At 44.6% G+C, this 56,605-nt stretch carries 60 protein-coding genes (1 of these 60 cut by a window edge); 32 read left to right on the top strand and 28 right to left on the bottom strand.

The genetic code is table 11. The annotated features are described in order from the left end of the window. From recD to R7040_RS17210, 3 genes are all read left to right on the top strand, one after another. Positions 1 to 1,530 carry the 3' portion of an exodeoxyribonuclease V subunit alpha gene (gene recD / locus R7040_RS17220; protein ID WP_373921530.1) on the top strand. Its footprint begins 618 nt before the window's first position, so 1,530 of the gene's 2,148 nt are visible here — the last part of the coding sequence; its start codon lies off the left edge, out of view; the stop codon is at positions 1,528 to 1,530. 156 nt (positions 1,531 to 1,686) lie between these two features. Then, entirely contained in the window at positions 1,687 to 2,061 is a 375-nt protein-coding gene (locus R7040_RS17215; RefSeq protein ID WP_213967760.1) for a hypothetical protein, read from the top strand. 26 nt (positions 2,062 to 2,087) lie between these two features. After that, complete coding sequence (locus tag R7040_RS17210; protein ID WP_031780957.1) at positions 2,088 to 2,459, top strand: hypothetical protein; 372 nt, start codon at positions 2,088 to 2,090, stop codon at positions 2,457 to 2,459. A gap of 48 nt (positions 2,460 to 2,507) precedes the next feature. On the opposite strand, the gene R7040_RS17205 is transcribed toward R7040_RS17210, so the two are convergent. Both R7040_RS17205 and argA read right to left on the bottom strand, forming a co-directional pair. After that, complete coding sequence (locus R7040_RS17205; RefSeq protein ID WP_005380230.1) at positions 2,508 to 2,696, bottom strand: hypothetical protein; 189 nt, start codon at positions 2,694 to 2,696, stop codon at positions 2,508 to 2,510. A gap of 401 nt (positions 2,697 to 3,097) precedes the next feature. Beyond that, complete coding sequence (gene argA, locus R7040_RS17200) at positions 3,098 to 4,435, bottom strand: amino-acid N-acetyltransferase (protein ID WP_213967761.1); 1,338 nt, start codon at positions 4,433 to 4,435, stop codon at positions 3,098 to 3,100. 162 nt (positions 4,436 to 4,597) lie between these two features. On the opposite strand from argA, the gene R7040_RS17195 reads away from it, so the two are divergent. The 5 genes from R7040_RS17195 to R7040_RS17175 all read left to right on the top strand — a co-directional run bounded on the left by R7040_RS17195 (position 4,598) and on the right by R7040_RS17175 (position 9,051). Then, positions 4,598 to 5,053, top strand: coding sequence for a DUF2850 domain-containing protein (locus tag R7040_RS17195; protein ID WP_213896069.1), 456 nt, complete (start codon positions 4,598 to 4,600; stop codon positions 5,051 to 5,053). A gap of 307 nt (positions 5,054 to 5,360) precedes the next feature. Then, positions 5,361 to 6,464, top strand: a complete 1,104-nt coding sequence (mltA, locus tag R7040_RS17190) for a murein transglycosylase A (protein ID WP_005391723.1) — start codon at positions 5,361 to 5,363, stop codon at positions 6,462 to 6,464. Positions 6,465 to 6,563: 99 nt separating this feature from the next. Next, positions 6,564 to 7,373 carry a tRNA cyclic N6-threonylcarbamoyladenosine(37) synthase TcdA gene (gene tcdA / locus R7040_RS17185; protein ID WP_005391724.1) on the top strand — a complete coding sequence of 270 codons (810 nt, stop codon included), beginning with the start codon at positions 6,564 to 6,566 and terminating at the stop codon, positions 7,371 to 7,373. Positions 7,374 to 7,392: 19 nt separating this feature from the next. Further along, on the top strand, positions 7,393 to 7,821 hold the full coding sequence (gene csdE / locus R7040_RS17180) for a cysteine desulfurase sulfur acceptor subunit CsdE (RefSeq protein WP_054728416.1): 429 nt from the start codon (positions 7,393 to 7,395) through the stop codon (positions 7,819 to 7,821). 309 nt (positions 7,822 to 8,130) lie between these two features. Beyond that, positions 8,131 to 9,051 carry a GGDEF domain-containing protein gene (locus tag R7040_RS17175; protein ID WP_054728419.1) on the top strand — a complete coding sequence of 307 codons (921 nt, stop codon included), beginning with the start codon at positions 8,131 to 8,133 and terminating at the stop codon, positions 9,049 to 9,051. Between the two features lie 33 nt (positions 9,052 to 9,084). Here the strand turns inward: R7040_RS17175 and csdA are convergent, their stop codons facing one another. The 4 genes from csdA to R7040_RS17155 form a co-directional block, all read right to left on the bottom strand. Further along, positions 9,085 to 10,296: a cysteine desulfurase CsdA gene (gene csdA, locus R7040_RS17170; protein ID WP_054728421.1), complete on the bottom strand. Its 1,212-nt coding sequence runs from the start codon at positions 10,294 to 10,296 to the stop codon at positions 9,085 to 9,087. Then, entirely contained in the window at positions 10,296 to 10,895 is a 600-nt protein-coding gene (locus tag R7040_RS17165) for a DJ-1 family glyoxalase III (RefSeq protein WP_006742560.1), read from the bottom strand. The genes csdA and R7040_RS17165 overlap by 1 nt, the downstream gene beginning before the upstream one ends. Then, complete coding sequence (gene panE / locus R7040_RS17160; protein WP_053306735.1) at positions 10,892 to 11,782, bottom strand: 2-dehydropantoate 2-reductase; 891 nt, start codon at positions 11,780 to 11,782, stop codon at positions 10,892 to 10,894. The genes R7040_RS17165 and panE overlap by 4 nt, the downstream gene beginning before the upstream one ends. Before the next feature lie 108 nt (positions 11,783 to 11,890). Further along, a complete protein-coding gene (locus tag R7040_RS17155; protein WP_005391741.1) occupies positions 11,891 to 12,736 on the bottom strand; it encodes an outer membrane protein OmpK in 846 nt (281 codons plus the stop codon). 323 nt (positions 12,737 to 13,059) lie between these two features. Here R7040_RS17155 and R7040_RS17150 point away from each other — a divergent pair, with 323 nt between their 5' ends. Genes R7040_RS17150 through R7040_RS17135 form a run of 4 tightly spaced genes read left to right on the top strand, consistent with a single transcriptional unit; the run spans position 13,060 to position 16,296 of the window. Then, positions 13,060 to 13,656 (top strand): LON peptidase substrate-binding domain-containing protein, encoded by a 597-nt coding sequence (locus tag R7040_RS17150; protein WP_053304081.1) that lies wholly within the window; start codon positions 13,060 to 13,062, stop codon positions 13,654 to 13,656. Next, positions 13,653 to 15,011 carry a DUF4397 domain-containing protein gene (locus tag R7040_RS17145; protein ID WP_053306734.1) on the top strand — a complete coding sequence of 453 codons (1,359 nt, stop codon included), beginning with the start codon at positions 13,653 to 13,655 and terminating at the stop codon, positions 15,009 to 15,011. Before R7040_RS17150 ends, R7040_RS17145 begins: the two co-directional genes overlap by 4 nt. 44 nt (positions 15,012 to 15,055) lie before the next feature. After that, on the top strand, positions 15,056 to 15,640 hold the full coding sequence (locus R7040_RS17140; protein WP_005380255.1) for an RNA polymerase sigma factor: 585 nt from the start codon (positions 15,056 to 15,058) through the stop codon (positions 15,638 to 15,640). After that, a complete protein-coding gene (locus tag R7040_RS17135) occupies positions 15,637 to 16,296 on the top strand; it encodes a ChrR family anti-sigma-E factor (RefSeq protein ID WP_053306733.1) in 660 nt (219 codons plus the stop codon). The genes R7040_RS17140 and R7040_RS17135 overlap by 4 nt, the downstream gene beginning before the upstream one ends. Positions 16,297 to 16,359: 63 nt before the next feature. Here the strand turns inward: R7040_RS17135 and R7040_RS17130 are convergent, their stop codons facing one another. From R7040_RS17130 to R7040_RS17115, 4 genes are all read right to left on the bottom strand, one after another. After that, positions 16,360 to 17,712: an AmpG family muropeptide MFS transporter gene (locus R7040_RS17130; protein ID WP_005380257.1), complete on the bottom strand. Its 1,353-nt coding sequence runs from the start codon at positions 17,710 to 17,712 to the stop codon at positions 16,360 to 16,362. Positions 17,713 to 17,783: 71 nt separating this feature from the next. Continuing rightward, complete coding sequence (locus R7040_RS17125; RefSeq protein WP_053306731.1) at positions 17,784 to 18,329, bottom strand: peptidylprolyl isomerase; 546 nt, start codon at positions 18,327 to 18,329, stop codon at positions 17,784 to 17,786. After that, on the bottom strand, positions 18,329 to 18,898 hold the full coding sequence (locus R7040_RS17120) for a YajG family lipoprotein (RefSeq protein ID WP_005380259.1): 570 nt from the start codon (positions 18,896 to 18,898) through the stop codon (positions 18,329 to 18,331). Before R7040_RS17120 ends, R7040_RS17125 begins: the two co-directional genes overlap by 1 nt. A gap of 32 nt (positions 18,899 to 18,930) precedes the next feature. Next, a complete protein-coding gene (locus R7040_RS17115; protein WP_005380260.1) occupies positions 18,931 to 20,085 on the bottom strand; it encodes a methyltransferase in 1,155 nt (384 codons plus the stop codon). A gap of 243 nt (positions 20,086 to 20,328) precedes the next feature. Here R7040_RS17115 and bolA point away from each other — a divergent pair, with 243 nt between their 5' ends. The 9 genes from bolA to nqrM all read left to right on the top strand — a co-directional run bounded on the left by bolA (position 20,329) and on the right by nqrM (position 28,372). Continuing rightward, positions 20,329 to 20,637, top strand: coding sequence for a transcriptional regulator BolA (bolA, locus tag R7040_RS17110; RefSeq protein ID WP_005380262.1), 309 nt, complete (start codon positions 20,329 to 20,331; stop codon positions 20,635 to 20,637). A gap of 473 nt (positions 20,638 to 21,110) precedes the next feature. Beyond that, entirely contained in the window at positions 21,111 to 22,451 is a 1,341-nt protein-coding gene (locus R7040_RS17105) for a Na(+)-translocating NADH-quinone reductase subunit A (protein WP_005380264.1), read from the top strand. Positions 22,452 to 22,456: 5 nt separating this feature from the next. Beyond that, positions 22,457 to 23,701 carry an NADH:ubiquinone reductase (Na(+)-transporting) subunit B gene (locus tag R7040_RS17100; protein ID WP_005380265.1) on the top strand — a complete coding sequence of 415 codons (1,245 nt, stop codon included), beginning with the start codon at positions 22,457 to 22,459 and terminating at the stop codon, positions 23,699 to 23,701. Next, on the top strand, positions 23,691 to 24,461 hold the full coding sequence (locus R7040_RS17095; RefSeq protein ID WP_005380267.1) for a Na(+)-translocating NADH-quinone reductase subunit C: 771 nt from the start codon (positions 23,691 to 23,693) through the stop codon (positions 24,459 to 24,461). Before R7040_RS17100 ends, R7040_RS17095 begins: the two co-directional genes overlap by 11 nt. Further along, positions 24,461 to 25,093 carry an NADH:ubiquinone reductase (Na(+)-transporting) subunit D gene (locus R7040_RS17090; RefSeq protein ID WP_005380269.1) on the top strand — a complete coding sequence of 211 codons (633 nt, stop codon included), beginning with the start codon at positions 24,461 to 24,463 and terminating at the stop codon, positions 25,091 to 25,093. Before R7040_RS17095 ends, R7040_RS17090 begins: the two co-directional genes overlap by 1 nt. A 7-nt stretch (positions 25,094 to 25,100) precedes the next feature. After that, positions 25,101 to 25,697, top strand: a complete 597-nt coding sequence (nqrE, locus tag R7040_RS17085) for an NADH:ubiquinone reductase (Na(+)-transporting) subunit E (RefSeq protein WP_005380270.1) — start codon at positions 25,101 to 25,103, stop codon at positions 25,695 to 25,697. A gap of 33 nt (positions 25,698 to 25,730) precedes the next feature. Continuing rightward, positions 25,731 to 26,954: an NADH:ubiquinone reductase (Na(+)-transporting) subunit F gene (gene nqrF / locus R7040_RS17080; protein WP_005380271.1), complete on the top strand. Its 1,224-nt coding sequence runs from the start codon at positions 25,731 to 25,733 to the stop codon at positions 26,952 to 26,954. Between the two features lie 157 nt (positions 26,955 to 27,111). After that, positions 27,112 to 28,116: an FAD:protein FMN transferase gene (locus R7040_RS17075; RefSeq protein WP_005391755.1), complete on the top strand. Its 1,005-nt coding sequence runs from the start codon at positions 27,112 to 27,114 to the stop codon at positions 28,114 to 28,116. A gap of 22 nt (positions 28,117 to 28,138) precedes the next feature. After that, positions 28,139 to 28,372, top strand: coding sequence for a (Na+)-NQR maturation NqrM (gene nqrM / locus R7040_RS17070; protein WP_005380273.1), 234 nt, complete (start codon positions 28,139 to 28,141; stop codon positions 28,370 to 28,372). 158 nt (positions 28,373 to 28,530) lie between these two features. On the opposite strand, the gene R7040_RS17065 is transcribed toward nqrM, so the two are convergent. Next, the gene (locus R7040_RS17065) at positions 28,531 to 29,748 is read right to left on the bottom strand and encodes a response regulator (RefSeq protein ID WP_005391758.1); all 1,218 of its coding nucleotides are present in this window, start codon (positions 29,746 to 29,748) and stop codon (positions 28,531 to 28,533) included. Positions 29,749 to 29,935: 187 nt separating this feature from the next. Between R7040_RS17065 and R7040_RS17060 the strand changes: the two genes are divergently transcribed. Further along, positions 29,936 to 30,169, top strand: coding sequence for a DUF2789 domain-containing protein (locus R7040_RS17060; protein ID WP_005380277.1), 234 nt, complete (start codon positions 29,936 to 29,938; stop codon positions 30,167 to 30,169). Between the two features lie 76 nt (positions 30,170 to 30,245). After that, a complete protein-coding gene (gene dinB, locus R7040_RS17055; RefSeq protein WP_025998728.1) occupies positions 30,246 to 31,310 on the top strand; it encodes a DNA polymerase IV in 1,065 nt (354 codons plus the stop codon). On the opposite strand, the gene R7040_RS17050 is transcribed toward dinB, so the two are convergent. Further along, entirely contained in the window at positions 31,307 to 33,232 is a 1,926-nt protein-coding gene (locus R7040_RS17050; protein ID WP_318081460.1) for a RecQ family ATP-dependent DNA helicase, read from the bottom strand. The genes dinB and R7040_RS17050 overlap by 4 nt on opposite strands. Before the next feature lie 76 nt (positions 33,233 to 33,308). Between R7040_RS17050 and R7040_RS17045 the strand changes: the two genes are divergently transcribed. Both R7040_RS17045 and R7040_RS17040 read left to right on the top strand, forming a co-directional pair. Then, the gene (locus R7040_RS17045) at positions 33,309 to 33,788 is read left to right on the top strand and encodes a GreA/GreB family elongation factor (protein ID WP_053306727.1); all 480 of its coding nucleotides are present in this window, start codon (positions 33,309 to 33,311) and stop codon (positions 33,786 to 33,788) included. 61 nt (positions 33,789 to 33,849) lie between these two features. Then, positions 33,850 to 34,593, top strand: coding sequence for a YggN family protein (locus tag R7040_RS17040; RefSeq protein ID WP_005385316.1), 744 nt, complete (start codon positions 33,850 to 33,852; stop codon positions 34,591 to 34,593). Between the two features lie 90 nt (positions 34,594 to 34,683). Here R7040_RS17040 and R7040_RS17035 read toward each other — a convergent pair whose 3' ends face one another. Continuing rightward, positions 34,684 to 37,230, bottom strand: a complete 2,547-nt coding sequence (locus R7040_RS17035; RefSeq protein ID WP_064354245.1) for an Ig-like domain-containing protein — start codon at positions 37,228 to 37,230, stop codon at positions 34,684 to 34,686. 378 nt (positions 37,231 to 37,608) lie between these two features. Here R7040_RS17035 and R7040_RS17030 point away from each other — a divergent pair, with 378 nt between their 5' ends. Beyond that, on the top strand, positions 37,609 to 38,973 hold the full coding sequence (locus R7040_RS17030) for a sodium-dependent transporter (protein WP_005391763.1): 1,365 nt from the start codon (positions 37,609 to 37,611) through the stop codon (positions 38,971 to 38,973). 104 nt (positions 38,974 to 39,077) lie between these two features. Here the strand turns inward: R7040_RS17030 and R7040_RS17025 are convergent, their stop codons facing one another. From R7040_RS17025 to tsaA, 5 genes are all read right to left on the bottom strand, one after another. Beyond that, positions 39,078 to 39,269: a DUF4250 domain-containing protein gene (locus R7040_RS17025; RefSeq protein WP_005380289.1), complete on the bottom strand. Its 192-nt coding sequence runs from the start codon at positions 39,267 to 39,269 to the stop codon at positions 39,078 to 39,080. Then, positions 39,269 to 39,475 (bottom strand): YaeP family protein, encoded by a 207-nt coding sequence (locus R7040_RS17020; RefSeq protein WP_215810022.1) that lies wholly within the window; start codon positions 39,473 to 39,475, stop codon positions 39,269 to 39,271. Before R7040_RS17020 ends, R7040_RS17025 begins: the two co-directional genes overlap by 1 nt. 111 nt (positions 39,476 to 39,586) lie before the next feature. Beyond that, entirely contained in the window at positions 39,587 to 40,255 is a 669-nt protein-coding gene (locus R7040_RS17015; protein WP_005380291.1) for a tellurite resistance TerB family protein, read from the bottom strand. A 178-nt stretch (positions 40,256 to 40,433) separates the two neighbouring features. Next, on the bottom strand, positions 40,434 to 42,149 hold the full coding sequence (locus tag R7040_RS17010; protein WP_054577581.1) for a proline--tRNA ligase: 1,716 nt from the start codon (positions 42,147 to 42,149) through the stop codon (positions 40,434 to 40,436). 111 nt (positions 42,150 to 42,260) lie between these two features. Then, a complete protein-coding gene (tsaA, locus tag R7040_RS17005; RefSeq protein ID WP_005380294.1) occupies positions 42,261 to 42,956 on the bottom strand; it encodes a tRNA (N6-threonylcarbamoyladenosine(37)-N6)-methyltransferase TrmO in 696 nt (231 codons plus the stop codon). 123 nt (positions 42,957 to 43,079) lie between these two features. On the opposite strand from tsaA, the gene R7040_RS17000 reads away from it, so the two are divergent. From R7040_RS17000 to R7040_RS16990, 3 genes are all read left to right on the top strand, one after another. After that, positions 43,080 to 43,340, top strand: coding sequence for a type B 50S ribosomal protein L31 (locus tag R7040_RS17000; protein WP_005380295.1), 261 nt, complete (start codon positions 43,080 to 43,082; stop codon positions 43,338 to 43,340). 3 nt (positions 43,341 to 43,343) lie between these two features. After that, positions 43,344 to 43,469 (top strand): type B 50S ribosomal protein L36, encoded by a 126-nt coding sequence (gene ykgO, locus R7040_RS16995; RefSeq protein ID WP_005380299.1) that lies wholly within the window; start codon positions 43,344 to 43,346, stop codon positions 43,467 to 43,469. Between the two features lie 229 nt (positions 43,470 to 43,698). Continuing rightward, complete coding sequence (locus R7040_RS16990; protein WP_005380301.1) at positions 43,699 to 45,285, top strand: AbgT family transporter; 1,587 nt, start codon at positions 43,699 to 43,701, stop codon at positions 45,283 to 45,285. Between the two features lie 106 nt (positions 45,286 to 45,391). On the opposite strand, the gene R7040_RS16985 is transcribed toward R7040_RS16990, so the two are convergent. The 8 genes from R7040_RS16985 to R7040_RS16950 all read right to left on the bottom strand — a co-directional run bounded on the left by R7040_RS16985 (position 45,392) and on the right by R7040_RS16950 (position 52,556). Next, positions 45,392 to 46,465, bottom strand: a complete 1,074-nt coding sequence (locus R7040_RS16985; RefSeq protein ID WP_318081454.1) for a hypothetical protein — start codon at positions 46,463 to 46,465, stop codon at positions 45,392 to 45,394. Beyond that, positions 46,462 to 47,574, bottom strand: coding sequence for an ATP-grasp domain-containing protein (locus R7040_RS16980; protein ID WP_318081455.1), 1,113 nt, complete (start codon positions 47,572 to 47,574; stop codon positions 46,462 to 46,464). Before R7040_RS16980 ends, R7040_RS16985 begins: the two co-directional genes overlap by 4 nt. Continuing rightward, positions 47,562 to 48,830, bottom strand: a complete 1,269-nt coding sequence (locus R7040_RS16975) for a F390 synthetase-related protein (RefSeq protein ID WP_318081456.1) — start codon at positions 48,828 to 48,830, stop codon at positions 47,562 to 47,564. Before R7040_RS16975 ends, R7040_RS16980 begins: the two co-directional genes overlap by 13 nt. After that, on the bottom strand, positions 48,818 to 49,681 hold the full coding sequence (locus R7040_RS16970; protein ID WP_318081457.1) for an MBL fold metallo-hydrolase: 864 nt from the start codon (positions 49,679 to 49,681) through the stop codon (positions 48,818 to 48,820). Before R7040_RS16970 ends, R7040_RS16975 begins: the two co-directional genes overlap by 13 nt. Continuing rightward, entirely contained in the window at positions 49,650 to 50,636 is a 987-nt protein-coding gene (locus R7040_RS16965; protein ID WP_017636032.1) for an NAD-dependent epimerase/dehydratase family protein, read from the bottom strand. The genes R7040_RS16970 and R7040_RS16965 overlap by 32 nt, the downstream gene beginning before the upstream one ends. After that, positions 50,633 to 51,622, bottom strand: coding sequence for a ketoacyl-ACP synthase III (locus tag R7040_RS16960; RefSeq protein WP_017636033.1), 990 nt, complete (start codon positions 51,620 to 51,622; stop codon positions 50,633 to 50,635). Before R7040_RS16960 ends, R7040_RS16965 begins: the two co-directional genes overlap by 4 nt. A 194-nt stretch (positions 51,623 to 51,816) precedes the next feature. Next, a complete protein-coding gene (locus R7040_RS16955) occupies positions 51,817 to 52,266 on the bottom strand; it encodes a YaiI/YqxD family protein (protein ID WP_005380310.1) in 450 nt (149 codons plus the stop codon). Beyond that, entirely contained in the window at positions 52,263 to 52,556 is a 294-nt protein-coding gene (locus R7040_RS16950; RefSeq protein WP_213967767.1) for a hypothetical protein, read from the bottom strand. The genes R7040_RS16955 and R7040_RS16950 overlap by 4 nt, the downstream gene beginning before the upstream one ends. Before the next feature lie 932 nt (positions 52,557 to 53,488). On the opposite strand from R7040_RS16950, the gene R7040_RS16945 reads away from it, so the two are divergent. Next, on the top strand, positions 53,489 to 53,974 hold the full coding sequence (locus tag R7040_RS16945; RefSeq protein WP_005385338.1) for a GNAT family N-acetyltransferase: 486 nt from the start codon (positions 53,489 to 53,491) through the stop codon (positions 53,972 to 53,974). Here R7040_RS16945 and R7040_RS16940 read toward each other — a convergent pair. After that, positions 53,934 to 54,233, bottom strand: coding sequence for a DUF3301 domain-containing protein (locus R7040_RS16940; RefSeq protein WP_005380315.1), 300 nt, complete (start codon positions 54,231 to 54,233; stop codon positions 53,934 to 53,936). The two genes, R7040_RS16945 and R7040_RS16940, sit on opposite strands and share 41 nt — an antisense overlap. 13 nt (positions 54,234 to 54,246) lie before the next feature. Further along, positions 54,247 to 55,284, bottom strand: a complete 1,038-nt coding sequence (locus R7040_RS16935) for a DUF3549 family protein (RefSeq protein ID WP_213967768.1) — start codon at positions 55,282 to 55,284, stop codon at positions 54,247 to 54,249. A gap of 76 nt (positions 55,285 to 55,360) precedes the next feature. Here R7040_RS16935 and R7040_RS16930 point away from each other — a divergent pair, with 76 nt between their 5' ends. Both R7040_RS16930 and truC read left to right on the top strand, forming a co-directional pair. Continuing rightward, entirely contained in the window at positions 55,361 to 55,675 is a 315-nt protein-coding gene (locus tag R7040_RS16930) for a YqcC family protein (protein ID WP_005385342.1), read from the top strand. Between the two features lie 4 nt (positions 55,676 to 55,679). Further along, a complete protein-coding gene (gene truC, locus R7040_RS16925; protein ID WP_213967769.1) occupies positions 55,680 to 56,450 on the top strand; it encodes a tRNA pseudouridine(65) synthase TruC in 771 nt (256 codons plus the stop codon). Positions 56,451 to 56,605: the final 155 nt, after the last annotated feature.

Raw genomic sequence — 56,605 nt, 5'->3', positions numbered from 1 at the left:
GTGGTCGCAAGCGAATCGTTGGATTGGCACGTCATTGATTCCGTGCTTAGCAATGCGCGCAAGGTTCAGGATTTACAAACACTGGATGAACTCGTGCCACTCTCGGCTTGCGTGAACTGGCAAAAAGTCGCGGCGGCAGTTGCGTTAACCCGTCGATTTGCTGTGATTTCTGGTGGCCCAGGTACGGGTAAAACGACGACAGTAACCAAGTTGCTTGCTGCTTTGATTGAACAGGCGACGCAAGAGAAAAATCTAACCATCAAGCTGGTGGCCCCGACGGGGAAAGCGGCGGCGCGATTAACCGAGTCCATTGGTAAAGCGGTGCAAGAGCTGCCAGTTTCTCCGGAGCTAAAAGCCAAAATTCCGACTGAATCAAGCACCTTGCATCGGTTGCTGGGCGCGATTCCTAATAGCGCAGAATTTCGTCACAACAAGCAAAATCCACTGCATTTGGATATTTTAGTTATCGACGAAGCGTCGATGGTCGATTTACCAATGATGTACAAAGTGGTTGATGCCTTACCGAAACATGCGCGGCTGATTTTGCTAGGTGATAAAGATCAACTTGCTTCAGTTGAAGCAGGGGCCGTGTTGGGTGATATCTGTTCGTTCCACGCATTGGGTTATGGAAAAGAGCAGGCGTCAGCCATTGCAAAACTGACGGGTTTCGATACTTTAGCCCATACGGGTAACAGTGCATCTAGCATTGCCGATAGTTTATGTATGCTGCAAAAGAGTTACCGATTTGACGCTCGCTCAGGCATTGGTCAGTTGGCAAAAGCGGTTAACTCAGGTTCTGCTGCGAGCGTAGATAACGTCTGGGCGCGTGACTTTTCTGACATCGAACATTTCGCGCTAAGTAGTCAACATTACAACCAACTGATGCAGACGTTGGTGCAGGAATACGGTCGTTACCTCAAACGCATTGGACAACAGGAGACTGATCCTAAAACCGGAGAGCCAGAGTCGCTAACGCACAAAGCCAAAGCGGTGTTAGATACCTTCAACCAATGCCGATTGCTGTGCGCGATCCGTGAAGGTGACTTCGGTGTGGCTGGGCTAAACCAACGCATCGAGAAAGCGCTCGCGGCGCGCAAGTTCATTCAAGTTCAGGATGAAATTTGGTATCACGGCAGACCCGTCATGGTTACGCGTAATGATCACGGTTTAGGTTTGTATAACGGTGATATTGGTATTTGCATGCGAGATGACACTGAAGAAGAACCGCGTTTGAAAGTCTTTTTTGAGTTACCTGACGGCAGTGTGAAATCGGTCTTACCGAGCCGAGTACCTGAACATGAAACGGCTTACGCCATGACCATCCATAAATCGCAAGGCAGTGAATTTGATTACACCCTGATGATTTTGCCACCAGACTTTAGCCCGATATTAACCCGTGAGTTGATTTACACAGGCATTACCCGCGCGAAAAAGCGTTTAGCTCTTTACGCCGAACTTAATGTTCTGAAGCGAGGCATTAAGGTGAAAACCACTCGTGCGAGTGGGTTAGTAAAGCGGCTTACGAATTAATTTTTACTTGTGATTGTGACATTTTCGAAGATGATTCTTTGTGGCGGGTCTTATATTTGCCATTTCGTTTTCATGCAAAATGGATTGTTATTGAGTAAGGCTCTTTCTTAGCGATATATTTCTCCTTTCTCATTCACATATCAAAGGCAGCTGAATATGGGATTGCTCGACTCGTCTTTTCTAACCTTCTTTATCGCCGGAGGAGGCACGTTTTTATGGTTCGTTATTATCGGAGCAATTTTTATATTTTTTATACCACTAAAGGTGAAGCGGTTTGCTTTTAATCCGAAACATTATTCAGAAGTAGAGTTAGCTTTAGTCTCGGGTTTTCACTTTGGTGCTTTAGTACATGGTGTAGGCTTAGTTGCGGCGGTCGCTTTACCAACTTTAGCGAGGAGAAGGGGCTTTGCTGATATTCATCAAGTTTGCTCCGGTCTATTCATCGGAATTTGCCGTATTTATATATGCGTTTTATTGCTTCTAGCTATGATCACTTTAGGCTCAATGGTGGTTTGGATGTCTATTACTTGAGAGCTGGAATAGAAGGTCGGTGAAGTTTGCAGTTATTAGAAGTTTCTTTTATTACATTTTTTGTTGCAGGTGCTTTGTTAGTTTTTTGGTACCTGATAGTAGGTATTTTGCTTATTGTTATCACGCCGCAAAAAGTAAAGCACTATGCGTATACTAGTGAGCACTATACAGATATTGAGCTTGCTTTAGTTTCTGGATTTCACTTTGGGGCCTTAATACATGGATTAGCTCTTGTTGCCGCAGTTGCATTTCCTAAGTTGGCCAAAAAAAGAAAGCTAACAGATATTCGTAGAGTTTGCCCAAAGTGGTTCATAAGTATTGGGCTAGTGTACTGGACTATTTTAATCTTTATCGTAGTCACTATTTTTGCATCTTTGTTAGCTATGATTTTGTTTTGAATTAATTACGTACGTAAAAGAAGACCGAGCTTATGGCTCGGTCTTCTTTTATGCATGTTTTGCAAACGCATTGGTAAAAGACACGCTGCGTATTTTGTATTGCTGTTGATAAGCAAGAATAAAATCTCGGATAGCGTCATTTACGGGGAAAACACAGTGGACGTCTAGGCCTTCTAAAAACTGATTGTCAGCCATATCCCAGAAGCTTTGAAGCGAATTACAAATGATTGTTCTCATAACAGTGCTCGTCTCGGCTTATTTAAAGTCAGATTAACAACTGTCCTTGGTGTGCAATACGGAGCTAACTAGTTTTTCAATTGCCCAGTATTTTAGGGTGAAGGCTACATTACATCACCTAGATCCATTCGTATTGGTTAAAAACCAATCACTAGCGAGCAGAGTATAGCCAACCAAATGTATATTTAAAAGATAAAATTGGAACGAAAATCAAGCAATGGTTTGCGCATTTCTAAGTTGGGTTTACATGATTACCCGCTAGTCCGGAGTAGGGTTTATGTGTGGCCTTACTCCTAAACAAGCTCGATGTGCAGGGTTGAGCGTTAATGAACTGAATCCTGCCCTTTGAGGTTAGTTGGTATAGTGGAACGTTAAGTTTCGCTCCCTGATTTAAGGTTAAGCTATAAATCTAACGCTAAGATTTTGGACTTACGCTGGAAGTTATATAACCCTTGTTTGGCTCCAGGCAAATAGTCGACACTGACTTCGTAAAAACCTTGCTCTCTAAACCAATGCAAACTGTGTGTCGTGAGGACAAAAATCTGATCAATGGTTTCGGATTTAGAACGATGTTTCATGTAGTTGAGCAGTAACAAACCTCGGTTTCCATCACGATAGTCAGGGTGAATCGCTACGCAAGCCATCTCAGCTTTACGCTCTTCTGGGTATGGATAAAGGGCAGCACAGCCAATAATCAAGCCGTCTTTTTCGATGATGGTAAATTTTCCTATCTCTTGCTCTAGCTGCTCTCGAGAGCGCCTAACGAGTACACCTTGTTCTTCTAAAGGGCGAATGAGGTCTAAGATACCGCCAATATCGTCAATATTAGCTTGCCTCACTTGTTCAGCACTCGCCATAACAACTTGGGTACCGATACCGTCGAAAGAGAACAACTCCTGAATTAAGGCGCCATCTACTTTATAACTGATCAAGTGGCTACGAGGTACTCCGGCACGGCAAGCGGCAATAGAGCCTTTAAGAAAGCGCAGTGTTCCAGTGTTGTAATCTAGGTCAGGAGACGTATTTTCAGAAAGCGTTTTGATGACATGCTCCGCCTCAATTGGTAGTAACTCGGCGACAGCATTGCCGTTGTCATCAATGACACCTTGTTCGGAGCAAAAACCAATCAGCTTATCCGCACACAGCTTTATCGCTAGTTGGGTGGCGACTTCTTCCGATAATAAATTGAAGCACTCGCCAGTCACAGAGCTAGCAATGGGACCTAGCAGAACAATTGAACCTTGATCAAGAGTGCGATTAATCGCGTCGGTGTCAATGCGGCGAATACGTCCACTATGGCAATAGTCCACACCATCATCAACGCCGAGTGGTTGGGCAATGATGTAGTTTCCGCTAACGACATTGAGCTGGGTACCTGCCATCGGAGTATTGTTGAGGCTCATTGATAGGCGCGCAGTAATCGCAAGCTGAAGTTGTCCGGCAGCTTGCATAACAACAGATAAAGCCGATTCATCCGTAATGCGGATATTTTTGTGGTAAGGCGTAGTGAGGTCTTGTTTTTCTAGCAGCTGATTAATTTGAGGACGTGCACCATACACCACCACGACTTTGATTCCGAGGCTGTGCATGAGTGCGATATCATTAATAATATTGCCAAAATTTTTGTGTGCGACGGCTTCTCCGCCCAGCATGATCACCATGGTTTTTCCGCGGTGAGCATTGACATAAGGTGTTGATTGACGGAATCCTTTTACGAGAGCAGTACTACGAATTTTCACTACAGCCATCCCTTTGTTTAATTATGTTAAAATAATGCCTTTTTATTCATTGAGTGGCAAGGCGAAATTTTGGAATAAAGCACAAACATATTGAGGTAGGTTCTTGGTCCCGTTAAGAGGGAAGGTTACAATGGTGGCGTCTTTCCTCAATACGTGAACCTCATGTCTTCTGCTGTTAATAAGAATGCTGCGATCACTGCTTCAAATCTGTCAAAAACGTCATCTAAATCAATTCTTCGTAAGTGGCTAGAGCGTTCTCTCATGCTTATAGCGATAGTTGGAACCGTTGTCGTGTGCATGCTGTATAGTGATTTGATTACTCGAACCATTAATCCGCCCATTCCCAAATCGACAATTTATGGTCGCTGGGTTGAGCAAGATGTTGCGCCTTATGCTCGTGAAGAATTTGTGTTGAGTGAGCGCGGTGTTACCGTAAATGGTTCTACAGTGGCGACCAGTTTTGAATTCGATGGGGATTCGTTTTCGTATCGAGTGGGTTCAAATGAGCGGCACTTCAATTTTGTGGGTAAGCAGCATGCAGAAATGAAGCTGGATGCCAATGCTCATTATCTACCTGTATTCCGTTTAGAGGGACGTGCAAGGATAGCGGTAAGATAGTCGTTTTTATTATTGTCTTTTAAGCAGAGCTCTCTTGCGTCTGTGAGCCATATGGATGATCACAATTTCATCTCTCAATCAGTAAATTTTACTTCCAAACATAATCCGGACAATTCCGTAATTCTTCCGCTGTTATCATGTTGCATTAACTGAATGAATTTACAACGAGTAAACGGATTGGCTTAGCGTTGAAACATTTTGTCGTTGCTTTTCAATTGCACCGTATGCATTTGTTTGCCATCCTTTCAATTGCACCGTATGCATTTGTTTGCCATCCTTTTGCTATTCTCTTTTACGGAAAAGACACGTGTTAAAAAAACTCCTTCCTATTATCTCTTTGAGCCTACTCTTTGGCTGTGCTCAACAAAATGATCGTGCTCAGCAATATCTTGATGGTGAGTTTCCTCAGATCCTCAATCAAGTGGATGTGGTTGAGTCTAACAAACCACGCGATTTTACTGAATTTAACAAGCAAGCTGAGCAAGTGGTGATAAAGTCACCATCCATGGCGAAGATATACCAACCGCTATATCAACGATTAAGTGAGTGGGCGCAACAGAGCGGAGATACCAGTGCGTTGAGTGCGTTTGGCATTCAAGCCGCGCAATTGGGTGGTGGTGATAAAAAAGGTAATGTGCTGTTTACCGGATACTTTTCTCCCGTGATGGAACTGCGTCATACACCAAACGACATTTTTAAGTACCCAGTTTATGGCAAGCCAAACTGCTCATCAGATTGTCCGACTCGCGCGGAGATCTACAACGGGGCATTAGATGGCCAAGGTTTAGTGCTAGGTTATGCACCTAACCGTATTGACCCGTTTATGATGGAAGTGCAGGGCAGTGGCTATGTGCATTTTGAAGATGATGATACGTTGGAGTACTTCGCGTACGCAGGGAAAAATAATAAAGCTTACGTTAGTATTGGCCGCATTTTGATTGAACGTGGTGAAGTGCCGCGTGAAAAAATGTCTCTCAAAGCGATTAAAGAATGGGTAATGGACAACGACGACGCAACAGTACGCGAGTTGTTGGAGCAAAACCCTTCTTACGTCTTCTTTGCGCCAAAAGCGGAAGCGCCAGTAACGGGATCGGCTGGTATTCCTTTGTTGCCAATGGCCGCGGTCGCGGGTGACCGTTCTATCTTACCAATGGGGACTCCAATCTTGGCGGAAGTGCCACTGCTGAATGCCGATGGTACGTGGAGTGGTGCGCATCAACTGCGAATGCTGATCGTTTTAGACACTGGTGGTGCTGTAAAACAGAACCATTTGGATCTGTATCATGGCATTGGTGCGAGAGCAGGAACGGAAGCAGGGCACTACAAGCATTTTGGTCGAGTTTGGAAACTTGGGCTGGAAAACTCACCAACTCAAGCGCCTTGGGCTTTGCCGCCAGAAAAGCTACAATAGCCATCCAAGAAAGAGGAACCGCCTCTTATCTAGACATTTCATCAAAGAGTGCGTATAAATCGCACTCTTTGTTTTTCTATCGATCATCTGGACTTCAATATGCGTGAACTCGATACCCCAGCATCTGACAGCTACAATCAACGCTTTGGCGGCACTCGTCGTCTTTATGGCAACAGTGAAGTGGACATTCTTCGCGCTGCACACGTTTGTGTTATTGGTATTGGTGGCGTGGGTTCATGGGCGGTCGAAGCGCTGGCCCGTACTGGGATCGGTGAGTTGACTCTGATTGATATGGATGATGTTTGTGTCACGAATATTAACCGCCAAATTCATGCGATGACGGGCACCGTTGGCCAAAGCAAAATTGAAGTGATGGCCGAGCGTGTCAAATTGATCAACCCAGAGTGTAAAGTCAATCTGATTGATGATTTCATCACGCCAGACAATCAACATGAGTACTTAAGCAAAGAGTTTGATTACGTGCTAGATGCGATTGACAGCGTAAAAGCGAAGGCGTCTTTGTTGGCGTATTGCCGCAGCAACAAGATCAAAGTGATCACCACGGGGGGCGCTGGTGGTCAGGTTGACCCAACGCAGATCATGGTCGCTGACTTAACGAAAACGATCCAAGATCCTCTAGCGAAGAAAATCAAAGACACCTTGCGTCGTCATCATAACTTCCCTAAGAATCCGGCTCGTAAGTTTGGTATTGATTGCGTGTTTTCAACCGAGCAGCTGAAGTACCCTCAAGCAGACGGTTCAGTGTGTGGTGTGAAGTCGACAGCGGAAGGTCCAAAACGTATGGATTGCGCTAGCGGTTTTGGTGCGGCGACTGTCGTAACTGCAACGTTTGGCTTTGTCGCGGTATCGCGAATCGTTGAGAAGTTGATTTCAAAATATAAGCAGTAAACTAGAAGAAGAGCGCATCATGACAGATTTTCCCGTTTCTCCATTTGGTACAGATATCACCAGCGAAGACATTGTAGCGACTATGCAGCAATTTCAAGGCTGGGAAGATCGTTACCGTCAGGTGATTCAGTGGGGTAAAAAGCTGCCACAAATGCCAGAAGAGCTGAAATCAGAACAAGTTACCGTTTCGGGTTGTGAAAGCTTGGTGTGGTTAGTGAGCCAAGAGCAAGATGGCGTTTGGCATTTTTGTGCGGACTCCGATGCGCGTATCGTCCGTGGATTGATTGCCTTGGTAATGGCAGCTTATGACGGTAAAACGGCCGATCAAATTCAAGCATTTGATATTGATGCTTATTTTGATCAGCTGGGGCTTGTCTCCCATTTAAGCCCGTCACGTGGTAATGGCTTGAAAGCTATTGTAGAGCAGATTAAGCAAGTCGCCGTGTAACGAGTTATTTTTCCAACTCTTAAAAAACGCCGAATAGCCTAGCTGTTTGGCGTTTTTTGTATCTGAGTTGAGATATTTTTTGCATATGGATAAAAAGTATGCAAATGGTCGACTATTTTAGCGTTAATTAACCATTCTATTGATCCTGGTTCATTATATTGCCCACTTGGTTTTTATAAACTCAATTGTATTTAAAATTTGTCTATATTAGATAATAGACATATGCCCCATCCGCTCCTATTCCCCAATGTGGAAACACACTTGGAAGCGATTGGGTTACTTAGATACAAATGCTAGGAACCTCCCTATATGCAATTCACCTTGGAACATGCGCAAGACGTGTTATCCGGAATGCCAGACCCCACTTTTATTCTGAGTGAAGATGGTATCTATATTGATGTTTTTGGAGGAACAGATAAAAAAGCCTATCACGATGGAAGCAATTTGATAGGTGAGACGCTGCACAGCGTACTCGAGAAAGATAAAGCTGACTGGTTTATCGAGCAGATCAATCGATCACTGAAACAAGACAGTATTGTGACGGTCGAGTACAAGATGTGCGCCGACAGCATTCAGGGAATAGATGCTAACAGTGGGCCAAGAGGCGACCTATACTACGAAGGCAAGATCTGCCCACTCGCTATAAAATACCGAGGTCGTCGCGTTGTCCTTATTCTTACACGCAACATCTCCAATCGCCACCGAGTTGAAACCCTTCTTCGCCATCAAAGCCAAATTGATGCTCTTACTAACATCTACAATCGACGTGTCTTTTTCGAAAAGCTCACAGAAGAGGTCATTAAAGCTCAAGAGCCGAACTATCACTCCGCGTTGTTATTGTTTGATTTGGACTTTTTTAAAGTCATCAATGATAAACGTGGTCATGATGCGGGGGATTATGTCTTAGAGACCTTAGCTGATTTGGTTTCTCACTTACTCGTCAAAGACGAAATTTTTGCAAGAGTCGGAGGGGAGGAGTTTGCGATTATTTTGCCAGAAACTTCTCTGTCGGCGGCGAAAGAGGTAGGAGAGGAAGTACGTTCCCACATTCAAAATTGTCAGTTCGAATTTGAAAAGATTGAAATTCCGGTCACGGTGAGTGTAGGCGTGGTGGAAATAGGCAGAAATGAAACCACCAAACGTTTGTATGCGCATGCAGATAAAGCGCTTTATGCTGCGAAAAGAAATGGCAGAAATTGCGTGGCGACTCTGGATAGGCAGATGGAGTAACCTTGTTGGTTACTCCAAATCAAACTGTTGGCGTTATAGCATGTCGACGGCTTTTTCTACGGCGGCGATGAGTCTATCCACATCTTCAGCCGTGTTATAAATACCAAAAGAAACGCGTACCGTGCCTTTAACGTTTAGCGCATCCATCAATGGGTGAGCGCAGTGGTGTCCTGCTCGTACCGCAATGCCTTGTTGATCGAGCAGCGTCGCCATGTCTTGGTGATGAACGCCGTCCATGACGAACGTCAGTACAGAGGCATTCGGTTGATAGCCTAGAATATGGATGTCATCCAAAGCGCTTAGTGCTTGGTAGGCCTTATCCTGAAGCACATGGAGATGAGTCTCTACTTCGTGATGGTCAAAACCTTGGTACCACTCAATGGCTTTCGCTAGAGCAATCGCGCCCGCAACGTTTGGTGTGCCCGCTTCAAATTTACCAGGAAGTGCAGAAAACGTCGTTTTTTCGAAAGAAACGCGTTCAACCATTTTACCGCCGCCGTGCCATGGTGGCATGGCTTCCAAAAGTTCAAGCTTGCCGTATAAAACCCCAATGCCTGCTGGTGCATAAAGTTTGTGACCTGAGAAAACGTAGAAATCGATATCTGATGCCGATAAATCAAGTTGCTCATGTACGATGCCTTGCGCGCCATCAACTACAACAACCGCGCCAACGTTGTGCGCCAGTTCAGTGATTTTTTCGATAGGTTGGCGTGTGCCTGTTACGTTGGTTATTTGTGCGCAAGCAACAATTTTACAGCGGTCAGACAGAAGCGCCTCAAATGCACTGATGTCGAACTGGCAATCTGATGTCATCGGAACTTTAATGACTTTAGCACCCGTTTGCTCTGCCACGATTTGCCAGGGCACGATGTTGGCGTGGTGCTCCATCTCGCTAATTAAGATCTCATCACCTGGTTGTAACGTGCTACGGGCGTAGGTTTGAGCAATTAAGTTCAGTGCTTCGGTTGCGCCCCGTGTCCAAATGATCTCTTTAGAGCTGTTTGCACCAATAAAGCTTGCCACTCGTTCTCGTGCCGCTTCAAATTGGCTGGTGGCATTAGCCGTTAAACTGTGGCTGCCACGGTGAACATTGGCATTTTGCGCACTGTAGTAATGACTGATGACATCAATCACACATTGTGGTTTTTGCGTTGTCGCTGCGCTATCTAGATACACTAAGGGCGTATCGTTGACGGATTGGTTTAGAGCAGGAAATTGCTCGCGTACAGCATTTACGTCAAACATTATTCTTCACCAAGCTTGTGGTAGTGCAGAGTAGGCAGAGGGATCATTGGTTCAGCAACTGACCATGCGTGTTTTTTACCTGAGAGTTGAATGATTACTTCCATCGCGAACTCTAAAGCTGTACCCGGACCTTGACTAGTGATCAGGTTGTGGTTGATATCAAAGGTCACGCGTTTGCTGCGCCACTTCTCTTCCGGGATATGTGACTGAAAGCTCGGGTGACAGGTCATCAGTGATTGTGGGAAAAGATCATGGTGTTGCAATACCAACGCCGGTGCTGCGCAGATAGCAGCGACCAATTTTCCCTCGTAGATGTGCTGCTTAAGGATTTCTATCATCACCGTGCTATCACGAAAAATTTCTGCACCACCAACACCACCAGAAAGCGCTATGGCGTCAAACTCATCATCAGCAATATCGACCAGTTTACAATCGGCTGTTAGTGTGACTCCGCGAGAAGCTTTCATCGTCAATGAGCCATCAAAAGCAGCACTCGCTACCGTAACGTCATAACCCGCGCGAACCATCATGTCGATAACGGTGACGGCTTCCATTTCTTCGGTGCCCGGAGCGATTGGCACTAAGATTTTCTTACTCATTGTTCTGTCCAGCTTTGTTCTATTTGTTTGATGCGTTGGTAAAGTTTTAAATTCTCAGGCGTATTGATGCGATGTTTCTCGGCAGCCTTTAACAAGTATCCGGTTATAAAATCAATTTCCGTTCGACGCTGATGGAATACGTCTTGTCTCATTGAAGAATAGTTCTCAGCTGTGGCGTTCACCACTTGCATTACCGTATCGAAAAGAGAGCGAAACTCGATAGCAATACCTTCTTTACTCATTACTTCAACCAGTTCTTGAGTGATGCTTTCGAGTTGTATCTTAAACTCGGGCTTCGCAAGTTCACCATTCTTACACTGGAGAATCGCAGTCAGTGGGTTAATCGCGCAGTTGATCGCTAACTTAGTCCATAACGCAGATTGGATGTGTGGATTCCAAATGGCCTCTGGAAGGGCATTATGCATAACATCTTTCAGAAAAGTGCACTGCATTCCTTTGTCATTATAACCACCCGCTTGCGTTGTTCCGTGACCGGTATGCAATACGTGTTGGTTATCTGGTTTGTATGCGCCGTGCGTCGTTGTTGCGAGCACTATCGGATTGTTTGGCACAACCTTCTCCAAGGCAGAGGCAGTACCCATACCATTGTGCATCAGCATGATAATCGTGTCTGTATTGATATGAGGGAGCAAAGGCTGAATGGCGTCTTCCACTTGCCAAGCTTTTACCGTGATCAAAATGAGGTCCGCTTGATTTACGGAGGAAATATCTTGATTACTGAATACGATTGCGGGTGTGTCATCCAACTGAAGTGGTTGTTGTCTCTCTGAACTTCTTCCCCACAATGAAACATTGTGCCCGGCAAGCTTAAATTTTGTTGCCCAGAGTGAGCCCACCGCACCTGGACCGAGGATAAGGATATTCACCAAACGCTCTCATTAAAAAGGTTTGCTGCAAGGATAATGAGGGAAAAAAGGAAAGCAAATAAAAATGGCGCCGAAAGGCGCCATTTTTGAGCAAACTTAGTGGTTCAATTAGAACTTGTAAGTTACAGCTAGGTAGTGGCTTACACCAGTCGATTCTAGCTCAACACCTGGAGCAACTTGTAGACCGTCTTTTACGCCATATACTTCTTTGTATGCTTTCAGGCCGTAACCAACCGCGAAGCGATCTGAGTGCCAGTAAATGCCGTTGAACATTGCACCACCGTTTGACGCGGTAGTACCAAATTTGTTACCAGCATCATCATCCATACCGAATTGGTAATCAATGTAACCTTGGTAAGAAATGAATGAACCATTGTCGAAGAAGTAGAATGGTTTGAACCAGTTAGTCGAGATTTGGAAACCGTTCCAACCTTTGTTGTTGCCATCGTAAGTGCTGTACAGGTTTAGGCCGATTTTACCTAACCAAGGAACCATTACATCAGAACCTAAACCGATTTTCTGGTTGTTTACACCACCGTTGTTACCGCCCCATTCCATTAGAGATGCAATGTATAGCTCTTGAACTGGACCGAAAGATAGGTCTTTACCAGTTACGGCATCTAGAGACATACGTGGTGCAAATTTCATGAACATCTTGTCAGGAGCGCCGTTCTCAATTGACTTATCTTGGTTATCTTTAGTCGCTAGGTTAAATACGTCTACGTAACCGTATAGGTCGAAAATACCAGAGCGACCGCCAAATTCCATTTCTAGGTAATCGTGAGCGTTGTCGTCAGCGCCTTTAACTCGTGGCATTTCATCAATTGAGTACATGTAGTTGAACTGCATCCACTTGTAATCGTTTTTGTGGATATCGCCGTCAGAGTAATCTGCCGCCATAACTGGAGCTGAAGTAGCCGCTAGAAGGCTAAGAGCTAAAAGTGATTTACGCATAAGGGGACTCTCTATGTTTGTAATGATTCAGAACACGCAATCTATGCTGCGCTTTCCAATTGGCGGGAATAATAGCGATAAAAATCCCAAATGAAAGTGATAAAGGGTGCAAAACTGAACGTTTTTGGTGAGTTGTGTCACGAAATTATCTTTATTTACGGAACTTTTTGTTTGTTGCATTTGATTGCAATAAATGTGTGATTTGGATCGTTTGCGTAAGCGATTTTATGACTTTTTAAGCCAGTCGATTAACCAACATAAATCGTTAGTGATCGGAGTGATAAGGGATTCGTATGTATCCGTGAATCAAAGAGGACGTTTGAATGAAAGAAGTCATGTTATTCCCACTCACTTCAGTTGTACTCCCTGAGGGTAAAATGAATCTGCGCATTTTTGAGCCACGATATAAGCGAATGGTAAAGGAATGCAGCCTACAAAATGTGGGCTTTGGAGTTTGCCTGGTAGGAAGTGAAGGTGACCCTAAAGACGTGGGTAACGTTTCATCTATCGGAACTTTGGTCAGGATCGTTGATTTTGAAACACTCAGTGATGGCCTTCTTGGTATTACAGTTGCTGGTGAGCAACGCTTTATTGTCAAACGCGTCCGTGCAGATGCGGATGGCTTACGTCATGCAGAGGTTGAATGGTTAGACAATTGGCAACATCTAGACAACTCACCAGATTTCTTCTTTTTAAGCCAGCAGTTATCCCATGTTTATGAAGAGTTTCCTCAACTTGGAAGCCTCTACCAGCATCGTTTTTACGATGACTCTGCTTGGGTTACTCAGCGTTGGCTTGAGTTACTACCCCTAGACTGCAATCTGTTCGAACAGCTAGTCGGCGCAGAGGACTGTATTCCTGCGTTGCAATTTCTGACAGAAGCCATAGAAGCCCCGACTAACAAAGAGGCAAGGATATGAAAGGATTTAATAAAGCTGCGCTAACTATTGTTGCGACATTAGGACTGGCGGCGTGTGGCTCCGACAGTGACACTATCGAGTATTCCAATTTACAAGCAGTGCACGCTTCTTCTGATGCGCCGCTTGCAAATGTGTGGATCAACGATAAACCATCTTTAACGAATGTTGATTATGGTGTGGGATCTGGCTACGTTAAATTGCGAGAGGGGATGAATTCGATTCAGGTCGATGTACAGCTCCCAGGTAATGAAACCGCGACCGTAGTACCTAAAACAGAACTAGATCTTGATTCCGACCTCAATTATAACGTGTTCGTTGTTGGCGATGCCGATGGTTCGCCAAACCCAGTTGAGCCTTTAGTTGTGACTCGCAGCGCCGATTCAATGGCTGATGCCAATAGTCTAGATGTTCAAGTTGTTCATGCAGCTTCAGGCGTTCCTGCTGTTGATCTTTATGTCACTGAGCCAGGTGTTGCTCTTGCTAGCGCGACTCCAATAACTAACCTTGCTTACAAAGCTTCTACCGACGTATTGAACATCCCAGCTGGTGAGTATCAAGTTCGACTTGCCGTAGGAGACAGCGTTGCTTTTGACTCGGGCAAAGTATCTCTTGCGGCTAACTCCAACTTGACGATTGCCGCTATCGGCACAGGAGATTCGAATAGCACGTCACCTGTCAAACTCTTGGTGTTGGACGGTTCGGGCTCTTCTATAATTGAAGATATGGGCAGCCAAGCTGAAGTAAGAGTCGGACACCTTGTCGATGGAGCGCCAGTCGTCGATGTTAACGTTAACGGGGCGGCCTTCGCTCCTCTTGCCGACTTAGCGTTCAAAGAGATTCGTGGTTATTTGGATCTTGCTGCTAGCGCTTACGATATTGACGTTTACGTGGATGGCACAACAACCAATCCGATCATAGATGTTGGCGGGTTAATGGTTGCAGGTGGAATGGATTACAGTGTTTATGCAGTCGGTGTTGTTAGCCCAGCGATTGATATCGAAGCTCTGGTTGTTGAAGATATGAGACGCGCTGTGGCGACTAGCGCGACATTGAATGTGACACACGCCGCGGCTAATCCTATAGCGGAAATGGTGGATATTTACCTCACTACTAGTGCAGGAATAGATGGAAGTGATCCAACTATTGCTAATTTTGCGTATAAAAACAGTGTACAAGGATTATATGTCGCTGAAGGTACATATTATGTAACGGTAACAGTGGCTGGTAACCCAAGTATTGTTGCGGTTGACTCAGCACCAGTCAATGTAATGAACGGTGTTGTGTACCAAGTCGTTGCCATTGATGATGGGAACAACGGTGGTTTCAACTTGTTGGTCGATGACGTGACCGATTAGGAAGAATGGGAGGAGGAAACTCCTCCCACAAATTAAGGCCGATTATGATGAGTGATAGCCCGAAAAAACTGGGGCGCAGTGATTGGAACGATTACATGGATAAAGTGAAGGCTCGAGACAAAGACGCGTTCGCTTTTGTATTCCGTTTTTACGCACCCAAGCTGAAGCAATTCGCTTACAAACATGTTGGTAATGAGCAAGTTGCTATGGAGATGGTGCAAGAGACCATGGCGACAGTTTGGCAGAAAGCGCACCTCTATGATGGTGAAAAGAGCGCGTTATCGACTTGGATATATACCATAATCCGAAACCTTTGTTTTGATTTGCTGAGAAAACAGAAAGGTAAGGAATTACACATTCATTCTGATGACATTTGGCCGTCAGAGTATTATCCACCTGATCTTGTTGATCACTATTCACCAGAGCAAGATATGTTGAAAGAACAGGTGGTTAAGTTTTTAGATATATTACCGAAAAACCAGAGAGATGTTTTACAAGCGGTATATCTTGAAGAGCTACCTCATCAACAGGTCGCGGAATTATTTGATATACCCCTCGGTACTGTAAAATCCAGGCTGAGGCTTGCAGTAGAAAAGCTAAGGCATTCAATGCATACGGAGCAACTATGAACAAACACCCAGATAACAGCTTGTTAGAAGCATACGCTTCGGGAAGCATTGATGCAGTTTCTGGTCTTGTGGTCGCAACCCATTTAGAAACATGCACCAAGTGCCGAGCTTATGTGAACCAAGTCGAAGCAAGTCAAGCGAACATCGTAAGTGACATACCTTCTGAGTATGTTTCTGAATTTGACGACATGTTTAATGACATCATCAATGCGGAGCCAGCGACTGATAATATCGTGATCCGCGACTCTGCTGCTGTTAATGTGGCAGGAAAAAGTTTCGCTCTTCCTAAAACTCTAGCGCGTTTCTCTGACCTTGTAGGGTCATGGAGAAGTTACGGAGGCAAGGTTTTCAGTGCTCAGATTGACCTAGGGGAAGACGCTCGTGTCAGCTTAATGTACATCGGGGAAGATGTGCAAATTCCTCAACATACGCACAAAGGCCTGGAGTCTACATTGATCCTACATGGTGGATTTAGTGACGAGGATGGCCAATATGAAGAAGGCGATTTGATGATTAGAGACGCATCAGTGAAGCACAGCCCTTACACTAAGACCGGAGAAGACTGCTTGTGTTTAACCGTATTGACTGAGCCGATGATCTTTACTCAAGGCGTGGCACGTATATTTAATATGTTTGGTAAAGGGTTATACCCATAGACCTCTTATCTTATATCTCGCAAAACAAAAACCACCGAATTCGGTGGTTTTTTATATGTTTCGTTAATGTTTGTGACGTGCTTTTTCCAATAGAGCATCAAAGTAATGTCGTAGCGAGTACAACATAATCAAGCTTGGCACGACCATGACAGCGGTAAGCACGAAGAATGTGCTCCAATCATTAAGATAATCCACTAGCTCGCCACTGAAAGAAGCAAGAGTCGTCCGTCCGAAGTTTCCTAGAGAGGCAAGCAACGCATACTGAGTTGCCGAAAATGCTTGCCCGGTTAGAATCGTCAAAAATGAAACAAAAGCGACAGTTGAGAAAGCAGTCGTAAAGTTATCGACAATAATCGTGGCTAAGTACAAGTGCTCGTTTGGGCCTACCGAAGCAATCCAAGCAAACATCAAGTTACTGGCAGACATAGCAATACCGCCGATCATTAATCCACGTACAATACCAAACCTAACGTTGAACATGCTTCCGACAAAAGTAAAGAAGATGGTGGCTCCCCAACCGATTAGTTTGGAGTAATAGCCAATCTGTTCATTGCTAAAACCAATATCTTTATAGAACGCGATCGACATCCTGCCCAAAAACGCTTCGCCAATTTTAAATAGGAAAACGAACAGCAACAGAGTAATCGCGACACGGACGCCATTGCGATTAAAGAAATCAAGGAAAGGTTCTACAACAGTCACGGTAAACCAAGCTACGACTTTTGAACCAACCACTTCTTTGTGGCGTTGTTCAGCGGCAGACTGAAGTTGTTCGCGTTGAGTCTTCGGTTCTCCGACTAAAATCGTAAAGACCATTAGAATGCCGACTATCACCGCCATCCCGTAATACACGCCATTCCAACCGACGCTATCAGCATTAACAAACGCTAAATAACCCGGTAGTGAATAACCTGTCCACCAGCCAATGACCGCCATTGCAGAAGCTTGTGGCAGCTTAGATTCTTCTGATTTTGGGAAAGTATCAATACGAAAAGCATCAATTGCGATGTCTTGTGTCGCTGAAGCCGTTGCAATACACAAGGCGAGTAGTGACGCAAACACCAAGTTTTCCGCTGGATTTACGCCGGCAATAAATAGGGTAGCGACGAGTACGATACTTTGACAAAAGAAAATCCAGCTACGTCTTTGCCCCAGCAGTCTAAAGAGGACTGGCAGCTTCACGCGGTCAACCAGAGGTGCCCACAGAAAGTTGATCGCATAGACCGCAAAAACGCTACCAAAATAGCCAATTGCGGAGAGGGTCAAGCCGGCATCTTTTAGCCAACCTGACATGTTTGAGCCGATAAGAACCCACGGAAAGCCGCTAGAGCAGCCCAGCATGAAAACCCACATGAGTCGTTTATCGAGGTAACTTTTTACCGTTTCCAACCAAGTGATGGAAGGTAATGAAGACATAAATCAATCCAATAAAATGAAGCCGTTGAAAGAGAAAGCCCTTCGATTATTCAAAGGGCTTATCGTTTTGGCTATTTAAGTAGTGTAGCTTTGGTGATGACGATTTGCGTCTCTGGTACATCACGCATTCGGCCTACCGTCGTGGTCGGCTGCTGAGCCATTTTCTGGATAACGTCGAACCCCTCAGTAACCTCACCAAATACAGCATAACCTGGTGGTCGAGCGCCATAGTTGAGAAAGTCATTGTCGACTAAGTTGACGAAAAACTGACGAGTTGCAGAGTTTGGTGCATTGGTTCGTGCCATGGCGATGGTAGCACGGTTATTGTTTAGACCATTATTTCCTTCGTTTTTGATTGGCGCGTATGTTTTCACCATCTGCATATCTTGGTTAAAGCCGCCACCTTGTGTCATGAAGCCTGGGATAATACGATGAAAAATAGTACCCTCGTAGCTCCCATCTTCTACATATTTTAGAAAATTAGCGACAGTGATAGGTGCTTTCTCTTCGTTTAACTCAACCGTAAATGAACCAAGTGTCGTTTCAAACGCTACTTTTGGTCCAGCCCAAACGCTGCAGCTGAGTAGTGCTAAGGACAGAATCGCTTTGCGTAACATTAGAAACGCTCCTGCATGTATTGACGAAGCTCAGGGTCATTGGCAATCTCTTTAAGCGTCAATGTCACCACATCATTCAATGTCTCTTCAATATCGGCATCAGAAGCACTCAATGTGCCAGATCGCTTTGCTGTACCTGTATAAGTTTTGACTAGCTTGCCCTCAGGTGTCTCTGCTGTGATTTCCAGCACAACTTTAGCATCCATCTCATTTTCCATCACCGAATGCTTCACGTTGACCAACGCTTCTTGAACGCTCAATTCAATCGCGTTGTTGCTGTTTAGATCCGCATGGAAACCTTGAGATGAGAATTGCTTCTCTAATGCTTCTTCTAACGCAATACGTAAATTCTGTTTAGCATGAAGAGGAAGAATGTTCGAACGGCCGTTATCCACCAACGCCACGTACTGCGCTGCACGTACATCTTTGCTGGTCAAACTGTAAGTCTTGCCTTGAACAATTGGATTGGTGCTCAATGTGCTTTCTGGCATCAGGTTCAGCTGAGGTTGTTGAGGGGCTGAACACGCAGCAAGCAACGCAACCGAAGCCGCAAGTACCAATTTTCTCATTTTATTATTCCTTTTAACTATTTTGCTAAAGCTTATTTTGCGCTTAATTTAGCAGGATTTTTTGTAGCCTGTAAAATCACAAACTTATTGTTGGAAGCGATAAGTTTCACATTTTTATCGCCAAACAGACGTTTGAGTTTTGCGTCGTACCCGAGGTGACGATTTCCGATAACCAGTAAACGGCCATTTTCACTTAATACTTGTTTAGCATCGCAGAACATTTGCCAAGCAATATGATCGGTGATTGCCTGTTGTTGATGAAACGGTGGATTACACATAACCATAGAGCTGCTGCTGTGTTTAAAACCGTCCAAGCAATTGTTCGCTATGCACTGTATGTCTCTATTTTCACCAAGGTTGTCGCGTAGGTTCTGTTTTGCCGACTCAAGCGCCATAAAGCTTTCATCAACACATGTTAGCCGAGCATTTGGATTCAACTGACCAAATTTAACAGACAGAACACCATTGCCGCAGCCGAGGTCGATGACATTGTCTATTGAAGGGTCTTGAGGCAGGTGCTGCAGCATAAAGCGTGCACCTAAATCTAAACTTTCTCCTGAATAGACATTTGGCATGTTCTTGAGTTCGATATCTTCGCCATCAACGCGCCAAGTCGTGAAAGGCATTACTTCAATCGTAGGCTCAACTGTTGCTTGAGAAAACACCAATCTGTGCTTTTTCCAGGCCAAAGATGTTTTTGTTTCGCCTAAGTATTTTTCAAACAGTTTTAGCGTCGAAGTATGAATGTCTTTCGCTTTATTGACTGCAATGACGGGGCAGGAAGCCGGTAGCGCCTTTCTTAATTGGCTTAGTATCCACACTAGATGGCGGTTACTTTTGGGCAGTTGCAGCAAGACGAGATCAATATTGGCAGGAACGAGGTCCATCGTGGTGGCAAACGCTACTTTATTGCACTGGTTTTGCTCGAGATTTTGCTGTGCACCTTTATGTGAGATGAATGAATCACTCATTAGCGTTACATGGTGCTTTTCCGAAAACCAGCAGGAGAGGGCACCAAAGCTGTCATTAATCACGAGGATGTTTTGATTGTCTGGCAAAGCAAGCTCTTCAACATGATTAATAAGATACTCATCACCGGCATCCCACGCTTGTAGCGTTTCGTTACTACGTTTTGGGAAACGATGAAGTGTTAAGCTTCGCTCGTGAAGGTTCAGTTCGGTTTTCATAGCTAAATGTAAGTTGATTTAGAAATTAAGTGTTATTGTCGCAAATGATGACGTGTCGAGATACAAAAAGCTGTCAAATTTTACGAGTTCAGTGATGGCTGCTCTTTAGACATGTTCGTGGAGTCAAGCGCCTTGAGACAATATGTCTACAAAGTGCGTCAATAATGAGAGTGACGTTTGAGTGATGCATGTCTGCTTTACTTAGGTATATACTTATGGAATTCGCATCAATGAGGAACGAATATGATCCAAGAAATCATAGAGAAGAAACTACACAGTGAGCTGCAACCCAGCTATCTCAAAGTCATTAATGAGAGCTACATGCATAATGTGCCACCAGGCTCAGAGAGTCATTTCAAAGTGATTGTTGTGAGTGATTCGTTCGCGGGACAGCGTTTGATTGGGCGCCATCGTCAAGTTCATCAAATTTTGGCAGATGAACTGGACAACCACATTCATGCATTAGCTATTCATACATATACTGATGAAGAGTGGAAGCGTGAACAAGATGGCGCCCCTGATAGCCCGATGTGTATGGGTGGTGGTCACTAAAAACGCAAGATATAAAGGTGCAGAGAAAGGTGGCTTAAGGCCATCTTTTTTCGTTTTACATTCTTTAGGGACGTTAACGTGGCACAAATTCTGGTTAAAAAATGTGTTAACAGTGTTTCAACAAATGAATGGAAATTGCAGAATATTTCAGGCGATGAATATCACTTTTCCATAAGATATGTATGGAATATGGCATTTGTGCGATGGGTCAAAGTTATGACTATTCTTTGACCTTTTAGACCTGATTCTACCGAAATAACCCCTCTATTCTAATGATTGATCATGGCATCAAGTTCCTAAAAAATGCTAGACTACGGCACCTGATAAATCTCGCGTATTCCTTGTGACGAGATTTTTAATAGGATGTTGCGATTTTGATGTTTAAAACAACATCAAAACCGGACACTGATGTCGTGTCTAAAAGTTACGCAATCAAAAGAATCTTTTTCCCGATAAAAGTAGTGCAAGTGCGTATGATTACAATAAAGAAGGGCTTGGATCTTCCTATCGCAGGAACTCCATCCCAGGTGATTAATGATGGTAAGACCATCAAAAAAGTCGCCTTGCTTGGCGAAGAGTACGTTGGCATGCGACCTACCATGCATGTCCGCGTTGGTGATGAAGTGAAAAAAGCGCAAGTTCTTTTTGAAGATAAAAAGAACCCAGGCGTGAAATTTACTGCACCAGCAGCCGGTAAAGTGATCGAAGTTAACCGTGGCGCTAAACGTGTCCTTCAATCTGTAGTGATTGAAGTGGCAGGTGAAGAGCAGGTGACATTTGATAAGTTCGAAGCCGCTCAACTTTCAGGTCTAGATCGTGAAGTGATCAAGACTCAGTTGGTTGACTCTGGCTTATGGACCGCTTTACGTACTCGTCCGTTTAGCAAGGTTCCTGCAATCGAGTCTTCTACTAAGGCTATTTTCGTAACTGCAATGGATACTAATCCACTAGCAGCTAAGCCTGAGTTGATCATTAATGAGCAACAAGAAGCATTCATTGCTGGTCTAGACATTCTTTCAGCCCTGACAGAAGGCAAGGTTTACGTATGTAAATCTGGCACTAGCCTGCCACGCTCTTCACAGTCTAACGTAGAAGAACACGTCTTCGATGGCCCTCACCCAGCAGGTCTTGCTGGCACCCACATGCATTTCCTATACCCAGTAAATGCAGAGAATGTGGCATGGAGCATCAACTACCAAGACGTTATCGCGTTCGGTAAGCTGTTCCTAACTGGTGAGCTATGCACAGATCGTGTTGTGTCTCTAGCTGGCCCAGTTGTGAATAACCCTCGTCTAGTTCGTACCGTAATGGGTGCAAGCTTAGATGACCTAACAGATAACGAGCTGATGCCTGGCGAAGTTCGTGTGATCTCTGGTTCAGTACTAACAGGTACACATGCAACTGGTCCACACGCATACCTTGGCCGTTACCATCAACAGGTTTCTGTATTACGTGAAGGCCGTGAAAAAGAACTATTTGGCTGGGCAATGCCTGGTAAGAATAAGTTCTCGGTAACTCGCTCTTTCCTTGGTCACGTATTCAAAGGTCAGTTGTTCAATATGACAACGACGACCAATGGTAGTGATCGTTCAATGGTTCCAATTGGCAACTACGAACGCGTAATGCCTCTAGATATGGAGCCTACTTTGCTGCTTCGTGATCTATGTGCCGGCGACACAGACAGTGCTCAAGCACTGGGTGCGCTTGAACTGGATGAAGAAGATCTAGCATTGTGTACCTTTGTATGTCCAGGTAAGTACGAGTACGGTACGTTACTTCGTGAATGCCTAGATACTATCGAGAAGGAAGGGTAATTTTCATGGCTCTTAAAAAGTTTCTTGAAGACATCGAGCATCATTTTGAGCCTGGTGGCAAACACGAAAAATGGTTTGCCCTGTACGAAGCTGTAGCAACAGTTTTTTACACCCCAGGTATCGTAACAAATAAAAGCTCGCACGTTCGTGATAGCGTTGACCTAAAACGTATCATGATCATGGTTTGGTTTGCGGTATTCCCAGCAATGTTCTGGGGTATGTACAACGCAGGTGGCCAAGCTATTGCAGCACTTAACCACATGTACGCTGGTGACCAACTAGCGACAGTTATCGCAGGTAACTGGCACTACTGGCTAACAGAAATGCTTGGCGGCACTATCGGTGCGGAAGCGGGTGTTGGCAGTAAGATGCTACTAGGTGCGACTTACTTCCTGCCAATCTACGCAACAGTATTTATTGTTGGTGGCTTCTGGGAAGTGTTGTTCTGTATGGTGCGTAAACACGAAGTTAACGAAGGTTTCTTTGTAACTTCTATCTTATTCGCACTTATCGTTCCACCAACGCTACCTCTATGGCAAGCGGCACTAGGTATCACATTTGGTGTTGTTGTAGCAAAAGAGATCTTCGGTGGTACAGGTCGTAACTTCCTTAACCCTGCACTTGCAGGTCGTGCATTTCTATTCTTCGCTTACCCAGCACAAATTTCGGGTGACGTAGTATGGACTGCAGCTGACGGCTTCTCTGGTGCAACTGCTCTTAGCCAATGGGCTCAAGGTGGTAACGGTGCTCTAGTTAACACAGTAACTGGCGCTCCTATCACTTGGATGGACGCGTTCATCGGTAACATCCCTGGCTCTATTGGTGAAGTATCGACTCTAGCTCTAATGATCGGTGCAGCGATGATCGTTTACATGCGAATCGCTTCATGGCGCATCATTGCGGGTGTGATGATCGGTATGATCGCAGTATCGACTCTGTTTAACGTGATCGGTTCTGACACTAATCCAATGTTTAATATGCCATGGCACTGGCACCTAGTTCTAGGTGGTTTTGCATTCGGTATGTTCTTCATGGCAACGGACCCAGTATCAGCGTCATTTACTAGCAAAGGTAAATGGTGGTACGGCATCCTGATTGGTGCAATGTGTGTGATGATCCGTGTAGTTAACCCAGCGTACCCAGAAGGTATGATGCTGGCGATTCTATTCGCGAACCTATTCGCACCTCTGTTCGACCATGTAGTGATTGAGAAGAACATCAAGCGGAGACTAGCACGCTATGGCAAGTAATAACGACAGCATTAAAAAGACGCTGGGTGTTGTTATCGGGTTGAGCCTTGTTTGTTCAATCATCGTATCAACAGCAGCAGTAGGTCTGCGTGATAAGCAAAAAGCTAACGCTGTCCTAGATAAGCAATCAAAGATCGTTGAAGTTGCAGGCATTGACGCAAACGGTAAGAAAGTACCAGAGCTATTTGCTGAGTACATCGAACCTCGTCTAGTAGACCTTGAAACAGGTAACTTTACTGAGGGTAATGCATCTACGTACGATCAACGTGAAGCATCAAAAGATGCAGAACGTTCAATCGCATTGACACCAGAAGAAGATGTAGCTGATATCCGTCGTCGCGCGAATACAGCAGTGGTGTACCTTGTAAAAGATCAAGATGAAGTCCAAAAAGTTATCCTGCCTATGCACGGTAAAGGACTATGGTCGATGATGTATGCCTTTGTAGCCGTTGAAACTGATGGTAACACTGTGTCTGCTATTACTTACTACGAGCAAGGTGAAACTCCTGGACTTGGTGGTGAAGTAGAGAACCCTTCATGGCGCGATCAATTCATTGGCAAGAAATTGTACAATGAAGATCACCAGCCAGCGATTAAGGTCGTGAAAGGCGGCGCACCGCAAGGTTCTGAGCACGGTGTTGATGGCCTATCAGGAGCGACGCTCACTAGTAATGGTGTTCAACACACATTTGACTTCTGGTTAGGTGATATGGGCTTTGGTCCTTTCCTAGCAAAAGTTCGTGACGGAGAACTTAACTAATGTCTAGTGCACAAAACGTTAAAAAGAGCATCCTAGCGCCAGTGTTGGATAACAACCCAATCGCGCTACAAGTTCTTGGTGTATGTTCTGCTCTTGCAGTAACAACTAAACTAGAAACAGCTTTTGTAATGACACTAGCGGTAACATTTGTAACTGCGTTGTCTAACTTCTCTGTTTCATTGATCCGTAACCACATTCCTAACAGTGTGCGTATCATCGTTCAGATGGCAATCATCGCATCGTTAGTAATCGTGGTAGACCAAGTGCTAAAAGCTTACCTATACGATATCTCTAAACAGCTATCTGTATTCGTTGGTCTGATTATCACTAACTGTATCGTAATGGGTCGTGCTGAAGCATTCGCAATGAAGTCTGCGCCAGTACCATCTCTTATTGACGGTATTGGTAACGGTCTAGGTTACGGCTTCGTTCTTATCACTGTAGGTTTCTTCCGTGAGCTATTTGGCTCAGGCAAACTATTTGGTCTAGAAGTTCTACCTCTAGTGAGCAACGGTGGTTGGTACCAGCCTAACGGCCTAATGCTACTAGCACCATCAGCATTCTTCCTAATCGGCTTCCTTATCTGGGTAATCCGTATTCTGAAACCAGAACAAGTAGAAGCGAAGGAGTAAGGACGTCATGGAACATTACATTAGTCTGTTAGTTAAATCGATTTTCATCGAAAACATGGCTCTGTCTTTCTTCCTAGGTATGTGTACTTTCCTTGCCGTATCTAAGAAGGTTAAGACCTCTTTCGGCCTAGGTGTTGCAGTTGTGGTAGTTCTGACTATCGCTGTTCCTGTGAACAACCTGGTATACAACCTAGTTCTGAGAGAGAACGCGTTAGTTGAGGGCGTGGACCTTAGCTTCCTAAACTTCATCACCTTTATCGGTGTAATTGCAGCACTTGTACAGATTCTAGAGATGGTCCTAGACCGTTTCTTCCCACCTTTGTACAACGCGCTAGGCATCTTCCTACCGCTGATCACAGTAAACTGTGCAATCTTCGGTGGTGTATCTTTCATGGTACAACGTGACTACAACTTTGCTGAATCGATCGTTTACGGTTTCGGCTCTGGTGTGGGCTGGATGCTAGCAATCGTTGCTCTTGCAGGTATCCGTGAGAAGATGAAGTACTCTGACGTACCTCCAGGTCTACGTGGTCTTGGTATCACATTTATCACTGTAGGTCTTATGGCGTTAGGCTTTATGTCTTTCTCTGGTGTTCAACTGTAAGTCGGGTAAACCGCAACAATTAAGGAATAGTCAATGGACATTATTCTTGGTGTAGTGATGTTTACTCTGATCGTACTAGCACTAGTACTAGTGATTCTTTTCGCTAAGTCTAAGCTTGTACCAACAGGTGACATTACAATTTCTGTGAACGATGACCCTTCTCTGGCGATCGTTACACAACCAGGTGGTAAGCTACTGAGTGCTCTAGCAGGTGCTGGCGTATTCGTATCTTCTGCTTGTGGTGGCGGTGGCTCATGTGGTCAGTGTCGCGTAAAAGTTAAATCAGGTGGTGGCGACATCCTACCAACCGAGCTTGACCATATTACTAAAGGTGAAGCGCGTGAAGGTGAGCGTCTAGCGTGTCAGGTTGCAATGAAAACTGACATGGATATCGAGCTTCCTGAAGAAATCTTCGGCGTTAAGAAGTGGGAATGTACTGTTATCTCTAACGATAACAAAGCGACATTCATCAAAGAGCTTAAGCTACAAATTCCAGATGGCGAATCAGTACCTTTCCGTGCTGGTGGTTACATCCAGATTGAAGCTCCTGCTCACCACGTGAAATACGCAGACTACGATATTCCTGAGGAATACCGTGAAGACTGGGAGAAGTTCAACCTTTTCCGTTACGAGTCTAAAGTTAATGAAGAGACCATTCGTGCATACTCTATGGCTAACTACCCAGAAGAGCACGGTATCATCATGCTTAACGTTCGTATCGCAACTCCGCCGCCGAACAACCCAGACGTACCACCAGGCATCATGTCTTCGTACATCTGGTCTCTAAAAGAAGGCGACAAGTGTACTATTTCTGGTCCATTTGGTGAGTTCTTTGCGAAAGATACAGATGCAGAAATGGTATTCGTTGGTGGTGGTGCTGGTATGGCTCCAATGCGCTCACACATCTTCGACCAACTTAAGCGTCTGCACTCTAAGCGTAAGATGTCTTTCTGGTATGGCGCACGTTCTAAGCGTGAAATGTTCTACGTAGAAGATTTCGATATGCTACAAGCTGAGAATGACAACTTCGTATGGCACTGTGCACTGTCTGATCCACTTCCAGAAGATAACTGGGATGGTTACACTGGCTTTATTCACAACGTTCTTTACGAGAACTACCTACGTGATCACGAAGCGCCAGAAGACTGTGAATACTACATGTGTGGTCCACCTATGATGAACGCTGCTGTAATCGGCATGCTAAAAGATCTAGGTGTAGAGGATGAAAACATCCTACTAGATGACTTCGGTGGTTAATTCCTCCAAGTGATTGAATCTATGGCTAGCTCTCCAAGAGAGCTAGCCATTATTTTTTATAGACATAAAACTGATACTCAACAGTTGATATAGGTAATCGGATTGAAAGGATTGATCCTATTTCCCATATCAATTCAACAACATTGGGAGTTAACAAGTGAAAAAGTGGCTTGTTGCATTTGCTTCTCTATTGATTTTGGCTGGCTGTGAGCAGCCTGCAGATCAAATTCATTTAAGTGGCCCTACCATGGGGACTTCTTACAACATCAAGTATATCGAGCAAGATGGTATTCCAACGCCAAAAGCGATGCAGACAGAAATTGATCGCTTATTGGAAGAGGTTAATGACCAAATGTCGACCTATCGTGACGACTCAGAGTTAAGTCGTTTTAACCAGCATCAAACGAGCGAGCCATTTATAGTTTCGACACAAACAGCAACGGTAGTGAAAGAAGCAATTCGTCTTAACGGTCTTACTTTAGGTGCGTTGGATGTGACTGTCGGCCCTCTAGTTAACCTGTGGGGGTTTGGTCCAGAAGCTCGTCCAGATGTAGTTCCAACCGACGAAGAACTCGCTGCTCGTAAAGCAAATACCGGTATTCATCACCTATCTGTTGATGGTAATAAGCTGTCCAAAGATCTTCCTAACTTGTACGTCGACCTATCGACAATTGCGAAAGGTTGGGGGGTTGACGTGGTTGCTGACTACCTTCAATCTGAAGGGGTACAGAACTTTATGGTTGAAGTTGGCGGTGAAATGCGTCTCAAAGGTGTCAATCGTGAAGGTGTGCCTTGGCGTATCGCAATTGAAAAACCGACCGTTGATGAACGTTCAATTCAAGAAATTATTGAACCAGGCGACATGGCAATTGCAACAAGTGGTGACTATCGTAATTACTTTGAGAGTAATGGTGTGAGATACTCTCATATTATTAATCCACGAACAGGCAAACCAATTCATCATAAAGTGGTGTCTGTAACGGTATTAGATAAATCGTCGATGACTGCTGATGGTCTTGCAACTGGTCTTATGGTGCTAGGTGAAGACAAAGGCATGGCAATTGCGAACGAAAATAATATTCCTGTTTTCATGATTGTGAAAACGGAAGATGGTTTTAAAGAGTTGGCTTCGGAAGCATACAAGCCATTCATGAAGAAATAACAACAGAAGTGAGCATGTTTTTATGAATACATTTCTAATTACCTTTGCTGTGTTTGTCGCGGTAATCACTGCAATGGCTGTCGGATACATTTTCCAAAAGAAAGTCGTGAAAGGTAGCTGCGGTGGCTTAGGGGCAGTTGGTATCGAAAAAGTGTGTAATTGTCCAGAACCCTGCGATGCGCGTAAAAAACGTGAAGCGCGCGAGGCTGCGCGTGCTGAGAAATTGGCGGCGTGGGAAAAAGATAGAATTGCTTAGTATTGGTTAATCGTACTAAGAAAGTGATAAAGCTCAGCGTTCTGCTGAGCTTTATTTTTAGGCAGCTAACCAAAGCTCAGATGTCCGAGAAAGAGCCCAATACCGTGTTTTGTTGTTTCTTTCTCTCATGTTACAGAGCAAGACCACACTGATAGTCATTAGGACGAAGAAATGATTTGGTTACGTCCGTTCTCTTTGGCCATGTAAAGTCGCTCATCCGCCACTTTTATTTGTTGTTCCAGCTCCCCCTCGATGTTGCTTACACCAATACTCGCGGTCACAAGAATGTTTTTGTCCAAATAAGTTATTGGCGTTTTTTCTATGCGCTGTCTCATTTGTTCTAAGCGTGTTAGAAAGCCGTCATAGTCGCCACTGGCTTGAATACAAAACTCCTCGCCACCAAGCCTAGCGACAATATCATTTGGAAAATAGATTTTTAGAATATTCGCTATCATGACTAACACTGCATCGCCGCCCTCATGTCCGTGTGTATCATTTACTTGCTTAAAGAAATCGATATCAAGCATCGCGATGTTTCTTTGAGCGTTTTCTACATGGGGTTGCTCAAACAGAAAGCGGCGGTTCCATAAGCCCGTTAGCGCATCTTGATTTGCCATTTTAAACAGTTCAGATGTTGCGTCTTTGATATCTAACAGTTGGTGAATACGGCAAAAAAATTCTTCTTGATTAAATGGCTTGTATAAAAAGTCATTGGCCCCTGCTTTTAGAAACCTAGCCGTCATTGTCTTAGAGTTACTACCCGACAAGCCGAGAATGGCTAATTGATTTTTATCCCACTTCCGACGTAATTCACGCACCATAGTAATGCCATCTTTAACGGGCATGTCATGGTCGGTTAAAATGAGAGTGATATCTGGATTTTGCTCGACAAGCTCTAGGGCTTTTTGCCCATTGTCAGCTTCCAACGTTTGAATGTATTGATGCTCCAAAAGTTGGGCAATGTGTCTTCTTACGGTGTGTGAATCATCAACGACTAAACATTTGTGTTGTTGATTGTTGGTTAGTCGCTTGAGGAGTGGTAATAGATAGGAAACGGACGCCATGCTGTCTTTCAAAATATAGTCGAGGACACCTTTTGCGAGCATCTTTTCGCGAGTGTCTTCTTGAAATCGAGCCGTTAAAACAATGACACGATGACCATGTTCCAAAACGAGGTCAATAATCTCGCCATCTTGAGCATCCGGTAAACAATAGTCTAAAACCGCACAGAAGAGGTCCTGTGCTGAAGATAACAAGTTCTTTGCCTCCGCGTAGCTTTCTGCTGCGATGACCTCATAACCAGCTTGGCTTATTGTTTGGCAAAGAAAGTTTTTAAACGCACGACTATCTTCAACAACCAGAATCTTATTACTCAAGCGCAGTCCCCAAAATTAATTGTTTAAAATCAATGATAACTAAAATTAAACTTATCGCCATCAAAAAACACATGTCAACCAAAAGTAGAACAACTACCCAAATGTTTGACACGCATCCGTTAACATCACATCATTATTCCTGTCTTGGTTATATAATTATGTTTAGCTAACGTAGGGAGAAAGTAGTATGGAAATGCATCAACATGGTATGGCTGAGCTATTTCAACAACTGGGCCTCGGTAGCTCTCCTCAAGAAATGAAAGATTTTATTAATCAACATCGACACAAAAGAGATTCTGCGCCTTTACATGAAGCTAGCTTTTGGACGATGTCACAGGCGAACTTTCTAAAACAAGCCATCGAAGAAGATGCAGATTGGGCCGAATTGGTCGATCAACTGGACGTAATGCTTCGAGATTGACGTTCGCTTAAACACGCCCATTTCTCTTCAGGTAGATTTGATTTATACTGTTTTTTTGAACAGTGCTTTGATGGCTATGTCAGATCGAATTAGAAAAATTATTCATGTCGATATGGATTGTTTTTATGCTGCCGTAGAGATGAGAGATAACCCCAGTTACCGTGGCATTGCACTCGCTGTTGGCGGACATGAAAAGCAGCGTGGAGTGATTAGCACCTGTAATTATGATGCGCGTAAATATGGTGTTCGCAGTGCAATGTCAACGGCGCGCGCGCTGCAACTCTGTCCTCATTTGTTGGTTGTGCCCGGTAGAATGCATGTATACAAGCAAGTCTCTCAGCAGATTCGTGCTATTTTTGAGCGTTATACGCCTATCATTGAACCTCTCTCATTGGATGAAGCATACCTCGATGTCACGGACTCGACAGCTTGCCGTGGCTCCGCAACGTTGATCGCAGAGTCAATTCGCCGTGATATCTGGAGTGAACTTGGGTTGACGGCATCGGCGGGCATTGCTCCGATTAAGTTTCTTGCCAAGGTCGCGTCAGACATGAACAAGCCCAACGGTCAGTTTGTGATTCCGCCAGAGAAAGTCCAAGAGGTTATCGATAGTCTTCCGTTAGAGAATATTCCTGGCGTGGGGAAGGTGAGTCTTGAGAAGCTCCACCAAGCCGGTTTTTATCGATGTGAGGACATTAAAAACAGTGACTATCGAGAGTTGTTGAGGCAGTTTGGTCGTCAGGGTGCCTCCTTATGGCAGCGAAGCCATGGAATTGATAATCGAGAAGTCGTTGTTGAGCGCGAGAGAAAGTCCGTCGGTGTGGAAAGGACATTCAGCCAGAACATCGCAACCTATGGTGAATGTTGGCAAGTGATTGAGGAGAAACTTTATCCTGAACTCGAGAAACGTTTAGAGCGTGCAAGCCCAGATAAGTCGATTATTAAACAAGGTATTAAAGTCAAATTTGCCGATTTTCAACTGACAACAATTGAGCACATCCATCCGCAATTAGAGCTTGAGGACTTCAAGATCTTGCTAAGAGATATTCTTAAACGCCAAAATGGACGGGAAATTCGCCTTTTAGGCTTAAACGTGATGCTCAAGCCCGAAGACCAAGCGCGTCAATTGAGCTTTTTTTAGGCCCTTACCGTTTCTACCTGCGTTAATACCTGCTCAAAACTTACGTTTGCCATTGCACCATAACCTGCTAGCTTTGAGGCTTTTAGCTGGCTAATCAAAGGAGTGCTGATTCCGCACAAGAAGCGAGCAACGGCATCATTACTGATGGCCGATGGGGAAAGCTGAATAAACTCCTGCGCCCATATCGATACTTGAGATTGTTCAATATCTTCAGGTTCTGGTGCTGTGAATGTGGCGACGTGACCACGACACACGGAGCAGTGACCACATTGCTTTGGTGCATCGTGATCCGCAAAGTAGTTCGCCAATTGTGAGCTCAAACAGTGCTCGGACTGGAACAAGTGCAGCATGGTGTGGATTCTTTCGATATCTTTGCTTTCTTTGGATTGGAATAGTTCATACAGTTGTTGGATTAAAACATCCGAGCTCTGTTTGGTTGGCATAACTGAGTACACGTCCGTCAGTTGTTTGCTCTCTAGTTCTATCCAGCCGTTCTGGTGAAAATAGTCGAGCGCTGCGACAACTCGGCTGCGTTCCGATTGATAGTTCAGCCATAGCGCTTCTAGATCAACTTGGCACCACACTTTGGCTTTTTGTGAGCAGGAAAAAATGGCCTCCACAAATTGACGTCGCTCGCCTTGAAATTGATTCACAATAAATTGCTGATCGTGCAAAAACTTAAACCGATATTCCGCAAAGTAACTGTACTTTGCTTCAATGACGTTATGTAGCTCCAAATAAACCAACAAGGTTTTGAGTGGCAATTGGCGGATATTACTTTCACGCGACAAACGCAGTGGCACTACCTCCCATTGTGGAGCATGTTCTTTCGCTTGCTCGACTACATAGTTAATTGACGTAAATTCTGGTGTGTCACCATAGACAAAATTCTCCAACACCGTTAAGCCGGACGTATTGCCTAGCAGAATGCACTCAGAGCGTTGCCCGTCCCTGCCTGCACGTCCAATCTCTTGTGCGTAGTTCTCGATTGATTTGGGTAAGTCGAAGTGAATGACGCGGCGAATATCAGATTTATCGACTCCCATACCAAATGCAATCGTTGCAACAATACTGTCAATTTGGCCATCCATGAACTGCTGTTGGATTTGTTCACGAACGTCGCTTTTCATGCCAGCGTGGTATGCGTGAGCGTTAATGCCAATATGGATTAATGACTTTGCTACTCGTTCTGCTGTTTGCTGCTGCGTCACGTATACGATGGTCGGAAGCTTAGGTGAAGAGGCGATGATCTCACTGAGCTGTTCTTGTTTCTTTGTTTCCTCACACGGGATCACCGAGATATCCAGATTAGAGCGGTAGAAGCCTGTAACGGTAATATGTTCACTGGCAATATCGAACTTTTTTTGCATGTCTTCAATAACTGCAGGCGTTGCCGTTGCGGTGAGAAGTAAAGACTGTGGGATGTTCAGTTCACGTTGATATTGCGGTAGTTTGAGATAATCTGGACGAAAGTTATGCCCCCATTCGGAAATACAGTGCGCTTCATCAATGACCATCAAAGAAATCGGTACTTGGCGAATGAATTCACGAAAACGCTCATTTTTTAGTCGCTCAACAGAAATCATCAAGATTTTGATTTGTCCATTCTTCACGCCAGCCATGACCTTTTGTGCTTCTTCTCTACTTTGATTGCTATCGATAGAAGCGGCAGCGATTCCTTTACTTTGTAAAAAGCTCAGTTGATCCTTCATTAACGCCAACAACGGAGAGATCACCAACGTAAGGTTGGGTAATATGGTTGCAGGTAGTTGATAACAGAGTGACTTCCCCGAGCCTGTAGGAAAGATTGCCGCAGCAGAGTAACCATTCATAACGGCTTCAATAACAGGTTGTTGACCTTGGCGTAATGAGCCAAAACCAAATACAGATTGAAGTGTTTGATGCAGCGAGTCACTTTGCATAATAGGGAAACCTTTCTTTGATGGTAAACTTAGGTACATTAACACACCCTGAGTGCCAAACGCGCGTCCTAAAAGTATGAACAAAGCTGACTTAGTCCAAATTATCATCCAACATCTGGAAGAAAAACTTCAAGTTGCCCATGCATCGGCTCAGCGAGCTATCGATGCCGCGACAGATGAAGAAACTGTTCCCGAGCACAAGTACGATACATTGGCACTTGAAGCCGCGTATCTTGCTCATGGACAAGCCATGCGAATCCAAGATAGTGAAGAGGAATTGCGTCAATATCGTTCTTTAGTGACTCGCGACTTTAAGAATGCGCCTGTTGGTGTTGGTGCTTACGTTGTTCTCGCAGATGAGAATTTGATCGAAAAGCACTTCTTTGTAGGCCCTTGCTCTGGTGGTTTGACTGTTCAATATCAGGCTCAGGAAGTCTTTGTCTTAACAGCTAAATCTCCTCTGGGTCGAGCGTTGTTCGGAAAAGAAGAAGGTGATGAGGTTGACGTAAAAATAGGAGATAAAACAACTTGTTACGAAGTTGTGACGATTTGCTGACATCTCATGTATCACTCAGTGTTATGTTTAACACGAGTAATGTTAAATAAAAGAGAATGACATGAAAAAGCTTTTTACACTCTCATTGCTGATGGTCAGTGCTACTGGTTATGCAGCGCAGTGTCGTGTGGACATCAATAATGAAGTCCGTATGGATGGGCAAAGCTTGGAAATTCGCCAAACGACAGGTGATAAAGCTGTCGTGGATGAAGATAACAATCTATTCATCAAAGGTGAGCTGATTGAACTCAATGCCGACCAAAAAGCGGCAATTGAAGACTATCGCGAAAAAATGAACGCGTATATTCCACAAGCAAAGCAGTTGGCGAGTGATGGTTTAGCGCTTGCAAATGACATCATCGATGATGTCGCGGAAAGCCTAGACGCACCTGGCGCGTTTGATAACGTCAAAGTCGCAGTACAGGACTTTTTCGCTGATGTTGAATCACGTTACTACAAAGATGGCGATTTCATTCTACCAGCGGAAAGTTTTGAGTCCATGACACAAGGGTGGACTGAAGACTTTGCAAAAGCACAAGAGATCTTCAATAAAGAGTTTTTAGCGAGTTCGTTGGATGCTTTATCGAAAAAAATGAAGGAAGAGGGGGGAATAAACCTCACTGCATTATCGGAGAGTATGGCTGAACTCAGCGCGAAAGTAGAAGAGCGTTTAGCTGAGCATTCGAAAGAGGTAGAGCAACAAGCTGAAGACTTGTGTGACTCGTTGGATGACATGGCAGGGCAAGAAGACGATCTGTTGAAGAAAATCCCTGAACTAAAAGATTACCGAGTATTTACGATTTAATTACTCATTAAAAAGTAAAAACTCGATGAGATAAAGAAAGAGAGCACTATTGTGCTCTCTTTGCGTTTTACTCGCTTATTCTTTGATAGCTTATTGCGCATTCATCTCGGTGAGTTTATCGCCGACAGGTTTTGAGAAGTTAAAGCCATCATGCTGATCCCAGTTGATAGACCATGTCATTACTCCTGCATAATTCGGGTAATGGTACGCTGGTTTAACGGTGCCACATGAAGTGCCTTTGGTTAAACAATCTAGTGCGTTGATAATATTCTGTGTTGGAGCCTGCCCTGAATTTGCCGAGCTAGGACCTGAAGGTAAGCCGATTGCGACTTGATCATCGCGCAATGGTGCAAATTGAGTGCCGTCGGCCAATTCAAAGCCTTCGATAAGCATTTTAGATTGCGCTACCATCATATCCACAGAGCCTTCTGGTGCACTGCTTGGCAAGTATGGGTTTGGCAAACCACCGTTGTTATATAACTGGACGTGAAGCAAGTCGAGCGTGCTGCGTGTCTCGTTAATCACAGGGATGTACGCCCCCCAAATACCGCTGTAAGCCACATAACCACCTTGAACATAAGGGTGCTCAGGCGCCATGGTTAGGTACATATCGCCACCCATGTTTTGCTCTATTTGAAGCAAAGCACGACCAAGGCGAGCTTGAATTTGCGAGCCATGAACTAAGTTAGAACCACTCTCTAAATCCACATCTAGACCATCAAAGCCCCACTCAGCGATAAGACCTGTTAGGCTAGAGACAAAGTTGGCTTCATCTTGGTCGGTATTCAGCGTAATCGTGCCTTCTGCGCCGCCAAGAGAGAGAACAAACTTCTTACCTTTAGCTTGAAGCGCTGCCATGTCCTGCTTGAATTGTGTTGGATCGAGTGCTGGACAATCGCTGTAAATATCGCCTGAATATAGATTAAAGTGCACAGTGCCATCACTGTTGCGATCATTTTCAGCAAAGGCAATATCAATCACATCCCAAGCATCTGCCATATCTGCTAGACGAATTGGACAGCCCGCACCATTTACAAAATTGTGCCAGTAACCGATGAGTTTATGGCGTTTCTCTACTTGCTCAACCACCGTTATTGCTGCGGCGTCAGACAGTGCATTGCTTCCTGACAAATCCACAGCTTGGGCGCTAACTGTAAAGTTACCAAGTGCAGTTGGTGTCCAGTTGGCTGTGTAAGGTGCTGTGGTATCGGTTGCAACAATAGAGCCGTTGATCATGAAATCAACGTGTTTAATGCCTGAAGTTAAAGACGTTGCATCGGCGCTTAATGCGAGACTTTTGCCTAATCCGACGGTTTGACCGCTGCTTGGTGAAGTCAGAGAGACGACCAAATCTTTATCGCTGACTTCCACACCAACCAGGGACTCTGACGTGTTGTTATCATTATCGGTTGCGACGGCTTTAAGCTGGTTAGCGCCAATAAGTGTGGCGTTCCAAGTAACGGAATATGGCGCTTGAGTGGTGACCCCTAAGCTGGTGTTGTTCGCAAAAAACTCAACTTGCGTGACTGTGCCATCAGCATCGCTTGCGTTTGCCGTGATTTCGTTATTGCTGCCAGCGAGCACGACTTGTCCATCCGTTGGTGCCGTAATGGTAACTTGCGGTGGTGTCGAACAAGCACCTAGGCCACTCCAAGCATCTTGCCAGTATAGCCCTTCACCAGGCTCGTAAGCCCATGTCGCATCCGAGGAGCACCAACCAGCAACATCACAACGATATTTTTGGTTGAAGTGAGAAATCAGGTCGCCAGCTTGATAACTTGTGCCTGCCACATAAGGTACTGCATCTGCACATCCGCCCGTTCCGGTTTCTGAATTACTAATAACCAGCGCTACTTCTTGGCTCATCGTTGCGAGGTTTGTATCATCAGTCGCTTGTGCTTTGAACGAGTATGTACCTGGACTAGCGGTCCATTGATATTCGTAAGGTGCGCTAGTATCAATGGCGACAGATTGATTGTTTACGAAGAACTCAACTTGTGTGACCACACCATCAATATCGTCAGCTTGAGCGGCTACGGTTAGGTTATCGCCTACATTAAGCACTTCTGTGCCTACTGGGCTTGTCAATGAAATGCTTGGTGGCGGTAATTCGACTTGTGGTTGAACTTGGATAGAAATCGTCGTGGTGCTAACAGCTCCCTCATTATCTGTCGCAATTGCGGTCAATTGCGAGATCCCTTCAATAGCTGTCCAAGAAGCTTCGAATGGTGCTTGAGTTACCACAGCAACGGTTTGGTTGCCTGCAACAAACTCAATTTGTGTGATTTGGCCATCTTCGTCAGTTGCGTTGGCTAACAAAGTGATCGCACTGCCTTCGGGAATTTGTGCGTTGTTTATTGGAGAGGAGAACGACACCGTTGGTGATAAATTGTTGCTTCCACCATCACATTGCCCTAACGCTTTCCATGCTTCCCAAGATCCTGAGTTGGTCACGGGATCATTGCCTTGCGTCCAATATGCAGCCTCATAAGCGGCTCCTTGCGTTTTTACTAAAGCGCCCGATGTATAAGTCGCAGTGCTGTCCCAGTCGGGTAAACTTTGACAGTTATAGGCTTGAGCTTGGTAGCTGGCGCTGAGTGCTACAACCATTGCTCCGTGAAGTAGGGTGACCTTCATTTTCCTCTCCTTGAATCATGGGTATAAATGAGAACAGAGTAATAACTAGCTGATAAATAGACATTAGGGGGAAAAAGCGAAGCACAATATTCTGCTTTTCGACACAGTATCACGAGGAACAGTTCGTCCCTTACACCAGAGCTCATTATTTTTCGGCTCACTTCACGGCAGAAGGATTGGTAAAATTCAGCCACGTAAAACGAACAACAGTCGCGAGGCTTTTGAGCGATGAATATGAGATGTACGTTAAAATTTACAAGCTGAATGACTACAAATTGTTTCAACTGTCGAGGATTTAACCGAGGTGCTCTTGTTGAATAGTGAATATTGCTATAGTGTACTAGTTAGCTAGTTCAATGATATTTTTGTGTGAGTAGTATGACACAGCAAACCTCTTCTCAGCCTCGCGAGCATTTTGGCTCTCGTCTCGGGTTCATCTTAGCTGCCGCAGGTGCCGCAGTTGGCCTTGGCAATATTTGGGGCTTCCCAACTCAAGCAGCCAGTAATGGTGGCGGTGCTTTCCTGTTAGTTTATTTGGTGATGATTCTTATCGTCGCATTTCCGATGCTGGTGGTTGAAATGGCGATTGGTCGCCATGGTCAAGCCAACCCTGTAGACAGTATGCGTGCAATCACAGATAACCCTGCCGGTAAAAAGCTCGGCGGCATTGTGGGTTGGATTGGTTTAAGCGTACCAAGCGCTGTCTTAGCGTTTTATTCAATTGTTGGTGGTTGGTTGATCTGCTTTTTACTGGGTGCAATCACAGATCTAATGGGGTTAGAAGCTGCAACTCAATGGCTAAAGGGCTTTAGTGTTGAACGTAACTTGTTCGGAACCATTACTTTTTATGTACTGACGATTCTCATCGTACAAGGTGGCGTAAAACAAGGTATTGAGAAGTGGTCCACACGTTTGATGCCAGCATTGTTTGTTTTGTTTGCTCTGCTATTTGCTTACATCATGACGCAAAACGGTGCGATGGAAGGTCTGAAACATTACCTAGTGCCGGATTTTGAAAAGGTATGGGACCGCAAGTTGATTCTTGCTGCAATGGGGCAGGGCTTCTTCTCGCTTACGATCGGTGGCTGTTCAATGCTGATTTATGGCTCTTACTTGAGTAAGAAAGAGAACCTACCAAAGATGGCGATGAACGTGACCATGGTAGATACTGCCGTTGCTTTCATTGCAGGATTAGTGGTGATGCCAGCGATGTTTGTGGCAATGCAAAAAGGCGTTCAGATCTATGCAGAAGATGGCTCTCTATTAAGCTCTGATACGTTGGTATTTACCGTATTGCCATTGATGTTTGATAGCTTAGGTTTGCTTGGTCAATTGTTCTCTATTGTGTTCTTCTTATTGCTGACGATTGCGGCGCTAACGTCCTCCATTTCAATGTTAGAGTGTCCAGTGGCTTTAGTGAGTGAGCGCTTCAATACTAAGCGCAGCGCAACGAGCTGGGTTTTAGGTGGTCTCATTGCCTTGTTCAGTGTGGTGATTGTTTATAACTTTGGCGCTCTGTTTGGTATGGTCGCGACGGTTGCTACTCAGTATCTACAACCAACCGCTGCGCTCTTATTCTGCTTATTTGGTGGTTGGGTATGGAATCGCAACTCAAAAATCAAAGAGCTTGAGCAAGGTTGCCCGGAGTTTACGCAAGGTTGGTTTGGTAAGTTATGGCCTGCGTATGTGAAGTTTGTATGTCCAATTCTTGTGGCGACAGTCATCTGGGCTTCATTTGGCTAACCGGGACGCCTATCGAATAAAAGAAAAGGGCTTGATGGTAACTCATCAAGCCCTTTTTGATATTGGTTATTCTCGTTTCGGTTATCCGCCAAGAATGGTGTTGATTAACGGAATTGTCCTGCTTCTGGAAGAAAGTCAAAACCAGCAGAAGCCAGTTTTGTCTCCAGTGCTGTGCGTTCGATATCGAAGAAAGCCACCAGTTTATCTAAGTCACCACCGAAGTCGTCGCGTAGCTTCATATTCACAATGCTCATCAGCATGACAGGATCCATGGATTCAAAGTTCGCTAGATTCATTACTTATCCTCAAAATCTGAAATCAGTAGGTTTGCCGCAGCAAATGCCGCTTTTTCACGCACTTCTTTAGGCAGGGACTCATCCGCTGCAACATCGTTCAGTGCTTTAACTGCACATGAAATTGCTTGGGGAATATAAGCTTGATCGCCACTACCAATCTGAGCATAAAGCTCACGAACCAGTTCACAATAGCCGTATACTTGCATGTTTTCTTTCCACTAAATGATAACTTATCTCAATATACACACAGCGGATTTGAAACTCAAAGTACAGAGTTGTTTTGGCTCAAGTTGAAGGTTTGCTTGAGCGAGATTTAATCACTGCATTTGTGCTTCTAACTGCTGAGTGACTTCTGGTGAAAGTTGAAGTTGTTTTGCTAGTTCTTGCAGATACGCTTTTTCCATAAAGTTTTGTTCATCAGCGACGATCAAAGACGCCAGGTAAATTTCTGACGCTTGTTGAGGAGAGGTCGCCTGATTAGCAATTTCAGCAGGATCAAGCGGTTTGTTTAACTCTTGCTGAACGAGGTGACGAACGTGCTCATCTGCGCCCATATCCGCGAGAGCTTGTTCAATGCGAGCCATTTCCTCTTCATCAACGTGACCATCAGCTTTTGCAGCTCCAATCATTGCTTTTAAAATTAAGACACTGTGTTTACTGTCATCGGGGTCAAAGGTTTCTTGAACACCTTGACCGGATTGCTTGGCTTGCCAATCGTTATACACTTTGTAGGCCAAGGCTCCAAGCGCAGCTGCGCCACCGACTTTTAATGCGCTTGACCCTATTTTTTTAGTCATTTTTTTACTTTTCTTTGAGCCCATCAGCATACCGATGAGGCCTCCGCCTACAGCACCTGCTCCTAGCGTTTTTAGGCTACTTGAATTTGATGAGGATTTGATGTTGTTGGTTTGTTTGCCCAATGCATCTGCACCTTGCTTAAGTAAGTCTGATTTGAGTGCTTGGTTTAGAAGACTTTTTAAATCCATAACTGACCTCCTTTAGATGATGAAATCAGTTTAATAGCAAGAAGCTGAACCAAAGATTAACAAAGTGAATAGTTCGAAAAAGGTGGAGGGAGGATGTTGAGCTGTAATAAAAAGGGCTGACCGAAGCCAACCCTTTTTAACTATTTGAAACTACTTCAAATGCGAACTCGTCTAGTGCTTACTTTAGTTGAGCTTTTACGTGCTCAACAATGTCAGTCATTGCGACTGCTGTTTTCTCACCAGTAGCACGGTTCTTGTATTCGAAGTTGCCTTCTTTCATTGAGCGGTCACCGATAATAATGGTATGCGGTACACCAATCAGCTCCATGTCAGAGAACATTACGCCTGGGCGTTCTTTACGGTCGTCAAATAGCACTTCGATGCCCATTGCCGTTAGCTCAGCGTACAATTTCTCAGCGGCTTCTTTCACTTCTTCTGACTTGTGCATGTTCATTGGAACGATCGCTACCTGGAATGGTGCGATTGCATCTGGCCAGATGATGCCGTATTTGTCGTGGTTTTGTTCAATAGCAGCCGCTACTACGCGAGTGATACCGATACCGTAACAACCCATTTCTAGGATGACGTTCTTACCATCAGGACCCAGTACACCACAGTTCATCGCTGCGGAGTAAGCGTTACCTAGTTGGAAGATATGGCCAACTTCGATACCACGCTTAAGCTGGATAATGCCCTTGCCACATGGGCTTGGGTCACCTTCCACAACGTTACGTAGGTCTTCAACTTGGCCAAGCTCTACATCACGACCCCAGTTAATACCGAAGTAGTGTTTGCCATCGATGTTCGCGCCCGCACCGAAGTCGCTCATTACCGCAACGCTGCGGTCAACAATGAACGGCAGTTTAAGGCCAACAGGGCCAAGTGAACCAGGGCCTGCACCGATAAGCTCACGAATTTCTTCTTCAGATGCCATTTCCAGTGGAGCTGCAACCTGAGGAAGGTTTTCTGCTTTCACTTCGTTCAGTTCATGATCACCACGAATAATAAGCGCGATGATTGGCGCATCAACTTCGTCAGATGCTTTCACAAACAGTGTTTTCACTGTTTTTTCAATTGGTAGTTCGAACTGCTCAACCAATTCAGCGATTGTTTTCGCGTTTGGCGTATCAACCAAAGTCATTTCTTGTGTCGGTGCCGCAGCCTCAGAGGCTGGAGCTAGTGCTTCTGCTTTTTCAATGTTTGCCGCGTAATCTGACTCGCTAGAAAATGCGATGATATCTTCGCCGCTTTCAGCCAGTACGTGGAACTCTTGAGAGCCGCTACCACCGATAGCACCGCTATCTGCAAGTACAGGACGGTAATCCAGACCCATGCGATCGAATGCTTTACAGTAAGCATCATGCATTGCGTCGTATGACTTTTGTAGTCCGTCTTTATCAATGTCAAAGCTGTATGCATCCATCATTGAGAATTCACGTGAACGCATTACGCCAAAACGTGGGCGTCGTTCGTCACGAAATTTAGTTTGGATTTGGTACAGGTTTAGCGGAAGCTGTTTGTAAGAGCTCACTTCATTGCGAACAAGGCTAGTGATCACTTCTTCAGCGGTTGGGCTAAGTACAAACGGACGAACATGACGGTCAGTAAAGCGAAGTAGCTCAGGGCCCATCTTTTCGCTGCGGCCTGTCTCTTCCCATAGTTCAAACGGCTGAACAACGGGCATCAAAGTTTCGACTGCGCCTGCATTGTCGATTTCTTGACGAACGATGTTTTCGACTTTACGCAGTACACGTAGACCAGTAGGTAGCCAGGTGTATAAACCTGAAGCCAGCTTACGGATCATACCTGCACGTAGCATGAGCTGGTGGCTCACTACTTCTGCGTCGTTTGGAGTCTCCTTCAGAGTAGAAAGAAGATAATTACTGGTACGCATTAAATTTATCCGTTTATTTAAGTTAGATACCCAAGCTTGAATAAGCAGGAGTATGGGAGTTCCCGAAAGGGAAATTTGTTAGCCGTCTATAATATCAGCCAATTGCGTTTGTCAAAAGCTTTCAATAGCGGTAACCGTTATTAAGTTGCTTGTTGCTGTGAACTTTACGTTCAAGTCGAACAAATTTACCGCATATTCTTTGTCGTCCGGCTTGTTTTTCTTATATGCAGGGCGAGGATCTTGTGCCAGAACTTGTTCAATGACTGATCTTACATAGTCAGTATCGGATCGATTTTCTATCGTTGCTAATGCTTGAGCAGAAAAGGTGACTTGTGACTTTTCTGGCTCTTGGTCTGCGTATCCGCCTTGTGCTTCCGAAATAGAATCCGAATAGGGGATATAAGGCTTAATATCCACAATCGGTGTCCCATCCACGAGATCTACACTGCCTAAATCAAGATAGATTTGATCGCCTTGCTTAGTGACTCCTTTCACTTCAACGGCTGACATTCCGATTCCGTTTGGACGGAAAGTCGAGCGCGAGGCAAAGACACCAATTCGTTCATTGCCGCCTAATCGTGGCGGACGTACAGTTGGTTTCCAACCAGCTTCCAGGTTCTGATCAAATAGAAACAACAACCAAACGTGAGAGAACTGTTCTAGCCCACGCACTGCTTCAGGGCTATTTGCTGCACCTAACAGTTTTACGCGTGCTTTAGCCTCTGGTACTAAGCGTGGTTGGCGCGGAACTGCAAACTTTTCTTTGTACGGTGTCTCAATGACGCCGATGGGTTCGATGGAATACATAGTGGACATCTTTAAGAATTCATTGAGATGAAAAGTATCACAAATTTCTCTTGCTTTTTTTGTTGATAATGATTATTAATTAAAATGTTATAACATAACAATTTAATTGAAAGGAAAAGTATTATGAAACCAGGAATCCACCCTGAATATCGTCCTGTGGTGTTCCACGACACCAGTGTAGATAAGTACTTTGTCGTTGGTTCTACATTGAAAACGGAGAGAACCATCGAATGGAAAGATGGCAAAACTTACCCTTACTTTACGTTAGATGTGTCGTCAGCTTCTCACCCGTATTACACCGGTAAACAGCGCGTTGTACAAACCGAAGGTCGCATTGCGAACTTCAACCGTCGTTTTGGTCAATTTAAGAGCGAAAAGGAATAAATCATGAAGGTAGTAAAATCATTAAAAAGTGCAAAAAGTCGTCATCCGGATTGCCAGATTGTAAAACGGAGAGGGCGTCTTTATGTCATTTGTAAAACGAACCCGAGATTCAAAGCTGTGCAAAAGTAATCAACCTGCATATATCTAACTTATGGTTTTGTTTAATTGATAATGTTGAGTTAATTATCTTACATGGATGAAATATCTACATTTTTATTCAATGTTGGTTATAAATGCCTCTGTTCGTCACAGTTTGTAACATTTAGGGCTTTTATTTGACCTTCTACTCAAGTACCCTTCGCACGCTTTTTGACATTTTTGTCACATTTGCATAGGAATAAAAACAAGGAGGGAACAGATGAGTTCATCTGATTCAATTAAACAAAACTCGCCTAAGAAGCCGCTGTTTACGCGCTTTTTGGATACTGTCGAATATTTGGGGAACTTATTACCCCACCCGATCACACTATTTGCCATTTTCTGTTTAGCCATTCTGGTGATGTCGGGTATTGCAGGATACTTCGAAGTTTCCGTAGTTGATCCTCGTCCTGAGGGTGCAAAAGGTCGTGCCGCGGATGGCATGATTCATGTCGTTAGCTTGCTTAACGCTGATGGCCTTGAACTAATCGTTACCAATCTAGTGAAAAACTTTGTCGGCTTTGCACCTTTGGGTACGGTATTGGTTGCGATGTTGGGTGTTGCTATTGCTGAATACTCAGGCTTGCTATCTGCAGCAATGCGTGGCTTAGTCATGGGTGCATCACAACGCATGGTAACAGTGACGGTCGTTTTCGCGGGTATCATTTCAAATACGGCATCAGAGCTTGGCTATGTGGTACTTATTCCACTGGCTGCAATGCTGTTCCATTCTTTAGGTCGTCACCCACTTGCCGGTCTTGCTGCGGCGTTCGCTGGTGTATCTGGTGGTTACTCAGCAAACCTACTTATTGGTACGGTTGACCCGCTGTTGTCAGGCATTACTGAAACGGCGGCGCAAATGATCGACCCAACTTACACTGTTGGTCCAGAAGTTAACTGGTACTTCATGTTTGTGTCGACATTCTTCATTGCAATCACAGGTGCGTTTGTTACTGAAAAAATTGTTGAGCCAAAGCTTGGCAAATACAGTGAAGAAGAAGCCTCAGAAGATTTGTCGAACGACAAAATGGGTGGCTTAACAGACATTGAGAAGAAAGGCCTAAAACTAGCAGGTGTTGCTGTACTGGTTGTTTCAGCGCTGCTTGCTTGGACGGTTGTTCCAGAAGACGGCATCCTACGTTCTGATGCAGGTACAATTGCAGGTTCACCATTCCTGAAAAGTATCGTGGCATTCATCTTTGTGTTCTTTGCTATTCCAGGCTTTGTGTTTGGTAAAGTTGTTGGCACGATGAAGACGGATCGCGATGTAATTGATGCAATGGCGAAATCTATGTCTTCTATGGGCATGTACATTGTATTAGTTTTCTTTGCGGCTCAGTTCGTTGCTTTCTTTAAATGGACTAACTTCGGTCAGGTATTCGCGGTTGCTGGCGCTAGCTTCCTGCAAGAAATTGGCTTAACTGGTCCAATGTTGTTCTTTGCCTTCATCCTGATGTGTGGCTTTATTAACCTAATGATTGGTTCGGCATCGGCACAGTGGGCAGTAACGGCTCCGATTTTTGTTCCTATGTTGATGCTTGTTGGTTATGCACCGGAAACGATTCAGGCTGCTTACCGAATTGGTGACTCGACGACAAACATCATTACTCCAATGATGAGCTACTTTGGTTTGATTCTTGCCGTAGCGACTCGTTACATGAAGAACTTAGGTATCGGTACGCTGATCGCGACCATGCTACCTTACTCAATCTGCTTCATTGTAGGTTGGAGTGTGCTCTTCTACCTATGGGTATTCGTATTTGGTTTACCAGTAGGCCCTGGCGCAGCAACATACTACACACCGTAGAAAACGGTTACCTCACACAGCTCCATTATAAAAAGCCTGCGAACGTCGCAGGCTTTTTTATCGATTGAGACTGTGTACGCAGGCTTACCTGATTATAGATGTCGGTTTATAGCTGAAAACGCATCAACAAAGGGCGATAAAAGTGCTGAGTGAGCCAGCATAAGCTTTTCCAAATTATGCGTTTGTACCAAGGTAAGTGCGCAATATAAACATAGCTAAATTCAATTTCTGGCCGGGCTTTTCTGTTGCGTTTAAAAGCCGGAGCGCCTGAGCTCATATTAAAGCGACGCTGGTATATCATGGCATGGCGGATGGTATAGGCCGATATTCGACGATACAATGCGAGGCGTTGTGGCTTATTGGTATCGTAGCCAAAAATTGGGCAAGTCATATCATTATCAATTTCTACAATGCCTAACGTAGCCAGCATCTCTTCTTGATAAAACAGTCCCACTAAATGTACTAATTTGTTCTGGCTCGCCTGTTTTAAATATTGGCTTGAAAACTGGATGTTATTGAGGCTGTATTTATCAAGGTAAAGCATGTCATATAACTCTTTGGCACGCTGAAATTCTTCATCAGTGGTCAGTGGCCTAAACTGCCAATCTTTATCATTAAGCAGTTTGAAGTCTTTCGTTAAATCTCGGTTGAAGCTGAACGCTTGCCAATCATCAAGTAAATACACTTGTCGTGTTACCAAGCTTTGCCATTTTGGCTGCTTCAATCGCTGAATTAAGTGTAAATGCTGACGCTGATTGAGGGAGCGAAGCACCAAGGGAAAGGTGGGGTATTGATCGAGTGCGACGCGACGCAGTTCATCGAGATTTAAGGCTGCCCATTGTTCGCTATACATATTGGTGGACAAGCACTGATTGTTGAGCGTTTGGACTTGATCCAATCCAGCCAGTGATAAGATTGGTTTAGTCATATTAATAAGTAACTTACATACCCATCGAACAGCCACATTTTTGACTTTGTGAAGCTCTTCTTCGGCGTAGCCACTAAGCAGTGTCATAGGGGACACGGCATAACAGTTGTTTGGTATTTTTGGTGTTACGGAGTAGGGAATGGCAACATCATCGATATAGTAGCAACCAAAGCTTGCTGTGCATTCATCAATGGGATTCGACTGCATAAGAGTGAAAAAAGTTTTATGCCATTCTTGAGAGGAAAGTGTCATGAGTTCAATGCCTCTCCATTCCACTCAATATCAACGGTAGAAGCGTCGCTCCACTTCGTCTTGTTCTGCCTAGCTAACCGGAGTAATTCAAACATACTCCGGATTTGGCTCCCGGCCGGTAAGTTATGCTGTTGCATCACATTCACTCCAGACCACCAATCTTGCCAAGTTCGAGCCTTGAACAGGGATAATCCACCTTCCGCGATGAGTGTTATTGGACCTAAATGATGCAATCGCTGCTTGGAAGGACTGGTAAACTCCATATTAGGAAGCAGTTGGTTGCATCGAGACGAGAGTAGGTGCAAACCACTGGTGGCTCTTGGGTTACATTCAATCACGTAGAGTTCATCTTGTGATTTGATGAAGTCAAACGACACTTGCCCATGATAAGTATGACGTTTACCAAAAGCTGCGATAAATGTATCTAGTCGTTCGCACGAGGTCGGCTGAAAAGCACTGGCGGCCGAGCCGTTTACACAGTATTTCGGCACATAAGCTTGGTGTGCTTTAAGGTCACCATGTTCAAAAATGGCATAGTTACACACCGGAGTCCCATGGATTTTTTGTTGCTGAACCCAAGGGTAAAGGGGCGATATCGTGGCGGCAGAAATAGACTGAGTTGTCACATCTCTTATGACTTGCCCGCCAAACCGAGAGTAAACGGGCTTTAGAACGGTTCTCTTATTAATTTCAATCTCACTTTTATCAGCGACCAAGCGAGTTTTTGGAAGTGTGATTTCTGGCAAACCTTGAAGCTGTTCAAAGACGGTCAACTTGTTGTGCAGGGCATTGAGTAGTCCCACATTGGGCAGAAAAAAATCTACTTCTGGGCATTGTTTGGCAACATGAGCCAAGTAATAAACTTCTTCACAAGTGGGTATCACTATATCAATACGCATCTGAGTAATGATTTTTAGGATCTGCTGTTGATAGGTGGGAAACGCAAATCGAGGTGAAGCGGTGGGTATATAAGACTCGATACCTCGCAAAAACGATCCCAGAGGCTTTTTTAGCGAATCGGTGAGAATTACTTCATGCCCATGATGCATACACATGGTTGCCCACTCTAGTGCAACTGGTGCTCGGGCTCCGGTGATTAAGACCCGCATATGTTCACCACACGTCGTTGTTTATTCATTGGCGTCCAAATAGGCGCAGGGCGGTAACTAAATCTGACAGGATCAAGCCGCAATTGGTCAAACAACTTTATCAAGGCTTGATGTATAACCCGATGGTGGTGAACATCCGCTTCAATTTGAATGGCTTGTGACCCTGTTTGGGTGATTCGGTAATCCACGCGACCTTTGGCAAATAGTGTTATAGCGCGGTAGATGAGATCTGGTAACACCGTCACTGGGACGTGGTTTGCGTTTAGCGTGAGGCGATCACCACATCGTCCGGCAATCGCGCCAATAGGTTCAAATACGCCATTATCCTGTTTATTCTCAATAATATCGTCGAGCTGATAACGAATAATGGGCTGAGTTTTACGACGAAAATCGGTGATAATTGGGCTGTAATGAGTACGTTCGGTATTCAGCCAATGTTTTTCGATGTAAACAACATCTTGATTCCAGCGCATTTGTCCATGCTGATCAGTACATGCAAGAAAACCTTCGGTACATTGATAGACTTCATGGAGTTCGCTGTCGAACCGTTGAGAAATAAAGTGACGGTCACTCTCAGTTAGGACTTCTGCACCAGAAATGATCCGCTGTGGTTGAATTGCGGGTTGACCAAATTGACCGCTGAACTGGGCGCAGAGCTGAAGAGCTTGCGCACTACCAACCAAAAGCGTGGGTTGGAACTCATCCAACTCTTTTATCCATTCTTGGTAAGGTTTAGTTAAATCCGCATAAAAGAATGTGACAGGGCCTTTCGCGACGGATTTATACAGTGGGCTGTTGGCGCGCAAGGCTAGCGCAATTCGGTGCTTTTGCCATAGGTTGGGCAACAGGCGAGCCAATATATTGCCAGCCCACAGTTGCGTTTCCTGTTTGTCAGCAAGAAACAACCCGCGCATGCCTGATGTGCCCGAAGAAAGCCCAACAGTAACATCGCCAACTTTCGAAGCGGCGAAGTTGCGTGACTGTTCTGCTTCGAGTGCTTGTTGCATTAGCTGTTCAGCATCTAAGCCTTTCGTATTCAACTCCGAGAGGTTCTCCATCATGGTTTGCTTATTCATGATAGGGAAATCACTGAGTGGTGCACCTTGAAGTGAGCGGTAATACGGTGAATGACGGCATACCCAATCCAAGTGTTGCGTTAAGTGTTGTTGCTGCCATGTTTCGACTTGTTCCCTTGAGCCGAAGGGGCGGTAGCGGGTTCGCCAGAATTCTGAGATAAGCGTTCTCACTTCATCCATCCTTCTTTGATTAGCTGCTGGATAGTTTCCTGACAATGTGAAGGCACGAAGCGAACAAAGTGGTGGGTTTGTTGGTAGCAACTTCTCAACTCGGAGAGGGTGTTTTTATAGGCTTTTGTATCATCGCAAAGCATGTTCGCCAGCCAATGTTGATCGATATTTTCACTCAAGCTCTCGATTAACCAGCATGCATCGGCGAGTAAGAACAGCCAACCTTGGTCTCTTTTAACCAGCAAGCCCACTTGGCCAGCTGCATGGCCTGGCAAGCTAACCATATAAATAAATCCATCGTCGAACATGTCTTTACAGAGCAAATTAACACCTTGGCACTGAGGAAGAATTTGGCTGATTGATACAGAAAAGTCACTATGAATGAATAAGTTAGATTCAAGTTGTGGAGGAAGTAGAGCTTTTAGGTATCCTTTTCTTACGCCTCCAATTCGACCACTTTTAGTAATTGCATCCACCCCTTTTTGTTGGCAATGCAATTGAGAGTGGGAAAACTCAGACACGGCAGCAATGTGATCAGCATGGAAGTGGGAAAGTACTAAGTGTTCAATATCATGAGGTTTGAGACTTTCTTTTGCTAACTGCGCAACAATTCCGTGTTCTTTGTTATAGCGACAAGGTGTTGTCCAAGCATAAAAACGTTCAGGGAAGGGACGAGTCGCGCTAAAAAAATGCTCGTGATATCCCGTGTCAAACAGGATGTTGCCTTGTGTTGGGTGCTGAATTAACGCAACGGCTGCCGGAAATGCTCTAGGCTTGATACCAGAACCTGGTTTGACAACAAAGCCTGGGTGTACGCAGTGTCCAACCTCAAAGATTTTTATTTTTAGACCAGTTTGCATACTGCTGTATTCCTTCTTGAATTGAAAAAAGCGGTTGGTAATTCAGTGTTTGTTTCGCCTTGCTGATATCCAGAGTTTGATGATAGTTAAACAATCCTGCGCTGTATGAGGTGAGCCTTGGTTCTGGCTGATGTGGTAAGTGCCTTCGTATTTGCTCACTGAGCTTTAATAATGGTGATACAACGCCATATGGTAATGATTGTAACGTTACTTTTAGGTTTAACCCCTCACATAAAGCTTGCAGAACAGTCTCAATTGGCATTGGTTCGTTGTTGGAAATGTTGAACACATCACCATGCTGAAGTCGGTCTGCCTGAGTGCAAGCGAGCATCGCTGCATGGGCAACGTTATCGACATAAGTCAGATCAACCACAGGATTTCTACCCGATGGCAGAAGCAGAGTGTTGTTTTTTATCGCCTTAAGCACTCTTGGGATAATAGCGCGATCATTGGGTCCAAAAATGCCACGCGGTCTTAAAATGATCGCTTTGCTTTGGCCTTTTACGGCTTCAATTTCCGATAGGTATTTTGTGTGTGCGTAATCATTACACCAGTATGAAGCTATGGCGTCGGTTTCTCGAATATTCCAACGGTCTTGATGGTCAAAGTAGACGCTGGTGGAGGAAATATGGATAAAACGCGAGATTTGATAGGTATTAGCCGCATTGACGAGGTTTTTGGTGGCATCTACATTGGCTTGATAAAACGCCTGCCACTTTCCCCATGGGCTTGAGAGAGCGGCACAATGGATGATTGCATCCATACCTTGGCATACCGCATGAACTGCTGAGTGGTCTCTTAAATCGACTATATGTGGGATAACATCGAATTGCTCGGCGAGTTGTTTAGCGATGACTGTATTTCGTGCTATAAAATGCAGTTCATGCTGCTGGTGAAACATTCTCAGAATTGCGCTACCCAACATCCCGCTGCCACCAGTGACCAATATCTTCATAGTTTTAGCACTCCCATCCCTAGCGACAACCCTGCGGCGGTGCCAGCTAATAACACATGTTTTCCTGCGGTTTCTGGCTGATTACGCAGCCAGTGTAAGTTAATTGGGAGTGAGGCGGCGACTTGGTTTCCCAAAGTCGAAAAGTGATTAACGGTTTTCTCTGTTGGTAGCCCGGTGAGTGAAGGCAGTTTTTTTAATCCATGCGCGCTGGCTTGATGAGGAAGAAAATAATCAATATCGCCGAGTGTTACCGGAGAGGCGTCAAACCCTTTTTTTAGAAACGCTGGTAAGGCTTTACGCACATGTTTAAAGAGTGCTTTGCCCTCCATCTCAAACTGGCAACTTTTTAAATAGGCTTGATGCTCGGAGGTATGCGGATTGATATGACTACCTCCGCCCTTAATTTGACAAAATGAATACCCGGTATGATGCGTTTCAAAGTGACTGGTGAGCAATCCATCATCGTCGTGTTCTTCGAGCAAAAATGCGGCGGCACCGTCCGCGAATAAGGTTGCAACTTCTGGTTTGAGCGTAAAATTTCGATTCAGTGTGATGCCAGTGGCGAGTTCGCTGGTGACAATAAGAATCCGACGGTACCGTTTTGCTAAGAATAGACTCTGAGCAAGATCAAGCGCAGAGAGAAAGGATAAACAGGTGCTGTTCAAATCAAAGCTTTCTAGCCATGTTGGAGCGTCTAACGCGGCGAGAACCGCTGAGGCGTCGTAGGGTAGAGACTGGTGGTGTGTGCCGCTAGCGTAGATAAGAAGATCAACGGAGCTTAAGGTATGTGTGTTTCCTAAACACTGCTCTATTGCCTGCATTGCCATGTAAATAGCGGTCTCTTTTGTATTGGCTACATGACGATATTCAACGTCGAATTTATTTCGGCAGGTCCCTGGCGCTAATTTTAGGAAGCGATCCATCTCTCGATCAGACCATTGATTCGTTGGCAGGTAGCTTCCACTGGAAACGATGTTAAAGCCCATTATTCTCTATACACTTATTAAAAACGTCGTTCAAAATAAACCACGTTGCATATTGAAGCTATGGCGAGCAAGATGAAAAATAAACAGAACAAAACAAATGGGAGTAAGAGCACGCTTTGGGTGCAATGCTGAGAATGAATTTTCAGGAATGAGCCAGGCTTTTATTTGCTGGCTCAATTTGAATAGAGTGAGGGTTACTTCTTAAATTTCGCCAAAATACGATCCAAATGGTTTGCAAATTCGCGTCGATCGGTTTGAGAAAGCGCGGCGGGCCCACCTGTCTGAATTCCGCTTGAACGCATGGTTTCCATAAAGTCGCGGATATTTAGGCGAGCTTTGATGGTGTCTTTTGTATAGAGCTCGCCACGAGAACTGAGGGCTTGAGCGCCTTTAGAGATAACCTCATCTGCAAGCGGAATATCTGACGTGATCACCAAATCGTTGGCTTCCACACGCTTGACGATTTCGTTGTCTGCGATGTCAAATCCCGCAGGGACTTGTAGCGAGTGGATGTTGTCTCTTTTCGGCACAGGGACAACGTGGTTAGCGACAAACGTACATTCAATCCCCGTACGCTCGGCGGCACGCACAATGGTTTCGCGAATAACTTTCGGACACGCGTCTGCATCTACCCATAACTTCATGATGACTTCTCACTGAGTTTCGCTTCTAACTCTTCAATACGAATGGCTAGCATTGTTACGGCGCGTTCTAGGGCTTCAAGACGATCATTATCGGTGTGGTGTTGTGCTGCGATTTCAACCTTGGGTACGCGTTGAGCACTCTTCCAACTTTTTATTGCGGTGATTAATGCTGGCATTGGAACTGGCGTTTTCAAGCGTGCTTTCACTAACGCTACGGTTGGCTCTTTTCCTTGTTGTTGCAACTGTTCCATTGCCGCTTCTAATTCTTTAGTAACGTCTTGAGTTAACATTTTTAATCCTTAACAACGATATATCTATCATCATACGTTGAGTGCGCTAATTTGGCGAATGGCATTTTGGAGAGTGTAGTGTGAGAGATCTCTTACATAGGTTGTGAGAGAAAACGATTTCGTAAGCGGAAAAAGAGAAGCTGAAGAGCTTAAGTTTCTGATAAATAATGATTTAGCAACTTGTTAACCAATGTGAGAGCCAAATATTTATCTTGGATAGATTGTCTATTTTTGGAAAAGGCGTAAATTGAGAGTTGTCAGCAGGAAGCAGACATGGAACAGGAAAGCACCAAGGATTTGGTTATCGTCAGGAAGACGATTTGGTTGGTCAGGATGATTAATCAAGCATGGAGCGTAGGACATTGTAAGGATACGATCATCAATAGGATGTTGATGACTAAGGATAGACAATGGACCCCTCTAGGATTGAGGTTATGGACAGCATCAGGAAGATGCAAGGGACACCGCTCAAGGAACAAGTGACGTGTGCTAACGAGGAATGTTAGCAGTCAGGATGATAAGGACACCGCTAGGACGGCGACGTAAGGAATAAGCTGACGGAATCAGCCACTATTATGGATGATGCATGGAGCACTTTTAGTAGCCGGACTGCTGCGAGTAAGACCATGACCCCGATACTTATGTGTCGGGGTCTTTCTTATATAAAAACGATATCCAGTGTTCTCATTGAATTAAGCATCTCGATGTTATTTGGGGATATCAATATCACAAAATATATAAATTCCTAATAACACTTAATAAAAAACAACTCAGATCAATATCCTTTCCAACCTGTTGGTTTAACTTTCGGCTTCTCTACAAGGTGTTATGCCCGCAATCATTGAGCATGTTCAGCTCATCGAGTTTGTGATCTGCGGATAGATTAAGTTTGTTGTAATCAAGGAACAGATGTGGCCATAGTAACCAGAAGAATGCTTCTTCTACCCTACAATGAGTCGTTGCAACTAGAATTCGTCATGCTGAATTGCTGTGCGAAAAACCGTGCTGAATTGAATGGTCCGTATACAGTTGCGTCTGCCAAACAGATGTTTGAGAAAATACTGGATGATGAGAACATTTATAGTATGGCAGTGCTAGAGAGCACCAGTCGTGACTATATGGGGCACGTGTTTATTGCTAATCTCGATTCCGAACCTGAATTAGGGTTTATTTTTGATAAATCATATTGGGGTAAAGGGTTAGCAACAGAAGCACTAAAAGCATTTTTCCCCAAAGCGTGCCGTGAGTTGGGCTTGAATAAGGTGAAAGCTAACGTGAATAGCAATCATCAAGCTTCTATGGCGGTACTGAAAAAGCTGGGATTTGTTAAAACAAAAGAAAGTAAGGATATATATGGTCCTTACTTTGAAATGGAATTTACAAGCGATGCGGTGGTAGGTGAAAGTTCTGCGGCCTGAAACCGACCATGGTTAACTCTCCTTGGTAGCAATCGTCACCAAGAGATGAAAACTCAAATTGATACACCGTATGCCAACGCCAGACTCCGTCTGGCGTTTTTAGTTTATGGGCACCAAAGGCGATGCTGATTAATTGGAGATCCAATTGCTCACATTTACGCGTGATGGCCGCTTTTGCGAGTTCGGCTTGGCGACGCTGTTGCCAAAACAGGTAACAGAAAAAGCAGAGCCCTAAAATTGCTAAAAGATCACCAATCATTCCTGAACCTTTCTTAGCTTTTTGTTGCTTGTTGTAAGCTTACTAGCGCATTTGCTAGTTCCTCTGATGGGTTTGAATGCAGCAAAGGCAATAACACCATTCTTAACTCTGGCAGCATCACTAAATCGGCAAATAACTGATTAAATAGGGCTTGATTACCGGTTTGAGCTAAACGCAGCAAAAACTGTTCCGCTACCTTTTCATTGGCGAGTAAGTGCCAAGCGCGGCCCGCCACACCAATCAATACCTCCTGATGGCTTAAACGAGGGCTATGCAATATCGCATCTAATACTGGAGAGGCGACTTCTGTTGGTGCACCAGCAAGGGCTCGGATAAGTGCTGAAAGTAGGAAGAGATCAGGTTCGCTACTTGCGATTTCTTGCTGTGCCTTTTCTGCGATACGTTCTGCTAAACGCTCTTGTAGCTCTACATGCTCAAGCGCACCTAATAGGGCATAAAGTGGCTCATTTGGTAGGTGGTTCAACGCTTTGCGTATCATTACTCCGTTTTGCTCTTTGTCCAGGCGAGCGGCTATGTCTGTGATACCTTGCAGACCTACAGTTTGCCAATTATCCCAGCCTAAACCTCCAGAGAAGTAATGCTGGGTATGCTCGTAATATTGGCTGGTAGGAAGATTGAGGTTTGCGCGGACCTGGCTATGAAACACGGCCATTTTATCTTCGGAAGGTTTGAAAGTGTATGGGTTGTTAGACAGCTTTTGCTGTTGCTCTTCAGTGATATCATCATTGAGGCGTGTTCCCATAGCCTCCACTACGTATTTAATGAAATTGCCGATATCCGCTTGCTTTAACAAACCGCGCTCGTCCAATTCAAACTTTAGAAACCAAATCCAAGGTTGCTTTTGTTCATTCCAATAAGCGATGGCAAGGTGTGCTTTACGCTGCATTGGGAATGGGTACGGTGCTTGACCTTTTTCTACATCGGCAAACTCTTTCTTAGCGATGGTTTTGATACGACGACCAAGATCGAAGATTTGATAATCACAGCGGCTGTTGTTCAACAGTTGAGTGAGGGTTTGAATGTTTTCCATTAAATACGACGTCCTAACGTTCTTTTCACAAGAAATGGTATCATTCTCGGCTAATTCAAGGTTCGAGATAGAATTAATGGTAACAAATACTCAATTGGTCGACTTACTTCACCAACTTGAAGCGCAGCTTAGAGAGCATAACTTATGGCAATATACTATGCCTTCAGAGCAAGCCTTACAAAGTGCGGAGCCATTTGCGATTGATACGTTGCATCCTCATGAGTGGTTGCAGTGGATTTTTATAGCCAGAATGCACGCACTAGTGGAAAACAATCAACCACTGCCAAGAGGGTTTTCTCTCGAGCCCTATTTTTCTGAAGCGTGGAAGCAGGAACCGCAGTTCGCAGAGCTGCTTGTTACAATCCGAACCATTGACGAACTGTGTAAGTAAACTAATGCTAGAACAAAAAATAGCGCGATCTTCAGAACCAGTTGAGCTGGAGATCGTTTATCAGGATGAATATTTTGTAGCGGTCAACAAGCCTGCAGGCATGTTAGTGCATCGCAGTTGGTTAGATAAACACGAAACTCAGTTTGTCATGCAAACTTTGCGCGACCAAATTGGTCAGCATGTGTTCCCATTACATCGTCTGGATCGTCCAACATCTGGTGTGCTCGTGTTTGCGTTGTCGAGTGAAGTCGCATCACAAGTCATGCCGATGTTTGCTGAACATAAAATGGAAAAGACATACCACGCAATAGTACGCGGTTGGATTGAGGAAGAGGGCGTTTTGGATTACGCGCTCAAAGTCGAGTTAGACAAGATTGCGGATAAGTTCGCTTCACAAGAAAAAGAGGCGCAAGAAGCGGTGACGGAATATAAGCCGTTGGCTAAAGTGGAGGTTCCCTATTCGACGGGTAAATTTCCTACAACGCGTTATTGCTTAGTTGAGATGAAACCTAAAACGGGGCGTAAGCACCAACTTCGTCGTCATATGGCACATCTACGCCATCCGATCGTGGGTGATACAACGCACGGGGATGGAAAGCACAACAAGCTGTATCGCACAGAGTTTGAATCTCATCGTCTGCTACTGCATGCTTCAGAGTTACGGTTCGTCCATCCATTTACCGATCAAGAGATTGTCATGACGGCCAATCTTGATGAAACTTGGCAGCAATTGTTCACTCGATTTGAGTGGGATGAATCGATGATTAACAGATAATCGGTGCAGTTAGATCTAGATAATGATTGGGTACAAATAAAAAGGGTTAGCATCAATGCTAACCCTTTTTTAAAATTTTGTGCCGTCCTAAATAAGGTTGACACTTTCCCCCCAAAAAAATTGGAGAGTGTTATGAAATCAACAACTAAAAGAAC

The sequence above is a fragment of the Vibrio sp. 1069 genome, assembly GCF_033340555.1.
This window is presented reverse-complemented; position numbering and strand designations above follow the sequence as displayed.

Excerpts from the sequence above, each read along its gene's own strand:
- R7040_RS17040 (WP_005385316.1), top strand. The coding sequence starts at position 33,850 with ATGAAAAAGCTTTTTACACTCTCATTGCTGATGGTCAGTGCTACTGGT.
- nqrE (WP_005380270.1), top strand. The coding sequence starts at position 25,101 with ATGGAACATTACATTAGTCTGTTAGTTAAATCGATTTTCATCGAAAAC.
- R7040_RS17090 (WP_005380269.1), top strand. The coding sequence starts at position 24,461 with ATGTCTAGTGCACAAAACGTTAAAAAGAGCATCCTAGCGCCAGTGTTG.
- ykgO (WP_005380299.1), top strand. The coding sequence starts at position 43,344 with ATGAAGGTAGTAAAATCATTAAAAAGTGCAAAAAGTCGTCATCCGGAT.
- R7040_RS16950 (WP_213967767.1), bottom strand. The coding sequence starts at position 52,556 with ATGTTAACTCAAGACGTTACTAAAGAATTAGAAGCGGCAATGGAACAG.
- R7040_RS17150 (WP_053304081.1), top strand. The coding sequence starts at position 13,060 with ATGAAAGAAGTCATGTTATTCCCACTCACTTCAGTTGTACTCCCTGAG.
- R7040_RS17045 (WP_053306727.1), top strand. The coding sequence starts at position 33,309 with ATGAACAAAGCTGACTTAGTCCAAATTATCATCCAACATCTGGAAGAA.
- R7040_RS17050 (WP_318081460.1), bottom strand. The coding sequence starts at position 33,232 with ATGCAAAGTGACTCGCTGCATCAAACACTTCAATCTGTATTTGGTTTT.
- R7040_RS16975 (WP_318081456.1), bottom strand. The coding sequence starts at position 48,830 with ATGGATGAAGTGAGAACGCTTATCTCAGAATTCTGGCGAACCCGCTAC.
- R7040_RS17100 (WP_005380265.1), top strand. The coding sequence starts at position 22,457 with ATGGCTCTTAAAAAGTTTCTTGAAGACATCGAGCATCATTTTGAGCCT.
- R7040_RS17165 (WP_006742560.1), bottom strand. The coding sequence starts at position 10,895 with ATGAGTAAGAAAATCTTAGTGCCAATCGCTCCGGGCACCGAAGAAATG.
- R7040_RS17030 (WP_005391763.1), top strand. The coding sequence starts at position 37,609 with ATGACACAGCAAACCTCTTCTCAGCCTCGCGAGCATTTTGGCTCTCGT.
- R7040_RS16930 (WP_005385342.1), top strand. The coding sequence starts at position 55,361 with ATGGTAACAAATACTCAATTGGTCGACTTACTTCACCAACTTGAAGCG.
- R7040_RS17120 (WP_005380259.1), bottom strand. The coding sequence starts at position 18,898 with ATGAGAAAATTGGTACTTGCGGCTTCGGTTGCGTTGCTTGCTGCGTGT.
- R7040_RS17060 (WP_005380277.1), top strand. The coding sequence starts at position 29,936 with ATGGAAATGCATCAACATGGTATGGCTGAGCTATTTCAACAACTGGGC.
- csdA (WP_054728421.1), bottom strand. The coding sequence starts at position 10,296 with ATGTTTGACGTAAATGCTGTACGCGAGCAATTTCCTGCTCTAAACCAA.
- bolA (WP_005380262.1), top strand. The coding sequence starts at position 20,329 with ATGATCCAAGAAATCATAGAGAAGAAACTACACAGTGAGCTGCAACCC.
- R7040_RS17195 (WP_213896069.1), top strand. The coding sequence starts at position 4,598 with ATGTCTTCTGCTGTTAATAAGAATGCTGCGATCACTGCTTCAAATCTG.
- R7040_RS17130 (WP_005380257.1), bottom strand. The coding sequence starts at position 17,712 with ATGTCTTCATTACCTTCCATCACTTGGTTGGAAACGGTAAAAAGTTAC.
- R7040_RS17035 (WP_064354245.1), bottom strand. The coding sequence starts at position 37,230 with ATGAAGGTCACCCTACTTCACGGAGCAATGGTTGTAGCACTCAGCGCC.
- R7040_RS16980 (WP_318081455.1), bottom strand. The coding sequence starts at position 47,574 with ATGCGGGTCTTAATCACCGGAGCCCGAGCACCAGTTGCACTAGAGTGG.
- R7040_RS17095 (WP_005380267.1), top strand. The coding sequence starts at position 23,691 with ATGGCAAGTAATAACGACAGCATTAAAAAGACGCTGGGTGTTGTTATC.
- R7040_RS17105 (WP_005380264.1), top strand. The coding sequence starts at position 21,111 with ATGATTACAATAAAGAAGGGCTTGGATCTTCCTATCGCAGGAACTCCA.
- R7040_RS17020 (WP_215810022.1), bottom strand. The coding sequence starts at position 39,475 with ATGCAAGTATACGGCTATTGTGAACTGGTTCGTGAGCTTTATGCTCAG.
- R7040_RS16965 (WP_017636032.1), bottom strand. The coding sequence starts at position 50,636 with ATGAAGATATTGGTCACTGGTGGCAGCGGGATGTTGGGTAGCGCAATT.
- R7040_RS17155 (WP_005391741.1), bottom strand. The coding sequence starts at position 12,736 with ATGCGTAAATCACTTTTAGCTCTTAGCCTTCTAGCGGCTACTTCAGCT.
- R7040_RS17015 (WP_005380291.1), bottom strand. The coding sequence starts at position 40,255 with ATGGATTTAAAAAGTCTTCTAAACCAAGCACTCAAATCAGACTTACTT.
- csdE (WP_054728416.1), top strand. The coding sequence starts at position 7,393 with ATGACAGATTTTCCCGTTTCTCCATTTGGTACAGATATCACCAGCGAA.
- R7040_RS17145 (WP_053306734.1), top strand. The coding sequence starts at position 13,653 with ATGAAAGGATTTAATAAAGCTGCGCTAACTATTGTTGCGACATTAGGA.
- R7040_RS16970 (WP_318081457.1), bottom strand. The coding sequence starts at position 49,681 with ATGCAAACTGGTCTAAAAATAAAAATCTTTGAGGTTGGACACTGCGTA.
- R7040_RS16990 (WP_005380301.1), top strand. The coding sequence starts at position 43,699 with ATGAGTTCATCTGATTCAATTAAACAAAACTCGCCTAAGAAGCCGCTG.
- R7040_RS16940 (WP_005380315.1), bottom strand. The coding sequence starts at position 54,233 with ATGATTGGTGATCTTTTAGCAATTTTAGGGCTCTGCTTTTTCTGTTAC.
- nqrF (WP_005380271.1), top strand. The coding sequence starts at position 25,731 with ATGGACATTATTCTTGGTGTAGTGATGTTTACTCTGATCGTACTAGCA.
- tcdA (WP_005391724.1), top strand. The coding sequence starts at position 6,564 with ATGCGTGAACTCGATACCCCAGCATCTGACAGCTACAATCAACGCTTT.
- truC (WP_213967769.1), top strand. The coding sequence starts at position 55,680 with ATGCTAGAACAAAAAATAGCGCGATCTTCAGAACCAGTTGAGCTGGAG.
- R7040_RS17010 (WP_054577581.1), bottom strand. The coding sequence starts at position 42,149 with ATGCGTACCAGTAATTATCTTCTTTCTACTCTGAAGGAGACTCCAAAC.
- dinB (WP_025998728.1), top strand. The coding sequence starts at position 30,246 with ATGTCAGATCGAATTAGAAAAATTATTCATGTCGATATGGATTGTTTT.
- R7040_RS17140 (WP_005380255.1), top strand. The coding sequence starts at position 15,056 with ATGATGAGTGATAGCCCGAAAAAACTGGGGCGCAGTGATTGGAACGAT.
- R7040_RS17000 (WP_005380295.1), top strand. The coding sequence starts at position 43,080 with ATGAAACCAGGAATCCACCCTGAATATCGTCCTGTGGTGTTCCACGAC.
- R7040_RS17205 (WP_005380230.1), bottom strand. The coding sequence starts at position 2,696 with ATGAGAACAATCATTTGTAATTCGCTTCAAAGCTTCTGGGATATGGCT.
- R7040_RS16935 (WP_213967768.1), bottom strand. The coding sequence starts at position 55,284 with ATGGAAAACATTCAAACCCTCACTCAACTGTTGAACAACAGCCGCTGT.
- R7040_RS17125 (WP_053306731.1), bottom strand. The coding sequence starts at position 18,329 with ATGTTACGCAAAGCGATTCTGTCCTTAGCACTACTCAGCTGCAGCGTT.
- tsaA (WP_005380294.1), bottom strand. The coding sequence starts at position 42,956 with ATGTATTCCATCGAACCCATCGGCGTCATTGAGACACCGTACAAAGAA.
- R7040_RS17175 (WP_054728419.1), top strand. The coding sequence starts at position 8,131 with ATGCAATTCACCTTGGAACATGCGCAAGACGTGTTATCCGGAATGCCA.
- R7040_RS17025 (WP_005380289.1), bottom strand. The coding sequence starts at position 39,269 with ATGAATCTAGCGAACTTTGAATCCATGGATCCTGTCATGCTGATGAGC.
- R7040_RS16960 (WP_017636033.1), bottom strand. The coding sequence starts at position 51,622 with ATGGGCTTTAACATCGTTTCCAGTGGAAGCTACCTGCCAACGAATCAA.
- R7040_RS16985 (WP_318081454.1), bottom strand. The coding sequence starts at position 46,465 with ATGACACTTTCCTCTCAAGAATGGCATAAAACTTTTTTCACTCTTATG.
- R7040_RS17115 (WP_005380260.1), bottom strand. The coding sequence starts at position 20,085 with ATGAAAACCGAACTGAACCTTCACGAGCGAAGCTTAACACTTCATCGT.
- R7040_RS17215 (WP_213967760.1), top strand. The coding sequence starts at position 1,687 with ATGGGATTGCTCGACTCGTCTTTTCTAACCTTCTTTATCGCCGGAGGA.
- R7040_RS16945 (WP_005385338.1), top strand. The coding sequence starts at position 53,489 with ATGCTTCTTCTACCCTACAATGAGTCGTTGCAACTAGAATTCGTCATG.
- R7040_RS16955 (WP_005380310.1), bottom strand. The coding sequence starts at position 52,266 with ATGAAGTTATGGGTAGATGCAGACGCGTGTCCGAAAGTTATTCGCGAA.
- nqrM (WP_005380273.1), top strand. The coding sequence starts at position 28,139 with ATGAATACATTTCTAATTACCTTTGCTGTGTTTGTCGCGGTAATCACT.
- R7040_RS17135 (WP_053306733.1), top strand. The coding sequence starts at position 15,637 with ATGAACAAACACCCAGATAACAGCTTGTTAGAAGCATACGCTTCGGGA.